64 protein-coding genes and 1 pseudogene (1 of these 65 only partly in view) are annotated in these 54,404 nt (G+C 69.3%); 57 read left to right on the top strand and 8 right to left on the bottom strand.

Features of this window, described 5'->3' with window-relative positions:
* Positions 1–321, bottom strand: the beginning of a protein-coding gene (locus ACIPY5_RS13440) for a sulfite exporter TauE/SafE family protein (RefSeq protein ID WP_400971508.1). 480 nt of this gene lie to the left of the window's left edge; 321 of the gene's 801 nt are visible here — the first part of the coding sequence; its start codon is at positions 319–321; its stop codon lies beyond the left edge, outside the window.
* An 83-nt stretch (positions 322–404) separates the two neighbouring features.
* Between ACIPY5_RS13440 and ACIPY5_RS13435 the strand changes: the two genes are divergently transcribed.
* The gene (locus tag ACIPY5_RS13435; protein WP_400971507.1) at positions 405–1,163 is read left to right on the top strand and encodes a helix-turn-helix domain-containing protein; all 759 of its coding nucleotides are present in this window, start codon (positions 405–407) and stop codon (positions 1,161–1,163) included.
* A 274-nt stretch (positions 1,164–1,437) separates the two neighbouring features.
* Positions 1,438–2,178, top strand: a complete 741-nt coding sequence (locus tag ACIPY5_RS13430) for a GNAT family N-acetyltransferase (RefSeq protein ID WP_400971505.1) — start codon at positions 1,438–1,440, stop codon at positions 2,176–2,178.
* A 15-nt stretch (positions 2,179–2,193) separates the two neighbouring features.
* Here ACIPY5_RS13430 and ACIPY5_RS13425 read toward each other — a convergent pair whose 3' ends face one another.
* Positions 2,194–3,480 carry a chorismate-binding protein gene (locus ACIPY5_RS13425; RefSeq protein WP_309341404.1) on the bottom strand — a complete coding sequence of 429 codons (1,287 nt, stop codon included), beginning with the start codon at positions 3,478–3,480 and terminating at the stop codon, positions 2,194–2,196.
* Positions 3,481–3,554: 74 nt separating this feature from the next.
* On the opposite strand from ACIPY5_RS13425, the gene ACIPY5_RS13420 reads away from it, so the two are divergent.
* Together ACIPY5_RS13420 and ACIPY5_RS13415 are read left to right on the top strand one after the other, a co-directional pair.
* On the top strand, positions 3,555–4,172 hold the full coding sequence (locus ACIPY5_RS13420; RefSeq protein WP_400971503.1) for a hypothetical protein: 618 nt from the start codon (positions 3,555–3,557) through the stop codon (positions 4,170–4,172).
* Between the two features lie 120 nt (positions 4,173–4,292).
* On the top strand, positions 4,293–5,018 hold the full coding sequence (locus ACIPY5_RS13415) for a class I SAM-dependent methyltransferase (RefSeq protein WP_400971501.1): 726 nt from the start codon (positions 4,293–4,295) through the stop codon (positions 5,016–5,018).
* A 34-nt stretch (positions 5,019–5,052) separates the two neighbouring features.
* Here the strand turns inward: ACIPY5_RS13415 and ACIPY5_RS13410 are convergent, their stop codons facing one another.
* Positions 5,053–5,466 carry an ester cyclase gene (locus ACIPY5_RS13410; protein WP_400971499.1) on the bottom strand — a complete coding sequence of 138 codons (414 nt, stop codon included), beginning with the start codon at positions 5,464–5,466 and terminating at the stop codon, positions 5,053–5,055.
* 144 nt (positions 5,467–5,610) lie between these two features.
* Here ACIPY5_RS13410 and ACIPY5_RS13405 point away from each other — a divergent pair, with 144 nt between their 5' ends.
* The gene (locus tag ACIPY5_RS13405; RefSeq protein ID WP_309341408.1) at positions 5,611–6,672 is read left to right on the top strand and encodes a polyprenyl synthetase family protein; all 1,062 of its coding nucleotides are present in this window, start codon (positions 5,611–5,613) and stop codon (positions 6,670–6,672) included.
* A 28-nt stretch (positions 6,673–6,700) separates the two neighbouring features.
* Entirely contained in the window at positions 6,701–8,074 is a 1,374-nt protein-coding gene (locus tag ACIPY5_RS13400; RefSeq protein WP_400971496.1) for an FAD-dependent oxidoreductase, read from the top strand.
* Between the two features lie 69 nt (positions 8,075–8,143).
* Here ACIPY5_RS13400 and ACIPY5_RS13395 read toward each other — a convergent pair whose 3' ends face one another.
* Positions 8,144–8,578: a hypothetical protein gene (locus ACIPY5_RS13395; RefSeq protein WP_400971494.1), complete on the bottom strand. Its 435-nt coding sequence runs from the start codon at positions 8,576–8,578 to the stop codon at positions 8,144–8,146.
* Positions 8,579–8,664: 86 nt separating this feature from the next.
* Between ACIPY5_RS13395 and ACIPY5_RS13390 the strand changes: the two genes are divergently transcribed.
* Complete coding sequence (locus ACIPY5_RS13390) at positions 8,665–9,708, top strand: alpha/beta hydrolase (protein WP_400971492.1); 1,044 nt, start codon at positions 8,665–8,667, stop codon at positions 9,706–9,708.
* A 43-nt stretch (positions 9,709–9,751) separates the two neighbouring features.
* Here ACIPY5_RS13390 and ACIPY5_RS13385 read toward each other — a convergent pair whose 3' ends face one another.
* From ACIPY5_RS13385 to ACIPY5_RS13370, 4 genes are all read right to left on the bottom strand, one after another.
* A complete protein-coding gene (locus tag ACIPY5_RS13385) occupies positions 9,752–10,405 on the bottom strand; it encodes a GntR family transcriptional regulator (protein ID WP_309341412.1) in 654 nt (217 codons plus the stop codon).
* 221 nt (positions 10,406–10,626) lie between these two features.
* Positions 10,627–11,034, bottom strand: a complete 408-nt coding sequence (locus ACIPY5_RS13380) for a VOC family protein (protein WP_400971489.1) — start codon at positions 11,032–11,034, stop codon at positions 10,627–10,629.
* Positions 11,035–11,130: 96 nt separating this feature from the next.
* Positions 11,131–11,619, bottom strand: coding sequence for a YajQ family cyclic di-GMP-binding protein (locus tag ACIPY5_RS13375; protein ID WP_309340846.1), 489 nt, complete (start codon positions 11,617–11,619; stop codon positions 11,131–11,133).
* Between the two features lie 25 nt (positions 11,620–11,644).
* The gene (locus ACIPY5_RS13370; RefSeq protein ID WP_309340844.1) at positions 11,645–12,664 is read right to left on the bottom strand and encodes a LacI family DNA-binding transcriptional regulator; all 1,020 of its coding nucleotides are present in this window, start codon (positions 12,662–12,664) and stop codon (positions 11,645–11,647) included.
* Positions 12,665–12,989: 325 nt separating this feature from the next.
* Between ACIPY5_RS13370 and ACIPY5_RS13365 the strand changes: the two genes are divergently transcribed.
* The 50 genes and pseudogenes from ACIPY5_RS13365 (at position 12,990) to rplQ (ending at position 54,190) form a co-directional block, all read left to right on the top strand.
* Positions 12,990–14,228 (top strand): extracellular solute-binding protein, encoded by a 1,239-nt coding sequence (locus tag ACIPY5_RS13365; RefSeq protein WP_400971486.1) that lies wholly within the window; start codon positions 12,990–12,992, stop codon positions 14,226–14,228.
* Positions 14,229–14,315: 87 nt separating this feature from the next.
* Positions 14,316–15,930 (top strand): annotated as a pseudogene (locus ACIPY5_RS13360) (ABC transporter permease subunit).
* A gap of 1 nt (position 15,931) precedes the next feature.
* On the top strand, positions 15,932–16,867 hold the full coding sequence (locus tag ACIPY5_RS13355; protein WP_400971484.1) for a sugar ABC transporter permease: 936 nt from the start codon (positions 15,932–15,934) through the stop codon (positions 16,865–16,867).
* 97 nt (positions 16,868–16,964) lie between these two features.
* Positions 16,965–18,857: a glycoside hydrolase family 13 protein gene (locus ACIPY5_RS13350; protein ID WP_400971482.1), complete on the top strand. Its 1,893-nt coding sequence runs from the start codon at positions 16,965–16,967 to the stop codon at positions 18,855–18,857.
* Between the two features lie 99 nt (positions 18,858–18,956).
* Positions 18,957–19,097 carry a hypothetical protein gene (locus ACIPY5_RS13345; RefSeq protein WP_309340835.1) on the top strand — a complete coding sequence of 47 codons (141 nt, stop codon included), beginning with the start codon at positions 18,957–18,959 and terminating at the stop codon, positions 19,095–19,097.
* Positions 19,098–19,216: 119 nt separating this feature from the next.
* Positions 19,217–20,356: an ABC transporter gene (locus ACIPY5_RS13340; protein ID WP_400971480.1), complete on the top strand. Its 1,140-nt coding sequence runs from the start codon at positions 19,217–19,219 to the stop codon at positions 20,354–20,356.
* Positions 20,357–20,452: 96 nt separating this feature from the next.
* Positions 20,453–20,890 (top strand): hypothetical protein, encoded by a 438-nt coding sequence (locus ACIPY5_RS13335; protein WP_400971478.1) that lies wholly within the window; start codon positions 20,453–20,455, stop codon positions 20,888–20,890.
* Positions 20,891–20,976: 86 nt separating this feature from the next.
* Entirely contained in the window at positions 20,977–21,624 is a 648-nt protein-coding gene (locus tag ACIPY5_RS13330; RefSeq protein ID WP_309340829.1) for a spermidine/putrescine ABC transporter substrate-binding protein, read from the top strand.
* A gap of 108 nt (positions 21,625–21,732) precedes the next feature.
* The gene (locus tag ACIPY5_RS13325; protein ID WP_309340828.1) at positions 21,733–22,209 is read left to right on the top strand and encodes a DUF2975 domain-containing protein; all 477 of its coding nucleotides are present in this window, start codon (positions 21,733–21,735) and stop codon (positions 22,207–22,209) included.
* Entirely contained in the window at positions 22,209–22,424 is a 216-nt protein-coding gene (locus tag ACIPY5_RS13320; RefSeq protein ID WP_400971475.1) for a helix-turn-helix domain-containing protein, read from the top strand. The genes ACIPY5_RS13325 and ACIPY5_RS13320 overlap by 1 nt, the downstream gene beginning before the upstream one ends.
* The gene (locus ACIPY5_RS13315; protein ID WP_400971473.1) at positions 22,421–26,335 is read left to right on the top strand and encodes an SCO7613 C-terminal domain-containing membrane protein; all 3,915 of its coding nucleotides are present in this window, start codon (positions 22,421–22,423) and stop codon (positions 26,333–26,335) included. The genes ACIPY5_RS13320 and ACIPY5_RS13315 overlap by 4 nt, the downstream gene beginning before the upstream one ends.
* Positions 26,336–26,567: 232 nt before the next feature.
* Positions 26,568–26,936, top strand: coding sequence for a 30S ribosomal protein S12 (gene rpsL, locus ACIPY5_RS13310; protein ID WP_013584051.1), 369 nt, complete (start codon positions 26,568–26,570; stop codon positions 26,934–26,936).
* Between the two features lie 5 nt (positions 26,937–26,941).
* Positions 26,942–27,412: a 30S ribosomal protein S7 gene (gene rpsG, locus ACIPY5_RS13305; protein WP_045271034.1), complete on the top strand. Its 471-nt coding sequence runs from the start codon at positions 26,942–26,944 to the stop codon at positions 27,410–27,412.
* A 136-nt stretch (positions 27,413–27,548) separates the two neighbouring features.
* Positions 27,549–29,663 carry an elongation factor G gene (gene fusA, locus ACIPY5_RS13300; protein WP_400971470.1) on the top strand — a complete coding sequence of 705 codons (2,115 nt, stop codon included), beginning with the start codon at positions 27,549–27,551 and terminating at the stop codon, positions 29,661–29,663.
* A gap of 158 nt (positions 29,664–29,821) precedes the next feature.
* Complete coding sequence (tuf, locus tag ACIPY5_RS13295; protein WP_105686027.1) at positions 29,822–31,012, top strand: elongation factor Tu; 1,191 nt, start codon at positions 29,822–29,824, stop codon at positions 31,010–31,012.
* A 165-nt stretch (positions 31,013–31,177) separates the two neighbouring features.
* Positions 31,178–31,402 carry a hypothetical protein gene (locus ACIPY5_RS13290; protein WP_400971467.1) on the top strand — a complete coding sequence of 75 codons (225 nt, stop codon included), beginning with the start codon at positions 31,178–31,180 and terminating at the stop codon, positions 31,400–31,402.
* Positions 31,403–31,770: 368 nt separating this feature from the next.
* Positions 31,771–34,158 (top strand): SpaA isopeptide-forming pilin-related protein, encoded by a 2,388-nt coding sequence (locus ACIPY5_RS13285; RefSeq protein WP_400971465.1) that lies wholly within the window; start codon positions 31,771–31,773, stop codon positions 34,156–34,158.
* A gap of 83 nt (positions 34,159–34,241) precedes the next feature.
* Positions 34,242–35,648 (top strand): SpaH/EbpB family LPXTG-anchored major pilin, encoded by a 1,407-nt coding sequence (locus ACIPY5_RS13280; RefSeq protein ID WP_400971463.1) that lies wholly within the window; start codon positions 34,242–34,244, stop codon positions 35,646–35,648.
* A gap of 159 nt (positions 35,649–35,807) precedes the next feature.
* The gene (locus tag ACIPY5_RS13275) at positions 35,808–36,734 is read left to right on the top strand and encodes a class C sortase (protein ID WP_400971461.1); all 927 of its coding nucleotides are present in this window, start codon (positions 35,808–35,810) and stop codon (positions 36,732–36,734) included.
* Positions 36,735–37,166: 432 nt separating this feature from the next.
* The gene (gene rpsJ / locus ACIPY5_RS13270; protein ID WP_017201594.1) at positions 37,167–37,475 is read left to right on the top strand and encodes a 30S ribosomal protein S10; all 309 of its coding nucleotides are present in this window, start codon (positions 37,167–37,169) and stop codon (positions 37,473–37,475) included.
* A gap of 10 nt (positions 37,476–37,485) precedes the next feature.
* Complete coding sequence (rplC, locus tag ACIPY5_RS13265) at positions 37,486–38,145, top strand: 50S ribosomal protein L3 (RefSeq protein ID WP_105686031.1); 660 nt, start codon at positions 37,486–37,488, stop codon at positions 38,143–38,145.
* Between the two features lie 5 nt (positions 38,146–38,150).
* Positions 38,151–38,807, top strand: coding sequence for a 50S ribosomal protein L4 (gene rplD, locus ACIPY5_RS13260; protein WP_400971458.1), 657 nt, complete (start codon positions 38,151–38,153; stop codon positions 38,805–38,807).
* Complete coding sequence (gene rplW, locus ACIPY5_RS13255; RefSeq protein WP_045249924.1) at positions 38,804–39,121, top strand: 50S ribosomal protein L23; 318 nt, start codon at positions 38,804–38,806, stop codon at positions 39,119–39,121. Before rplD ends, rplW begins: the two co-directional genes overlap by 4 nt.
* 20 nt (positions 39,122–39,141) lie before the next feature.
* Positions 39,142–39,981, top strand: coding sequence for a 50S ribosomal protein L2 (rplB, locus tag ACIPY5_RS13250; protein ID WP_400971456.1), 840 nt, complete (start codon positions 39,142–39,144; stop codon positions 39,979–39,981).
* A 12-nt stretch (positions 39,982–39,993) separates the two neighbouring features.
* Positions 39,994–40,275, top strand: coding sequence for a 30S ribosomal protein S19 (gene rpsS, locus ACIPY5_RS13245; protein WP_045271043.1), 282 nt, complete (start codon positions 39,994–39,996; stop codon positions 40,273–40,275).
* Positions 40,275–40,655: a 50S ribosomal protein L22 gene (gene rplV, locus ACIPY5_RS13240; protein ID WP_159574850.1), complete on the top strand. Its 381-nt coding sequence runs from the start codon at positions 40,275–40,277 to the stop codon at positions 40,653–40,655. The genes rpsS and rplV overlap by 1 nt, the downstream gene beginning before the upstream one ends.
* Positions 40,655–41,410 (top strand): 30S ribosomal protein S3, encoded by a 756-nt coding sequence (gene rpsC / locus ACIPY5_RS13235; RefSeq protein WP_233312362.1) that lies wholly within the window; start codon positions 40,655–40,657, stop codon positions 41,408–41,410. The genes rplV and rpsC overlap by 1 nt, the downstream gene beginning before the upstream one ends.
* On the top strand, positions 41,410–41,829 hold the full coding sequence (gene rplP / locus ACIPY5_RS13230) for a 50S ribosomal protein L16 (RefSeq protein WP_045271046.1): 420 nt from the start codon (positions 41,410–41,412) through the stop codon (positions 41,827–41,829). The genes rpsC and rplP overlap by 1 nt, the downstream gene beginning before the upstream one ends.
* Positions 41,829–42,143 (top strand): 50S ribosomal protein L29, encoded by a 315-nt coding sequence (rpmC, locus tag ACIPY5_RS13225; protein WP_045271047.1) that lies wholly within the window; start codon positions 41,829–41,831, stop codon positions 42,141–42,143. The genes rplP and rpmC overlap by 1 nt, the downstream gene beginning before the upstream one ends.
* A complete protein-coding gene (rpsQ, locus tag ACIPY5_RS13220) occupies positions 42,143–42,460 on the top strand; it encodes a 30S ribosomal protein S17 (RefSeq protein ID WP_400971451.1) in 318 nt (105 codons plus the stop codon). Before rpmC ends, rpsQ begins: the two co-directional genes overlap by 1 nt.
* Positions 42,457–42,825, top strand: coding sequence for a 50S ribosomal protein L14 (gene rplN, locus ACIPY5_RS13215; RefSeq protein WP_045271048.1), 369 nt, complete (start codon positions 42,457–42,459; stop codon positions 42,823–42,825). Before rpsQ ends, rplN begins: the two co-directional genes overlap by 4 nt.
* 3 nt (positions 42,826–42,828) lie before the next feature.
* Positions 42,829–43,188 carry a 50S ribosomal protein L24 gene (gene rplX / locus ACIPY5_RS13210; RefSeq protein ID WP_045249916.1) on the top strand — a complete coding sequence of 120 codons (360 nt, stop codon included), beginning with the start codon at positions 42,829–42,831 and terminating at the stop codon, positions 43,186–43,188.
* Positions 43,188–43,778 (top strand): 50S ribosomal protein L5, encoded by a 591-nt coding sequence (rplE, locus tag ACIPY5_RS13205; RefSeq protein ID WP_292722884.1) that lies wholly within the window; start codon positions 43,188–43,190, stop codon positions 43,776–43,778. Before rplX ends, rplE begins: the two co-directional genes overlap by 1 nt.
* A 152-nt stretch (positions 43,779–43,930) precedes the next feature.
* Positions 43,931–44,329, top strand: a complete 399-nt coding sequence (gene rpsH / locus ACIPY5_RS13200) for a 30S ribosomal protein S8 (protein WP_292722887.1) — start codon at positions 43,931–43,933, stop codon at positions 44,327–44,329.
* 6 nt (positions 44,330–44,335) lie between these two features.
* Complete coding sequence (rplF, locus tag ACIPY5_RS13195) at positions 44,336–44,872, top strand: 50S ribosomal protein L6 (RefSeq protein ID WP_400971447.1); 537 nt, start codon at positions 44,336–44,338, stop codon at positions 44,870–44,872.
* A 2-nt stretch (positions 44,873–44,874) separates the two neighbouring features.
* On the top strand, positions 44,875–45,234 hold the full coding sequence (gene rplR / locus ACIPY5_RS13190) for a 50S ribosomal protein L18 (protein WP_267920971.1): 360 nt from the start codon (positions 44,875–44,877) through the stop codon (positions 45,232–45,234).
* The gene (gene rpsE / locus ACIPY5_RS13185) at positions 45,231–45,920 is read left to right on the top strand and encodes a 30S ribosomal protein S5 (protein ID WP_374208780.1); all 690 of its coding nucleotides are present in this window, start codon (positions 45,231–45,233) and stop codon (positions 45,918–45,920) included. Before rplR ends, rpsE begins: the two co-directional genes overlap by 4 nt.
* On the top strand, positions 45,920–46,105 hold the full coding sequence (gene rpmD / locus ACIPY5_RS13180; RefSeq protein WP_045249910.1) for a 50S ribosomal protein L30: 186 nt from the start codon (positions 45,920–45,922) through the stop codon (positions 46,103–46,105). Before rpsE ends, rpmD begins: the two co-directional genes overlap by 1 nt.
* Positions 46,105–46,626 (top strand): 50S ribosomal protein L15, encoded by a 522-nt coding sequence (gene rplO, locus ACIPY5_RS13175; RefSeq protein WP_105686040.1) that lies wholly within the window; start codon positions 46,105–46,107, stop codon positions 46,624–46,626. Before rpmD ends, rplO begins: the two co-directional genes overlap by 1 nt.
* Before the next feature lie 103 nt (positions 46,627–46,729).
* Positions 46,730–48,052, top strand: a complete 1,323-nt coding sequence (gene secY / locus ACIPY5_RS13170) for a preprotein translocase subunit SecY (protein ID WP_400971443.1) — start codon at positions 46,730–46,732, stop codon at positions 48,050–48,052.
* Positions 48,049–48,663, top strand: coding sequence for an adenylate kinase (locus tag ACIPY5_RS13165; protein WP_400971441.1), 615 nt, complete (start codon positions 48,049–48,051; stop codon positions 48,661–48,663). Before secY ends, ACIPY5_RS13165 begins: the two co-directional genes overlap by 4 nt.
* Position 48,664: 1 nt before the next feature.
* The gene (map, locus tag ACIPY5_RS13160; protein WP_309341098.1) at positions 48,665–49,516 is read left to right on the top strand and encodes a type I methionyl aminopeptidase; all 852 of its coding nucleotides are present in this window, start codon (positions 48,665–48,667) and stop codon (positions 49,514–49,516) included.
* Positions 49,517–49,537: 21 nt separating this feature from the next.
* On the top strand, positions 49,538–50,209 hold the full coding sequence (locus ACIPY5_RS13155) for a DsbA family protein (protein ID WP_400971439.1): 672 nt from the start codon (positions 49,538–49,540) through the stop codon (positions 50,207–50,209).
* Between the two features lie 119 nt (positions 50,210–50,328).
* The gene (locus ACIPY5_RS13150; RefSeq protein ID WP_400971437.1) at positions 50,329–51,000 is read left to right on the top strand and encodes a DsbA family protein; all 672 of its coding nucleotides are present in this window, start codon (positions 50,329–50,331) and stop codon (positions 50,998–51,000) included.
* A gap of 146 nt (positions 51,001–51,146) precedes the next feature.
* Positions 51,147–51,368: a translation initiation factor IF-1 gene (gene infA, locus ACIPY5_RS13145; RefSeq protein ID WP_018171468.1), complete on the top strand. Its 222-nt coding sequence runs from the start codon at positions 51,147–51,149 to the stop codon at positions 51,366–51,368.
* A 66-nt stretch (positions 51,369–51,434) separates the two neighbouring features.
* Positions 51,435–51,551, top strand: a complete 117-nt coding sequence (rpmJ, locus tag ACIPY5_RS13140; protein ID WP_005050492.1) for a 50S ribosomal protein L36 — start codon at positions 51,435–51,437, stop codon at positions 51,549–51,551.
* A 144-nt stretch (positions 51,552–51,695) separates the two neighbouring features.
* Positions 51,696–52,070 (top strand): 30S ribosomal protein S13, encoded by a 375-nt coding sequence (rpsM, locus tag ACIPY5_RS13135; RefSeq protein ID WP_292723411.1) that lies wholly within the window; start codon positions 51,696–51,698, stop codon positions 52,068–52,070.
* 30 nt (positions 52,071–52,100) lie between these two features.
* Positions 52,101–52,499, top strand: coding sequence for a 30S ribosomal protein S11 (rpsK, locus tag ACIPY5_RS13130; protein ID WP_017829189.1), 399 nt, complete (start codon positions 52,101–52,103; stop codon positions 52,497–52,499).
* 125 nt (positions 52,500–52,624) lie between these two features.
* Complete coding sequence (locus tag ACIPY5_RS13125) at positions 52,625–53,614, top strand: DNA-directed RNA polymerase subunit alpha (RefSeq protein ID WP_309341105.1); 990 nt, start codon at positions 52,625–52,627, stop codon at positions 53,612–53,614.
* Positions 53,615–53,647: 33 nt separating this feature from the next.
* Complete coding sequence (gene rplQ / locus ACIPY5_RS13120; protein WP_400971433.1) at positions 53,648–54,190, top strand: 50S ribosomal protein L17; 543 nt, start codon at positions 53,648–53,650, stop codon at positions 54,188–54,190.
* Positions 54,191–54,404: the final 214 nt, after the last annotated feature.

Here is a 54,404-nt window from a genome sequence, read left to right as displayed (position 1 = left end):
GAAACCCCACGAGACCACCGCCGCGGGCACCACGGACGCGATGGCGGCACCGCTCAGCCCGCCTACGGCGAGCAGGAGGAGAAGCATCCTGCGCCCCCGCAGTCGTCCGAGCACGGCGACCGGGGTCGCGGCCGTGGCGATCGCGGCATTGACGACCATGACCACGGCGGAAGTCGCCACGGCGATCGTGCCGGCGTCCGAGCCGGCGGCGGCATCCGCCCACACGATCACGGGAACGGTGACGAAGCCGCCGCCGAAGCCGAACAGCACGGTGGTGAGCCCTGCGAAGGCTCCGATCAGGAGAAGTGTGAGGATTATCATCGGAACAAGCCCAGCACCGTGCCGCTCGTCTGGCAGTCGAGGATCGGGCATCTTCTTTCGAATCCCGGCCATACGATCGATTCATGCGCAACGTCTCGCTGGACCGCGTCGATCGACTGCCGGTGTCGGTCCTGCCGATCGCGACCGACTACGCCCCAGGGCACCTGCTGGCGTGGCACGAGCATCGGCGTGCGCAGTTCCTGTACGCCGCCTCGGGCACCATGCTCGTCGAGACCCGCGACGGCGCGTGGACGGTGCCGGGAGAGCGAGCGGTCCTGATCCCGCCGCGGACCCGCCACCAGGTCCGGATGCTGGACGTGCAGACCAACAGCCTCTACATCGAGCCTCGCTCCGTGCCGTGGTGGCCGGAGCGGTGCGAGGTGGTCGAGGTCCCCGATCTTCTGCGAGAACTGCTGCGGGCGGCCGCGGACATCGATGCCGGGGCTCTGACCGAGAGCCGCAGTCAGGCCGTGTCGGTGCTGCTCCTGCATGAGCTGGCGGCACTCGTCGAAGTGCCGATGTCCGTCCCGTTCCCCGAGGACGTCCTGCTGGCGGGACTGTGCCGCCGCTTCATGTCCGCGCCGGATCTGCGCGTGGACAACAGAGCCTGGGCGCTCGAGGCCCGCATGAGCGAGCGGAGCCTGACGCGCCGGTTCCGCGCGCAGACGGGGATGAGCCCCGCCGCCTGGCGGGCCAAGGCCTTGCTGCTCGCGGCGATCCCGCTGCTGGCGCACCGCACGGTGACGGATGTCGCCGGTGCCCTGGGCTACTCCTCCCCGGCGGCGTTCTCCTACGCCTTTCACCGCGCCTTCGACGTGACTCCGATCTCGCTGCGTCAGTGACCCCACGGACTTCCACCTTCGCGTCGTCCCCATCAGCGGACTCCATGGCGTCCGCTGACGGGGACGACTCGGAAGTGGGAGCGCGGCGGGTCCCCCCGGGGGGCGTTGCTGATTCCGCAAAGGCATTCGCGGCGGGGCGCGGGTGGCGATACGTTCAGAAGGCGGTCCACGGGCCGAGCCACTGCACCTCGACGGATCGGATGACCGGTGATCTCCTGACGACGCCTCATCGTCCGTTCGCAGCGGCAGAGCCGCACGCCCTGAGAGGAGCATCGTGACCATTCAGATCATCCCCGCACCCGTCGTCCGCCAGACGTGGATCGAGCCGTTCACGGGCGGAACCGAGATCCGCGCTCTGCACGGCTTCCGGCTCGCCCGGGTCGAGGATCCGGTGGAGGGCTTCGCGGTGCAGATCCTGACCAGGCCGTCGGGGACGAGCGCGCTCGTCTCCGCCGAGATCGCCGAGTGGGAGGGCGTCCGGCAGGCCACGAGCGAGACGGAGCTGAGGGCGGCGCTCGCTGCGGCCGGCATCGAGATGAACGGAGCCGACCATCTGTTCTTCCTGCCGGACGGGCGGAAGGAGGAGGTGCGGGCCGCGGACGACGCCCCGCACGTCCGTCGGCTCACCGCCGCTGACGAGGCCCTGTTCGCGGCGTTCGAGGAGAGCGCGCCCGAGGCGGACGTCGACGAGGCGTGGGTCGAACTCGACCACTGGGCGGTGTTCGGCGCCTTCGACGGGGACCTCCTCGTCGCGGCCGGCAGCGCCTTGCCCTTCCGCGAGGACAGCCTGCTGGCCGACATCGGCGTGCTCACGCTGCCGAGCCGCCGCGGTCAGGGCCACGCGCGTGCGATCGTCCTCGCGCTCGCCCGGCATGCGCTCGCGGAGGGATACGAGCCGCAGTACCGCTGCCAGCTCGACAACACGTCCTCCGTGATTCTGGCCGAGCGCACCGGGTTCCTGAGCATCGGAACCTGGGACGTCCCGCTCCCCGTCGAGGGCGATGACGAGGGATAGCGGCGACCGTGCCGGTCAGGCGAGGGCGTCGACGATCGGGCGGAACTTCACCCGGGTCTCCAGCAACTCCGCCTCGGGGTCGCTGCCGGCGACGATCCCGGCGCCCGCGTAGGCGGTGAGCGGGATCGGGTCTCCGGATCCGGATCCGGTCACGTCGAACTGCGCGCACCGCAGCGCGATCGCCCACTCGCCGTTGCCGTCCGCGTCGATCCAGCCCACGGGGCCGGCGTAGCGCCCCCGGTCGAAGGGCTCGAGCTCGCGGATCGCGGCGATCGCGGCATCGGTCGGGGTGCCCGCGACCGCGGCGGTCGGGTGCAGCGCGGCGGCGAGATCGAGCGCGGAGGCGCCGTCGCTGAGGTGCGCGCGCACGTCGGTCGCCAGGTGGAACAGGTTCGGCAGCTCGAGGATGAACGGGCCGCCCTCCGCGTCGAGCGCGGTCGTGTGCGGGGCGAGCGAGGCCACCACACTGCGCACCGCGAACGCGTGCTCGTCGTTGTCCTTGGGGCTGTCGGCGAGCGACGCGGCGGCGCGGGCATCGGTCACCGCGTCCGCACCGCGAGCGGTCGTGCCGGCCAGCACGCGGGCGGTCACCACGCCGTCCTGCGCGGTGACGAGCGTCTCCGGACTCGCGCCGATCAGGCCGTCCACGGCGAAGGCCCACGTGTCGGGGTACTCGGTGCTGAGCGCGCGGACCAGACGGCGCAGGTCGGATCCGGCGGGGACCGTGCCGACGAGATCGCGCGCGAGCACGACCTTGCCGTACCGGGCGTCGGCGATCGCCGCGAGAGCCTGGCGCACCGAGGCCTGGTAGCCCTGAGCGGTCTGCGCGCCGGGACCGAGCGTGCCCGCCCAGTGCGGGCCGAGGGCGGTGGGCGCCGGGGCGGCGCCCACGAGGTCGCCGTCCGCGAGGTCCCCGTCCGCCGGAGGGGCGTCGAGGATGCGCGTGATCCAGGTGCGTCCGCCGTGTCGGCCGATCACGGTGCGCGGCACGATGAGCACGCTGTCCGCGGAGGAGGCCTCGTCGAAGACCAGCGCCGCGAACGCGACGAGCCCGGTGCCGGGCAGCCGCACCGCGTCGTCGACGCGCGCGGAGGAGCGGATCCGGTCCCAGGCGCGACCGAGGGCGGTGGTGCGGGGCTCCGTCCCGGCGGCGATCCGGACCACGGCCGCGGTCTCGGATCCGACCGCGACGATCCCGTCGCCGCGGCGCAGCCACGCCCTCGGATCCGTCGGATCCGCATAGGCGAGCAGGTCGTCGGCGAGGTCGAACTCTCGCGTCTGAACGACCAGGCCGGCACTCACGGATCCAGCCTATTGCGTGCCGGAAGCGCCGCCGTGCCCCGGGCAGCGTCAGGGGTGCGCCATAGAGTGGCACCGTGACCCCAGAGCGCCTCCCCTTCGGAACCGAGATCGTCTTCCAGTGGCGCAAGTGGGACGGGTCGCCGCACTGGCGACACGAATGCGTCTACCTCGGCGCCGACGAGTGGGGCGACTGGGTGGGTCAGCCCGGCGGCTGGGGGAGCGCCCGCCCCGGCCGCACCTTCACGGCGCACGGACCCAACGTCACGCTCGTGGCGCCGAGCGGCGACTACGCGCTCACCGTGAACCGCGATCACCCCGAGGGCATGCGGATCTACATCGACCTCGCCTGGGATCTGCGTGCTGCGAAGCCGGCGGACGAGCCCGCCGCGGACGTTGCGCGGCTCCCGCAGTCCGAGGGGGTTCCGGTGCTGTTCACCGGCATCGACATGGACCTCGACGTCGTGCGCATCGAGGGCGAGCGCGGCACCTGGATCGACGACGAGGACGAGTGGGACGAGCATCGCGTGCAGTACGGCTACCCCGCCGAGGTGCAGCGCCACCTCGAGGCGCTCGCCGCCGATCTCGAGCAGCGGGTGCGCGCGCAGTTGCCGCCGTTCGACGACGCCACCGCCGACGAGTGGCTGGACCGGCTCGAGACGCTCGCGCTGCCGGCGCGCGCAGAGCATCTGTAGTACTTCACCATTCCGAGTCGTCCCTCTGAGCGCACCCTATAGGCGGCGCTCAGAGGGACGACTCGGAAATAGGGGGCGCTCCAGGGGAGACACGGAATGGTGGCCGCGTAGGCTGGACGGGTGAGTGCGAACGATCAGCCGAACCGCGCAGACCTCGGCAAGGACCCCTCCCGCGTGAGCGGCATGTTCGACCAGGTCGCGGCCGGCTACGACCGCACCAACACCGTCATGACGGTCGGGAACGACGCGCTCTGGCGTGCGGCGACCACTCGCGCGGTCGCTCCGAAGAAGGGCGAGCGGATCCTCGATCTCGGGGCCGGCACCGCGTCCTCCTCGGCCGCGCTCGCGCGCAGCGGCGCCGACGTGGTCGCCGCCGACTTCTCGCCGGGGATGCTGGCCGAGGGGAAGCGCCGGCACGGCGACCTGCCGAACCTGAGTTTCGTGGAGGCGGACGCGACCGACCTCCCCTTCGACGACGACTCCTTCGACGCGGTGACGATGTCGTACAGCCTGCGCAACGTGCAGGATCCGAAGAAGGCCATCGCAGAGCTGTTCCGGGTCACCAAGCCCGGCGGACGCGTCGTGATCAACGAGTTCTCCACACCGCCGGCCAAGCTGCTGCGCGGCTTCTACAAGATCTACAACTCCCAGGTGCTGCCGCGCGTCGCCCGGCTGGCCGGAACGAACGGCGAGGCCTACGACTACCTCAACGAGTCGATCAGCGCCTGGCCCGATCAGCGCACGCTCGCGAGCTGGCTGCGCGAGGCGGGCTGGATCGACGTCGCCTGGCGCAACCTGTCCTTCGGGATCGTCGCGCTGCATCGCGCCCGCAAGCCCAAGGCCTGACCCGAGAAGCTGCTCTGCGTCACGCCTGCCGGGATCAGCCCTGCGGCGGCGCGGTCAGGAGCGCGGCGATGTCCGCGATCTCCCACGCCTCGGCGATGCGTCCGTCCCGCAGATGGCAGATGATCGCCTGATCGAGCGTGAAGGCGCGATCCGCTCCGGTGGCCTCCGTGGTGACGCTGCCGAGATCGCCGACGATCGTTCCGGTCACGATGACGCGCGCCATCTCGGTGTCACCGTCGGTGAGGATCTCCTGGATCTCGTGCCGCAGCCCCCGCACCGAGGCCACGGCATCGCGCCAGACCTGCTTCTCCTCGTCCCGGCTGGAGGTCGACAGCCCGGCCGGAGCGTGGACCACCACGTCGGCGTGCATGAGCCGATCGAACTCGTCGAGGTTCCCGCTGTCGCCGGCGGCGAGCCAGCGCGCCGTCACGGAGGATCCGGAGATCATGCACCACAGCCTAGAACCGGGACGCACGCGTGAGAAGAGTGCGGTGGGCCGGCGGAGCCGGTCGATCCGCCGCGCGCCGCGGACCCGATGCCGCGGCGACAAGAGGGGACCGGGCACGGTTCGCGCCCAGGTAGGCTGGAGCACGTGACTTCGAGCCCCGCCGCCACGGGTTCGCGCCTCGCGAGCCGTCTCGGTTTCAGCGACCGCGTGTTCGTCGGCCCCGCCGCGCGCAAGCTCGCCCGTGAGGTCGAAGCCGGCCTCGACCTGGTCGAAGAGGGCCTCGCCGTCGACCTGCGCGTCGCCGACTCGATCGCCGACGCCCCCAGCCGCTACCTCTACGAGGCAGGCGGCAAGCGCGTGCGCCCCGTGCTGTCCCTGCTCACCGCGCAGCTCGGCGCCGGAAACGTGCCGGCGGTCATCGACATCGCGAAGGCGCTGGAGATGACGCACCTCGGCTCGCTGTACCACGACGACGTCATGGACGGCGCGGACCGCCGCCGCGGTGTGCCGGCCGCGCAGACCGTGTGGGGCAACAACATCGCGATCCTCACCGGCGACATCCTCTTCTCCCGGGCGAGCCAGCTCATGTCCCGCCACGGCGACCGTGCGATCCGGTTGCAGGCCGACACGTTCGAGCGCCTCGTGCTCGGGCAGATGCATGAGACGGTCGGCCCCCAGGAGGGCGACGACCCGGTCGAGTTCTACATCCAGGTGCTCGCCGACAAGACGGGATCCCTCATCGCGGCGGCGACGCAGGCCGGGGCGATCTTCTCCGGCGCGCCCGCCGAGTACGAGGAGCCGCTGCGCGACTACGGCGAGAAGGTCGGCGTGGCCTTCCAGCTGCTCGACGACGTGATCGACCTCTCCGCGAAGCCCGAGGACACCGGCAAGGTGCCCGGCACGGATCTGCGCGCGGGCGTCCCCACCATGCCCTCGCTGCTGCTGAGCGTCGAGACGGATCCGGAATCCGTCGCTCTCGCCGCGGAGATCGACGCCGGTGTGCAGCGCATCGCCGAGGGAGAGGATCCGGCGATCCTCGACGACGCCCTCGCGCGCCTCCGCGACCATGCCGTCACCCGGAAGACCCTCGACCTCGCCCGCAGCTGGACCCAGGGCGCGATCGACGAGCTGGCCGTGCTGCCCAAGGGGCCTGTGCGCGATGCCCTGACCCGGTTCGCGGAGTCGCTCGCGGACCGCAGCAGCTGACGTCCCGCTGCTGCCGAAAGGAACCACCATGACCAAGCTCAGGCTTGCCATCGTCGGAGCCGGCCCCGCCGGCATCTACGCCGCCGACCTCCTGCTGAAGGCCGAACGGCGCTTCGACGTCTCGATCGACCTCTTCGAACAGCTGCCCGCGCCCTATGGCCTGGTCCGCTACGGCGTCGCCCCCGACCATCCGCGCATCAAGGGCATCATCACGGCCCTGCGCGATGTGCTGGACCGGGGCGACATCCGCCTGTTCGGCAACGTGAACTTCGGCACCGACATCACGCTCGAGGATCTGAAGCAGCACTACAACGCGGTGATCTTCGCGACCGGCGCCCGGCGCGACACCGGCATGGACATCCCGGGGATCGACGCCGTCGGATCCTACGGCGCCGCCGACTACGTCAGCTGGTTCGACGGGCACCCCGACGTGCCGCGCGAATGGCCGCTCGACGCCGCGTCCGTGGCCGTCATCGGCAACGGCAATGTGGCGCTCGACGTGTCGCGCATGCTCGCCAAGCACGCCCAGGACCTGCTCGTCACCGAAGTGCCGTCGAACGTCTACGAGGGCATGCAGTCCAGCGCCGTCACCGACGTGCACGTGTTCGGCCGCCGCGGGCCCGCGCAGGTGAAGTTCACCCCGCTCGAGCTGCGCGAGCTCGGCGAGCTGCGCGACGTCGACATGGTCGTCTACGACGAGGACTTCGACTACGACGACGCGTCCCGTGACGCGATCGCCAGCAACAAGCAGGTCATGGTCATCGACCGCGTGCTGCAGTCCTGGCGCACGCGGGACTCGGTGAACAACGCCGGCGGATCCGCGTCGCGTCGGCTGCACCTGCACTTCTGGGCCCGCCCCGTGGAGGTCCGCACGGACGAGGACGGCCGGGTCGCCGCCCTCGTCTACGAGCGCACGAAGCCGGACGGCACGGGCGGAGCGGTCGGCACGGGAGAGCTGCGCGAGGTGCCGATCCAGGCCCTGTACCGCGCGGTCGGCTACTTCGGCTCGCCGCTGGACGGCGTTCCCTTCGACAAGAAGCACGGCGTGATCCCCAACCGCGAAGGGCAGGTGCTCGCGAAGGACTCCAACCAGCGGGTGCCGGGCATCTACGCCACGGGCTGGATCAAGCGGGGACCGGTCGGGCTCATCGGCCACACCAAGTCCGACGCGATGGAGACCGTGCGCCACCTCATCAACGACCAGGGATCCTGGTGGCAGCCGGAGGATCCGTCCGAAGAGGCGATCCCGGCGCTGCTCGCCGAGCGCGGCGTGCGCTGGACCGACCTCGACGGCTGGCACCGGCTCGACGAGCACGAGATCGCGCTCGGCGCCCCCGAGGAGCGCGCCCGCGTCAAGCTCGTGCCGCGCGAGGACATGGTCCGCGTCTCCCGCGGCGAGTGACGTTCCGGGGCGAACCCGGTCCCTGAGCGAGCTGCGATCGGGACGGAGGGCGCTCCGGCCCGCGAGCGGCTACTTCTTGGCAGTCACCTCGACCGTGAAGGCCAGGTGCTTGCCGGAGGCGCTGTTGTCCATCGTGACCTTCGTCGTGCCTGCGGCGAGGGCGTCGAGGCCAGGATTGAACTGAGCGGACCCGTCGTCCTTGCCCGGCACGAAGGAGACGATCTTCGGGTCGGCGATGTCGGCCGTCCAGTGCGTGAAGTCCTTGTCGTCGCCGGTGAGGTCGATCGTGTTGCCGAGGGGGACCTGGACCGTGGTCCCGTCGATCGAGCCGAGATCCGCGATGATCGGCGGAAGCACGCCGGCTCCCGTGGTGGCGGGGGCGCTGCTCGTGCTGCTCGCGGGCGTCGCGCCCCCGGAGCATCCGGCGAGCCCCAGTGCCGCGGTGGCGAGGGCGGCGCCTGCGAGGAGGCCGGCGATCGATCGGTGCCGTCGAATGCGGATCATGGTTCCTCCTGTGCGGTGCGCCTCGGTGAGCCCAGCGTAGGGGAGGGGACCGGGAACGTCGCGGGGGACGCGGATACTCTGGGTCCATGAGCCGCTCCGACCCCGCCGCCTGGACGGCCGACGTGCTCGGAGACGAGTTCGAGCAGCTCACGCTCCCGCTCGGATCCGACGACGAGGGCGAGGTCGTCGCGACCCTGGTGCGCGCGCTGCCGGAGCGCTCCGTGTGGCAGCGGCTGTTCGGAGACGGCCGGCAGCTCGCCGACACCGACGTGCTCTACGTGCACGGCTGGTCGGACTACTTCTTCCAGAAGCGGCTCGCGCGGTTCTGGACCGGCCGCGGCGCCCGGTTCTTCGCGCTGGATCTGCGCAAGTACGGCCGGAGTCTGCGAGAGCACCAGACCCCGGGGTACATCGGGAACCTCGCCGACTACGACCAGGACATCGCGGCCGCCCTCGCCGCGATGCAGGCCGGATCCGAGGCCGTCGGACGTCGGCTGGTGCTGCTCGGCCACTCCACGGGAGGGCTGATCCTGAGCCTCTGGGCCGCCCGGAACCCCGGCATCGCGTCGGCGGTGATCCTGAACAGCCCGTGGCTGGAGTTCCAGCTGCCGCGCCTCACGAGGGAGACGATCACTCCGCTGGTCGAACTGCGCGCCAAGTACCGGCCGCTCGACCGGGCGCCTCAGGTCGACCTCGGCTACTACACCCGCGCGCAGCAGGAGGCCGCCGACCCCGCGGATCCGATGGACGTGAACCTCGCCTGGCGGCCGGCGCAGACGATGGCCGTGCACGCCGGGTGGCTGCACGCGATCCTGGCCGGACACGCGACGATCGCCGCGGGGATCGCGATCGGCGCTCCGGTCTGCGTGCTGCTGTCGGCGCGCAGCGCCGTGCCGACGGCCTGGTCGGACGACCTCACCCGCGCGGACAGCGTGCTGGTCGTCGACGACATCGCCCGCGCCGCGCTGAAGATCGGCCCCTCGGTCACGATCGAGCGCATCGACGGCGCGCTGCACGACGTCTTCCTGTCCCGGCACGACGCGCGCGAGCTGGCCTACGACCGGCTCGGCTACTGGGTCGACGGCTGGGCCGCCGCGGATCGGTCGGCCCGGCTCACGTCACCGGCCTGACCGCCGCCCCGCAGCGGACGCGGAACCTGGCCCGGCAGCGGGCTCACTCCACGAGATGCATCGCGCGCATGAGGTGCTCCGCGGCGTGGCCGTCGCCGGCGAGGATCGCCTCCGCCAGGGCGGCGTGACGTCCGCGCATGACGTCGCGCTGCGAGGCGTCGACCGACCACGGACGCAGATTGCGCGACAGCGGCATGCTCGTCTCGTCCAGGACGGAGCTGAGGATCTCGTTGTCGCACCGCTCTGCGAGGTAGTGCAGGAGCGCCCAGCGCTCCGCCGAGAGCGCGGTCGGGTCGTCGAGGCCGTCGTCCAGGGCGCGGGCCAGGGCCGCCGCCTCCGTGCGCTCTGCCGCACTCAGCCGGGGCACGGCGATCGCGGCGACCGCTCCGCCCACGTATCCCGCGTACTCCAGGGTCTTCGCCGTGAGCTCGGGCGGAACCTCGGTGACCTGCGTGTACCGGCTCGGATACATCTCGACCAGGCCGACCCGCTCGAGCCGCTGCAGCGCCTCACGGATCGGCATCCGAGAGACGCCGAACTTCTCGGCCAGATCCGCATCCCGGATGCGGGATCCCGCCGGCAGCGTGCCATCGATGATCGACGCACCGACCTGCTGATACACCTCCTCCGCGAGGAGTTGCTTCGTCGCCCCCAGCGGCGACCTTACTACGCCCGTCAACGGACCGCGTTCGCCCATCACTACCCCCAAGTAGTTACCCCAGAACAGCACTATCTCACTGGGAGAGGGCAAACCCAAATACCGGTATCGAAGTGAGGAGCGCTCCGTACGTTCCGCGACATCGAGCGGCGTTTCGGCGACGTTTCGGGCGGGTCGCGGTCGCGTCGGCGTTCGAGGGGCGAGGGCTCAGCTGCGCCGGCGGGTGGCGGTGAAGGCGATGTTCAGGGGGCCGACCGTGCTCATGACGCGATCCTCTCACCGACCGCGGGATCCGTCGCAGGATCCACCCCCGTGATCGAGAACGCGTTGCCGTCCGGGTCGCGGAACGCGAACATCGCCGGCACCCCCGGCCACCGCAGGATCTCGTCGACCTCGATGCCCTCGGCGAGCATGGCGGCGTGCGCGGCCTCGACGTCGTCCGAGGCGAACCGGATCCCGATCGGTCCGCGGTGCACGTCGGGATCCGCGGTCTCCAGCGTGAGGATCACGGTGCCGCTTCCCGGCGCGAGTTCGATCCAGCGGCCGTTCGGCGTCGGTGCATCGCGCAGCACCGCGAAGCCGAGTCGGCGATAGAAGCGCAGTGCGTCGTCCTGGTCGTCCACCGGGATACTGACGGTGCGGACTCCGGTGATGTGCGTGCTGTCCATGAGTGTCCCTTTCGGATCGGAGGTTCCGTTCAGAAGGGTGACGATCGAGGACGCGCGCGATCGACATGCCGCCCCGATCCGGGGCGGCATTCCGGGTCAGCGGAAGTTGATGAACTGCAGATCCAGGTCCAGATCTGATCCCTTGAGCAGCGCGATCACGGCCTGCAGGTCGTCCCGGCTCTTGGACTGCACGCGCAGCTCGTCGCCCTGGATCTGCGACTTCACCGACTTCGGGCCCTCGTCGCGGATGATCTTGCCGATCTTCTTCGCGTTCTCGGAGCTGATGCCCTCCTTGAGCGTCGACTCGAGGCGGAACTCCTTGCCGCTCGCGGTCGGCTCGCCGGACTCCAGGCTCTTCAGCGAGATGCCGCGCTTGATGAGCTTCGTCTGGAAGACGTCCAGCACGGCCCGCGCGCGCTCGTCCGAGTTCGCCAGGATCACGATCTTCTCGCCGCTCCACGCGATCGAGGCGCCCACGCCCTTGAAGTCGTAGCGCTGCTCGATCTCCTTGCGGGCCTGGTTCAGGGCGTTGTCGGCCTCCTGGCGATCCACCTTGGACACGATGTCGAATGAGCTGTCAGCCATACAGGCAGTGTAACGAGAGCCGGAGTCAGGCGGTTCCGTGCACGGCGCCGCCCGGGCGCGCCGTCGAGGAGCGCACCACGAACCGCGGTGTGAGCGTGCGATGCTCCGGTGCGGCCCCGGGGTTGTCGAGCTGGGCGAGCAGCAGGTGCGCGGCGAGGCGGCCCTGGCCGGCGGGATCCTGCGCGAGCGTGGTCAGCCCGAAGAACGCCGACAGCTTGTGGTCGTCGATGCCGACGACGGACAGGTCGTCCGGCACGCGCAGGCCCAGGTCACGCGCGGCGAGCATGCAGCCGATCCCGATCTCGTCGCTCGCGGCGAAGATCGCGGTCGGCCGGTCGTGCGCGAGCAGCGCCTTCGCGGCCGCGTATCCGGAGGGGATGTCGAAGTCCGCCTCCCAGAATCCGGTCTCCTCGACCTCGAGCCCCGCGGCCCGCATCGCCGACAGCCAGCCGTCGTACCGGGCGTCGCCGAGCTGGAACGCGCTCGCGATGGTCCGCCCCGCACCGACGTATGCGATCCGGGTGTGACCGAGCGAGAGCAGGTGCTCGGTGGCGAGCGTCGCCATCCGCGCATTGTCGACGTCGACCGCGGTGGCCCCCTCGATGAATCCGCCGATGCTGACCACGGGCTTGCCGAGCGCCCGCAGTGCGCGGATCTCGTCGGGGGTCAGCTCGATGCTCGCGGCGATCAGGCCGTCGATGCTCGCGCGGCGCAGCGAGCTGCCGAACACCTGATCGCGCTGGGATTCGTTGCCCTGCAGGTCGTACAGGGTCACGTCGTACCCCTGGCTGAGCAGCACGGACTCGATGCCGGTGAGCAGGTCCGTGAAGAACCAGCGGTCGATGAACGGCACCATGAAGCCGATGTGCCTGGTGCGTCCGGAGGCGAGCCCCGACGCGTTCGACGAGATCACGTAGCCGAGCTCCGCGGCCGCCGCGAGGACCTTCTCCCGCGTCGCGGCCGAGGCGGTCTTCCCGTTCAGGGCGCGCGAGACCGTGGCGGTGGACACGCCGGCGAGACGCGCCACGTCGGCGATGTCAGCCACGGGGCCTCCTGGGAAGTCGGGTCAAGGAAGGGTACCGGTCCGACCCGGCGCGCAGGGGCCGCAGAAGCGTTCTGCGGCATTCGTTCGGATCATTGTTGTAAACGCTTCCGCATCGCGCAAGCGGCGATCTGAGTGGCGTGGATGTCAATGAAGACAAGCACCCTGCAGGATCGCTGTCATCGCGAGCGTGGCAAGCAAGGGTTGCGCGACGCGGATCGGATCCGCATACTGTAAACGCTTGCGTTCTGGCAGGCGGGGCGCGCGCCGATCCGGCGCACGATCGGAGCCGATCACGCCCCCACTAAGCACCGAGAGAGGTACACCGATGAAGGTGAACAGGAAGAGCGTCGTCGCGTTCGGCGCACTCCTCGTGGCCGGCGCACTGGCGCTGACCGGCTGCGGCGGCAGCGGAAGCGGCGGCGGATCGTCCGCGGGCGGCGACAAGACGACGAGCTCGCTCACGGTCTGGGTCGACTCCAACCGCGCGGCCGCGATGAAGCAGGTCGCGGCCGACTTCAAGAAGGACAAGGGCATCACCATCAACCTGGTGGTCAAGGACTTCGGGAAGATCCGCGACGACTTCACCGCGCAGGTCCCCACCGGCAAGGGCCCCGACATCACGATCGGCGCGCACGACTGGATCGGTTCCTTCGTCAAGGACGGCCTGGTCGCGCCGATCGAGCTGGGGGACTCCGCCGCCAAGTTCGAGAAGGTCGCGATGTCGGCCGTCACCTACGACGGCAAGGTCTACGGCCTGCCCTACGCGATCGAGAACATCGCGATCCTGCGCAACACCGCCCTCGCCGACTCCACCCCGGCCACCTACGACGAGATGATCGCGAAGGGCAAGGCCGCGGGCACCAAGTACCCGTTCCTCATCGGACTCGACGCCGCCACGGGCGACGCGTACCACACCTACCCGTTCGAGACGTCGTTCGGCGGCCAGGTCTTCGCGCAGAACGCCGACGGCAGCTACGACGCCAAGAAGCTCACGATCGGCGACGAGTCGGGCCAGAAGTTCGCCACCTGGCTGGGCGCGCAGGGCGCGGCCGGCATCTTCAACCCGGGCCTGACCGGCGACCTCGCGAAGGCCGCGTTCAACGCGGGCGAGGCCCCGTACTTCATCAGCGGCCCGTGGAACCTGCCCGACGCCGAGAAGGCCGGCATCAAGGTCTCGGTCGACCCGATCCCGAGCGCCGGCGGCCAGGAGGCCCGTCCGTTCGCGGGCGTGCAGGCTTTCTTCGTGAACGCGAAGTCGAAGAACACCCTCGCCGCGAACGAGTTCCTGGTGAACTACCTCGCGACCCCCGCCGTGCAGACCGCGCTCTACAAAGCGGGCGGCCGTCCGCCGGCACTGACCGAGTCGTTCCAGGCCGCGCAGTCCGACCCGGCCGTGGCCGGATTCGCCAAGGTCGGCGCGAACGCCGTGCCGATGCCCTCCGTGCCCGAGATGGGCTCCGTATGGGACGACTGGGGCAAGTCAGAGGTCGCGATCATCAAGGGCGCGGACCCGGCGAGCACCTGGACCACCATGGCCCAGGCGATCCAGACGAAGATCGGCTGACCCGGTCCAGAACCCGGTGCGGGGAGGCGTGCGCGTGCGCCGCCTCCCCGCACCACCGCCCGCTGACGACGTTGTGAAGGGGTCGAGATGACGGGTCCTGCCGTGCAGGAGAAGACGGCCGTGTCCCCCGAGGACAGGGCCAGGAGCCGCCGCCGGCGACGCGCCGCGGCCTACGCCGAGGCCGCATCGGCCGGCTGGAAGGTGTGGCTGGTCAAGATCGTCGCGCTCGCGGTGATCGACGCCCTCGCGCTGTACGCCGTGTTCGCACTCGCCGCGAGCGCGCAGTGGACGCCCGCCGTCCTGGTCGCCGTGGGAGTGCTCGCGATCAACGCGGTCTACCTCATCCCCGGGCTCCTGCCCGCGAAGTACCTCACGCCCGGCCTCGTGTTCCTGCTGATCTTCCAGATCTTCGTGGTGCTCTACTCCGGTTACGTCGCCTTCACGAACTACGGATCCGGGCACAACTCCACCAAGGACGATGCGGTGCAGGCGCTGCTGCTGCAGTCGCAGACCCGCGTCGCCGACTCTCCGACGTTCTCCGTGAAGGTCCTCGAGAAGGACGGGAAGTTCTTCTTCCTCACCGCGGAGCCCGGCAGCACGGCGCCGCTCATCGGCGGAGCCGATCGCCCGCTCTCGACCGAGCCCGGCATCACGGCCGACGGGGCGCCCGGCTTCACGACCCTCGACTTCCCGAGCGTGATCGCCCACCAGGACGACATCGCCGCCCTCGCCGTGCCGCTCTCGCACGACCTGAACCAGGGCTATCTCAAGACCACCGACGGATCCAAGGCATACCTGTTCACCTCGACCCTGACCTGGGATCCGAAGGCCGACACAATGACCGACACCAAGACCGGCGTCGTCTACAGCGACACCGGCCACGGCGCCTTCACCGCGAAGGACGGCAAGGCCCTGCTGCCCGGCTGGCAGGTCTGGGTCGGGATGGACAACTTCGTCCGCGCCTTCTCCGACCAGTCGATCCGCGGCCCGTTCTTCGCGGTGCTGCTGTGGACGTTCGCGTTCGCGATCCTCTCGGTCGCGACGACGTTCATCCTCGGCCTGTTCCTCGCGATCGTGTTCAACGATCCGAAGATGCGCAGCCGCAAGTACTACCGGCTGATCATGATCCTGCCCTACGCCTTCCCGGCGTTCCTCTCGGCCCTGGTCTGGGCCGGCTTGTTCAACAAGGACTTCGGCTTCATCAACCAGGTGGTGCTGGGAGGCGCGTCCATTCCGTGGCTCACGGATCCGTGGCTCGCCAAGGGGGCGATCCTCATCGCGAACCTCTGGCTCGGCTTCCCCTACATGTTCCTGGACGACCGGCGCGCTGCAGTCGCTGCCCGACGACGTCGTCGAAGCCGCGCGGGTGGACGGGGCGAGCGTGTGGCAGACGTTCCGGCTCATCAAGTTCCCGCTTCTGCTCGTGGCGGTGGCCCCGCTGCTGATCGCGTCCTTCGCCTTCAACTTCAACAACTTCGGGCTCATCTTCCTGCTCACCAACGGCGGACCGCAGTTCGCCGGCGCGAGCATCAACGTGGGATCCACGGACCTGCTCATCTCGATGGTCTACAAGGTCGCCTTCGTCGGCTCCGAGCGGGATTACGGCCTCGCCAGCGCCTTCTCGATCATCATCTTCGTGCTCGTCGCCGCGATCTCCCTGATCGGATTCCGGCAGACCAAGGTGCTGGAGGATCTGAACTGACATGACCGAGATCGCATCGATCCCCGCATCGGCCTCCGCGACCGCGACAGCGGCGCTGCTCACCTCTCCGGCGCCCCGCGCCCGTCGTCCGTTCGGCCGCTGGTTCCGGGAGACCGGCTGGCGGCATCTCATCGGCATCGTCATGCTCGTGTTCGCCGGCTTCCCGTTGGTCTACGTGCTCTCCGCCTCGCTGAACCCCGGGGGCACGCTGCTCAGCACCAACGGACTGTTCTCGAAGATCAGCCTGGACAACTACGTGCAGCTGTTCCAGGATCCGTCCCGCCCCTACGGCGCCTGGTTCCTGAACACGATCTTCATCGGCGTGCTCGCCTCGGTGTCCAGCGTGTTCCTGTGCGCGCTCGCCGCATATGCCTTCTCGCGCATGCGCTTCCGCGGACGCCGCACGGGGCTCATGACGCTGCTGCTCGTGCAGATGTTCCCGCAGCTGCTGGCGATCGTGGCGATCTTCCTGCTCATGTCCGCGATCGGCGACATCTTCCCGGCGCTCGGCCTGAACTCGCAGATCGGCCTGATCCTCGTGTACCTCGGGGGAGCGCTGGGGGCCAACACCTTCCTGATGTACGGCTTCTTCAACACGATCCCCGCGTCGATCGACGAGGCCGCGAAGATCGACGGCGCGGGTCACGCGCGGATCTTCTTCACGATCACGCTGCGCCTGGTCGCGCCCATCCTCGCGGTGGTCGGACTGCTCGCCTTCATCGGCATCACGGGCGACTTCCTGATCGCGTCCACCGTGCTCATCTCCCCGGAGAAGCAGACTCTCGCGGTCGGTCTCTACCAGTACGTCTCGACCGACGCGAAGAACTACGCGGTGTTCGCCGCCGGGGCCGTGCTGGCGGCCATCCTCCCGATGATCCTGTTCCTCTCGCTGCAGAAGTACATCGTCGGCGGGCTCACCGCCGGTAGCGTGAAGTAGCGATCCTCGATCTACAACTCAAGGGCTCTGTCACGGCAACGGTCGTGCAACCACGTCGACTCCCGGCGGGCTGCCGCCGCACTCGGAAAGGCCTGACATGACCGCTCTCCTCCCGCACCACGACGGATCCGCGCTGCACGTCTCGGACGACGCCCCCGCCCTCGGCGACGTCGTCCGGGTGCGGCTGCGCGTGCCTCGGGGCTACGGTCCGCTCACGGCGGTCCGCACCCGCTCCAACCCCGACCACGAACCCGAATGGACCGACGCCGAGCGGATCGGCTCCGCCGACGGGTGGGACTGGTGGGAGGCTCCGGTCACCGTGCGCAACCCGCGGCACGGCTACCGCTTCCTGCTGCAGCACGAGGGCGGGCGGATCGAGTGGCTGAACCAGACCGGGATCCACCGCCTGGAGACGCTCGACGCCGAGGACTTCGCGCTCGTCGCAGAGCCCGCCCCTCCCGCATGGCTGCACGAGTCCGTGATGTACCAGGTGTTCCCCGACCGCTTCGCCCGCTCCGCGCAGGCCGACGCGCACCCGACTCCGGACTGGGCGATCCCGGCGGACTGGGACACCCCGGTGGATCCGGTCATGCCCGGTCGCGCGCACCAGTTCTACGGGGGAGACCTCCCCGGCATCGTCGAGCACCTCGACCACCTCGTCGAGCTCGGCGTCAACCTGCTCTACCTGACGCCGGTCTTCCCCGCCGCGTCCAATCACCGCTACGACGCCTCGAGCTTCCTCCGCGTCGACCCGCTGCTGGGCGGCGACGAGGCGTACGCGCGCCTCATCGAGGCGGCGCACGCGCGCGGCATCAAGGTGATCGGCGACCTCACCAGCAACCACTCGGGCGATCGTCACGAGTGGTTCCGTGCGGCGTTCGGCAACCCCGGGGCGCCCGAGGAGGAGTTCTACTACTTCACGGACGACGACAACACCGAGTACGAGTGCTGGCTGGGCGCGCGCAGCCTGCCCAAGTTCGACTGGGCCAGCGAGGAGCTGCGCGAGCGCTTCATCACGGGCGAGGACTCGGCCGTGGCGCGGTGGCTCAAGCCGCCCTACGGCGCCGACGGCTGGCGCGTGGACGTCGCGAACATGACCGGGCGCCTCGGGGCGATCGACTTGAACGCCGAGGTGCGGCGCCTGCTGCGCGACACGGTGCGGGGGATCAACCCCGACGCGATCCTGCTCGGGGAGTCGACGAACGACGCCACGAGCGACCTGCAGGGCGACGGCTGGGACGGCGCGATGACCTACCCCTCGTTCACCCGCCCGGTGTGGGCCTGGCTCAGCGAGCCGAACGGGGAGCCCTACCTCACCGCGGAGGGGGAGGAGCGCACCGAGAGCTGGTTCTTCGGCATGCAGACCGGCGGGATCCCGCGCTACTCGGCGCGCGACGTCGTCGACTCGATGACCCGTTTCACCGGAGGGATCCCCTGGCGGGTGCGGCTGGGAAACATGCAGCCGCTGGACACGCACGACACCGCGCGGTTCGCCACGAACGCCGCGCCCGGCACCGTCCCGGTCGCCGTCGGCTTGTCGATGACGCTGCCGGGGCTGCCCGTGGTGTTCGCCGGCGACGAGTTCGGGCTGACGGGCGTGGACGGCGAGGCCAGCCGCACGCCGATCCCGTGGGGCGCCGAGGAGCAGCCGGAGACCGCGGAGCGGATCGCGCTCTACCGCGACCTCGTCCTGCTGCGCCGGCAGCACCCCGTTCTCGGCACGGGCGGGCTGCGCTGGCTCCACGTGGACGACGAGTGCCTCGTGTTCGTGCGGGAGTCCGAGGCCGAGACCGTTCTGGTGCTCGCGGCGCGCGGAGACGTCGACATCGAACTCCCGCCTGGGGCGCTGACCGGAACGGGAGCCGCCGAGGTGCTGTTCGGGGACGCGACGTTCGCGGTCGCGGAGGGCGGCGCCGTCGCGCTCGCCGCGGACGGCCCTGCGTTCGCCGCGTGGGCGCTGCCCGGCGTGTCCGCTCCCGACGCCGGCTGAGCGCCGCGACAGGGTCCCCGCGCTCGCCGAGAGCGCGGGGGCGACCGCTCCGCCGCGCGCCGCCCCCACCTGCGCGCCCCGTGCTCGTACCCTCGGGGTATGGCACGGATCGGGGGTCGCAACACGGGGATCGCGTGGCTCGCGGGCATCGTCTGCGCCGGGGTCATCGCGGGGCTCGTGTACCTCGCCGCGCCCATGGGGCCCGTGATGGTGAACTACTTCGCGGGCCTGCTGCGATAGCGAGCGCATCATCGCCCTGCGGATCTGATCGGGCATCCGCACTTTTCCGGCACGTCTCCGCGACGGCGCCCCGCCTCGGAGATAGCCTCGAATCACCGTATCCGTATGGAGGAGCTCACATGAGTGACCACGAGGTTTCGAAGCCGGCGCAGGCGCACGACGTCGACGACGCCGTGGCCGCCGCGCCCGAGACGGACGCCCAGGGCGCCGACACCCCTGCCGCGCCCGGGGAGGCCGGCGAAGCGCAGGCGGCGCCGACCGAGGCCGCCGAGGCGCAGGCTCCGGCCGCCCCTGCCGCATCCCAGGGCATCGGCGAGAACGCGGCGGGCGCCGTGCAGCCCGACCACGTGCAGCCCGATCACGCCGCCGTCGCGCAGAGCGCGAACGACAGCCTCGCGGAGGCCGAGCGCGCCGCCGACGGTGCGACTGCACGGGGCGAGGCCCCCGCCGCGGACCAGAAGGCCGCCGTCGACGCGGATCTCGCCGCCTTCGAGGCGGCCGAGGCCGCCTACCCCGGCACGTTCGGCGGCACCTTCACACCGCCGTCGCCCGCCGAGACCCCCACCGTGGTCGCTGCGGCGGTCGCCACGGAGACCTCGACGTTCGAGCACGCGACCACCCGGGTCGACACCGTCGCCGAAGCGCCCACGCAGGTGCTCGCGCCGGCCGTCCTCACCCCGGGCGCGAGCGACGTGCCGCCCCCGATCTTCGTGCAGGCGCCCGAGCCCCCGCGTGAGCGCGGCAACCGCGGCGCGATCTTCGGCATCGGCCTGCTGGCCGCCGTCGCCTTCGCGATCCTGTACCTGGGTACCGCGCTCGGCATCGCCGCGTTCGACGGCAAGGTCACGACCGACAGCATCGGCACGTACCTCCTCGACGAGCTCCGCAGCCCCGGCCTGTGGATCCCCGTCGTCGTGTTCGCGATCGGGTTCTGGCTGCTGGGCGGCATCATCAACCGCGGCCGCTGGGGCTACTGGGTCGTCTTCGGGATCATCGTCGGCGGGTTCGCATACGGCGGGCATCTGCTCGGCGCGATCGGATCCGTGGAGTTCTGGAAGCTCGGCGCGACCCAGCTGGCGGACAACGTGAACGCACAGCTGCTCGCCCCGCTCGCGATCGCCGCGTTCATCTTCGGCCGCGAGCTCACCATCTGGTTCGGTGCGTGGGCCGCGCGCGCCGGTGCCCGACGCACCGCCCAGAACGAGGAGGCGCAGCGCGAGTACGAGCGCGTCCTCGAAGCCGGACCCCAGCTGCCCTAGCAGCGCCGGCCTGCCCCGCAGGAGAGCATCACGGACGAGACACCGCCGAACCCCCGCGAGCCCAGGCCCGCGGGGGTTCGGCCTGTCCTCGCCTGGGTGATCGGGGTCATCTCCTTCTTCGCGCTGGCCATCATGGGCCTGGGAGCGCTGAGCCTCTTCGCCGAGCGAGACATCATCTCGGTGCCCCGGCTCGGCCAGCTGCCGGGCATCGTGGGCATGGTGCTCGCCGTCGCGGTCTTCGCCGTGGCGCTGTGGGGAGTCCTCGCGAACCTCCGTCCGTCGTTCGTCGCGACGGTGTTCCTCGCGCTCGGCGCGGCGCTCGTGCACCTGGGCGGCGTCTGGGGCACCGCGGTGGCGGAGGGGACGGGCGCCGTCCACGCCACGGCGGCGGCGGGCCAGCTCGTGCTGGGCGGGGCGAGCGCCGTGATCGTGGTGGCGGCCCTGCTCGCGGCATGGGTGGCGATCGCGCTGCGGCGCACGGAGGCGCGGGCGCCGCACTGGCCGTGGGAGAAGGACGACGACGAGCAGCCCTGACCCGCGTGATTCCGCGGCGCCGCCGTGCGGCACCCGATCTCGCGTGCCGTGACCACCCGGGCGTGTCAGCGCCGTACGCTGGAGGCGTGGAGCGCTCGCTGGAGACGCAGGTGGACCAGGCCGTCGAGGCCTGGCTGCGCTGGGTGCCGCGCTGGGAGCCGTCGACGCACCGCGGGAGGGTCGCCCCGTGCCGCCGCTGCCTGGGTTCCCCCGTGCTCTCGGCCGCGGGCATCGGCGGGAACGTGCCGCACGGCGTGCAGCATGGTCTCTCCACGCGGATCAAGACCATCGTCGATCACTCCGTCGCCGAGTACACCGCGCGGAACCTGCCGATGCTGCAGGGCGAGCTCGACCAGCAGGCGGCGCGCAATCGTGCCCGCGCCTACCGGCCGACCGAGGATCTCGAGCCCGAGTACGAGGGCATGCCGCTGGATCCGGATCCGGTTCCCGGTGCTCCGTTCCTGTTCACGCTCGCGGGCATGGCCGATGAGGATGCGGGGGAGCTGCCCCCGCTGCCCCCGCTCAGCGACGACGCGAAGGCCGCGCTGCGCCACGAGGTGGCGCTCGCCGACGACTACGCGAACGTCGTGGGTCGGGAGATCTGCGGGCTGCTGCTGCGCCACCGCCTGCGGGTGCAGGCCGCGATCAGCGAGTACGTCGAGCCGCAGATCGAGGCGATGCTCGCCGAGCTCACCGAGGCGCTGGACTCGCCCTTCGACCCCGACACGCTCTGATCCCGGGAAACCGAGCGTTCGCTGGGAGCCGCGGTGCGGGCTGGCATCCATCTGTCCGCATGGCTATCGTTTTTCGATAGATACAGATCGCTTTTCGATAGGAGCGCCATGCAACCCCGGATCACCGCCGCACTCAAGGCGCTCATCGTCGTGCTGCTCGCGTTGCTGCTGGCGACCCAGATCGCGCTCATCCCCGGGGTCGCGCTGCTCGCGGCCGAGCGCAATCCCGAACTCGCGTATCTGACCGGGCCGGGGATCGTCGGCGGGGTCGTGCTGGTCGCGCTGATCGAACTCGTGCTCGTCTGCGTCTGGCGCCTGCTGTCGCTCGTGCGCCAGGACCGGATCTTCAGCACGGGGGCGTTCCTCTACGTCGACATCATCATGGTGACGATGGTCGCCGCGGCGGCGCTGATCGCGGCGGCCGTGGTGGTGCTCTTGCTGGGGCGCGCGGTGAACCCCTCGATCCTGCTGCTGGGCGTGGTCGGCGTGGTGATCGGCATCGCCCTCGCCCTGCTCGTCGGCGTGATGCGCGGACTGCTGCGCAAGGCGCTCGAGCTCGAGCAGGATCTGTCCGAGGTCGTCTGATGCCCATCGTGATCGATCTCGACGTGCAGCTCGCCAAGAAGAAGATGAGCGTGCAGGAGTTCGCCGACGCCATCGGCATCACGCCGGCGAACGTCGCGGTGCTGAAGAACGGCCGCGCCAAGGCCGTGCGTTTCACGACGCTCGACGCGATCTGCCGGGTGCTGGAGTGCCAGCCCGGCGACATCCTGCGCTGGACCGCGGAGGACGGGGCATGACCGCCTCGACGACCTGGGCGGCGACGGCGCTCGGGCGGCTGCGCGACGACGAGCACTGCCCGGTCTGCGGCACCGCGGTCGTCGCCCCGACGTGCCCCTCCTGCGGCGCCGACTTCCGCGGGAAGGCGGCGCAGGACCTGTGGTCGGCCTCGCAGCAGGCCGCCGCCGCGCTCGCGCACCGCGAACGGCTGGTGGCCGCGCTGCCGCGGGTGAGCACTGCGGAGGCCGCGGGGACGTTCGCGCCGCGTGCGGACGCCTCGGGGCGGGTGGTTCCGGTTCCTGGGGTCCCCGGAGCGCCGATCCTGCCGCCGCCGGGGCGGGGAGCGTCCGCGCCCGAGCGGAGCACGTCGCTGCAGTCGCTGCTGTCCGTGGCGGGTGCCGGGCTGTTCGGCACCGCGGCGATCGTCTTCAGCTTCTTCACGCCGGACCTCGCGGACGCGGCGCGCACCGCCATCATCGGGGCGACCGGTGCTCTGTTCCTGCTGGGCGGCGTGCTGCTCGCCCGCCGCGGACTGCGCTTCTCCGCGGAGACCGTCGCGGCGCTCGCGCTGGTCTTCGCCGGCCTCGCCGCGCAGGGCGTCATCGCAGCCGCTGCGGGCGCCGATCAGTGGCTGCTCAGCGCCGCGATCACCGCGGCGGGTTCGGCCGCGCTCCTCGCCGTCGCAGGACGGGCGCGGCTGCGGATCTGGCTCTGGGCGGGCGCGATCGGGCTCGCCGTCTCCCCGGCGATGCTGGCGGGCGTGGCGGGCATCGGCGACGCAGGGCTGCTCGCGATCCTCGCGGTCTCCTTCGTGGCGCTCGCCGAGATCGCCGCGCTGCCGCGGCTGGGGGCGCGATTCCTCGTCGCGGACGCGGCGGATCCCGCAGATGGGACGGATCCCATAGACGCGGCGGATCCCGGGAAGGGGACGGAGCCCGGGGACGCGGCGGGGGAGCAGGGCCGCCGCATTCCGGCCCGCACGGCTGCGCCGTTCGACCTCGAGCGCGGATCGCTGATCGTGGCGCAGGCGGTCGCAGTCGCGATCGTGCTGCTGATGAGCGCCGGCCGGCTGCTGACGTTCTCCGGGACGATGCCCGTGCTCGCCGTGGCCGCTGTGCTCGTCTGCGTCCACGCGCTGCTCGCCACGCGCAACGGGGGCGCGGTCGTGTGGAGCATCGTCGCGGGCGTCGCCGGTTCCGGCGCCCCCGTGCTCGTGGCGTTGAGCATCGCGCCCGGGATGGGCGTCCCGTGGTTCCTGGTCTCCTGCGCCGCGGGAGTCGGACTCGGGGTCGTCCTGCTCTGCGGCGTGCTGCCGCTGCCCCGGACCGCGCGTCCGGCGGCGGTCGCCGGCGGCGGCCTGGGCGTCCTCGCCGCGGCCCTCGCGCCGGGCGCGCTCTTCACCGTGCTCGCGGGCGGATCCGTCCTCGCCCGGCTGGCCGGGGACAGGGCGCTGGCCGACGGACCGGTCGCGGAGCTGCCCGCCGGGTTCGGCTGGGCGCAGGTCGCGAGCCTGGCGATCGGCGCGACCGCCCTCGGCGCCGTGGCGCTGCTGGCGACCCGGCGGACGGCCGGATTCAGGGCCGTGTTCGCCGCGCTCGCGATCGTGCCCGCCGCACTCGCGCTGCTGGCGCTCGGAGCGTCCGCGCTGCTTCCCGCTCCGATCCGCATCGCCCTGCTGCTGGTGGTGGCGGTCGCGGTGTCGCTGGCCGTGCGAGGGGCGCGGCGGAACGGGGAGGTCGCGCGGATCCTGCTGCTCATCGCGGTCCACGTCGCGGTCGCGCTCGCCGCCTGCGTCGGAGCCGAGGATCCGACGCTCATGCCGCCGGCGGGCGTCGTGACCCTGGTGTCCCTTCTCGCGCTCGGCGCGGCGCTCCCGGCCGGAGGGCGCTTCCTGCTCGTCGGGGCGGGCTTCGGCTACGCGCTCCTGGTGCTCTCCTCGGCTCTCGGACTGGCGGGCGTCGGCGGGGTCGCACTGCTCAGCCTCACGGCGACCGCGGGACTGCTCGTGGTCGCGGCGGTCACGGCGCTGCGTTCGGTGCCGGCCCGCTCCTGGCAGGCGATGCTCGTCGTCGCCTCGGCGCCGTTCGCGATCGGGGTGGCCCAGGTGCTGATCGAGCGCAGCGGCTGGACCGCCCTGCCCACCGCGGCGATGGCCGTGCTCGCCGCACTGCTGCTGCGCACGCGCCGAGAGGGCGCGACGCCCGCGGTGCGTCTGCTCGCGGCCGCGGTACTGGTGCCGGCACTCGCGGTGTCGGTGCTGTGCCTGGGGGCGCAGGTGCTGCCGATGAGCGCCTCGCCGGTCGTGCTGCCGGTGATCGCGGCGCTCGTGGCGGGCGTGCTGCCGTTCACCCTGCGGATCCGCCGCGCGCTCGCGGATCGCGGAGCAGGACGCATCGTCGCCGCCCGGATCCAGACGACGCTCGAAGCGGGCGCGCTGCTGACCGGTGCGCTCGCCGTCGTGCTTTCGGTGGTGCGCGAGGCCGCGGGGTTCGGCACGGCGTGCGCCGTGCTGGCGCTGCTCGCGGCAGGAGCCGGAGTCGCGAGTGCGACGACGGGGCGACGGCACCTGCGTGCGGTCGCCGCGATCGCCGCCACGGGTGCGCTGTGGTCGGCGTGGGCGGCGCTCCGAGTGCCCCTCGCCGAGGCCTATCTGCTGCCGCCAGCGCTCGCCGCGCTGGTCTTCGGCATCGTGCGCGCATCGCGCGGCGGGGCCGGCACGGTGTTCGCGGCGCTCGGATCCGCGGGCGCGATCGTGCCGGTGCTGGTCCTCATCGGCTCCGGCGCCGCGCAGGCCTCGCCCTGGCGCACGGGGGCGCTGCTCGCGGCCTCCTGGTCGCTCGCGGCGCTCGTCGGTGCGCTCGTGCGTCGTCTGCACGGCGATGAGAAGGACGGGGACGGCGCGGTGGGGCGCGCATCCGTCGTCGCCCGCCGCCTGCGCCCCGTCGCCTCCTGGCTCGCCGCGGCCTCGATCGTGGCGGGACTGGCAGGGACGGCGCAGGCGCTGCTGTTGACCAGGGGGGAGGGCGTCGCGGTGCTGCTGCCCGCACCGCCGACCGGCGGTGCGCTGTTCTTCGCGTGCGTCGGGCTCGCGGTCGCGGGAGGCGCCGGCATGGCGGCGGGCGCCGCCGCATTGCGGGCGGTCACCACGTCGGCCGCGGTGCGCGGATCGCGCTGGCTGTTCGTGCCGGCACTCGTGGCGACCACGGCGGGGGTGTGGCCCGCGATCCAGCGGGACTGGACCTCGATCTGGGGGATGTGGTCGCTCATGCTCCTGCTGCTGGCCGCGATGGTGCTCACCGCGCGCAGGGCCGCACGCGGGGCGTCCGCCGTCGCCCCCGTGTGGATCCTCTTCGCCCTCGCGTTCGTGACCGCGGTCGTCGCATGGAGTCCGCGCGACCTGCGCGTGGAGTGGTTCTCGCTCCCGCTCGGGCTGTTCCTGATCGCGGCGGGGCTGCAGGGCCGCTTCGACCGCGACGCGACGGCGGCGCCCGTCGCGTCCGGACGCGCGGCGCCGGAGTCGGGAGCGGCGGTCCGTTCGTCGTCTTTCGCGGCCCTCCACGACTGGCCGAGGGGTGCGACCGGATCCTGGGCGCTGCTCGCCCCCGGCATCATCGTGACGATGCTCGCCTCCGTCGTGTCGACGTTCACGGATCCGCTCACGGAGCGCGCGATCCTGGTGATGGTGTGCGCGCTCATCGCGATCCTCGTCGGTGCGACCAGGCGGCTCGCGGCGCCGTTCCTCATCGGGCTGATCGTGCTGCCGATCGAGAACGTGTTCGTGTTCGCGGTGCAGATCGGCCGCGGGATCGAATCGATGCCCTGGTGGATCACGCTCGCCGTGATGGGGGCGGTGCTGCTCATCATCGCGACGACCGCCGAACGCCGGGCCGCGCACGCGCCGATGACGGCCCGGCTGCGGGACCTGCGCTGAGGCTCGGCGAGCCTTCGGCGCGCCGCCCGTGCGCATTTGACCGGGCGTGTTACCGCGCATTACCATAGAGCGGGTATGCGTGCGTCTTGGCGTGCGCGTACCGGGCACCGGCACTCGCCGGTTCCGCCCCCACGGCATACCCACCATTCAAACGCACGTCGTTCTCGGCGTGCGGGCGGGTCTGATGTGAAACCCATCACGCTGTCACCGTGCAGCACAACAAGGAGAAGCAGTGCCAACTATTCAGCAGTTGGTTCGCAAGGGTCGTTCGCCGAAGGTCTCCAAGACCAAGGCTCCCGCCCTGAAGTCGAACCCGCAGCAGGCCGGCGTGTGCACCCGCGTGTACACCACCACCCCGAAGAAGCCGAACTCGGCGATGCGCAAGGTCGCTCGTGTGAAGCTCCGCAACGGTACCGAGGTCACGGCCTACATCCCCGGTGAGGGCCACAACCTGCAGGAGCACTCGCTGGTGCTCGTGCGCGGTGGTCGTGTGAAGGACCTCCCCGGTGTCCGCTACAAGATCGTCCGTGGCGCCCTGGACACCCAGGCCGTCAAGAACCGTAAGCAGGCTCGTTCCCGCTACGGCGCGAAGAAGGGTTGAGTTAGATGCCTCGTAAGGGCCCCGCCCCCAAGCGCCCCGTCGTCAACGACCCGGTCTACGGTGCTCCGATCGTCACCTCGCTGGTGAACAAGATCCTGGTCGACGGCAAGAAGTCCCTCGCCGAGTCGATCGTCTACGGCGCCCTCTCCGGCGTCGAGGCGAAGAACGGTCAGGACGCCGTCGCCACCCTGAAGAAGGCGCTCGACAACGTGCGCCCGACTCTCGAGGTCCGCAGCCGCCGCGTCGGCGGCTCGACCTACCAGGTCCCGGTCGAGGTGAAGCCGCACCGCGCGAACACCCTCGCCCTCCGCTGGCTCGTCAGCTACGCCAAGAGCCGTCGTGAGAAGACCATGACCGAGCGTCTCCAGAACGAGATCCTGGACGCCTCGAACGGCCTGGGTGCCGCGGTCAAGCGCCGCGAGGACACTCACAAGATGGCCGAGTCGAACCGCGCCTTCGCGCACTACCGCTGGTAAGAACCAGTCGGGCCGGGATCGGCACTTCGACGGGCTCAGCGACCGACTGAGGTCCCTGAGTCCGTGGAAGGGCCGGCCCCGGCACCCCACACTTTCCTTCGTCGCGTGACGACAGCAAGAAGATAAGGACACCCCCGTGGCACAAGAAGTGCTCACCGACCTGAGCAAGGTCCGCAACATCGGCATCATGGCGCACATCGATGCCGGTAAGACCACGACGACCGAGCGCATCCTGTTCTACACGGGTGTGAACCACAAGCTCGGCGAGACCCACGACGGTGCGTCGACGACCGACTGGATGGAGCAGGAGAAGGAGCGCGGCATCACGATCACGTCTGCCGCCGTGACCTGCTTCTGGAACAAGAACCAGATCAACATCATCGACACCCCCGGTCACGTGGACTTCACGGTCGAGGTGGAGCGCTCGCTCCGCGTCCTCGACGGTGCGGTCGCCGTGTTCGACGGCAAGGAGGGCGTCGAGCCCCAGTCCGAGACCGTGTGGCGTCAGGCCGACAAGTACAACGTCCCGCGCATCTGCTTCGTCAACAAGATGGACAAGCTCGGTGCGGACTTCTACTACACCGTCGACACCATCGTGAACCGCCTCGGTGCCAAGCCGCTCGTGCTGCAGCTCCCGATCGGCGCCGAGAACGACTTCGTCGGCGTCGTCGACCTCATCGAGATGCGCGCGCTGGTCTGGCCCGGCGACGCCAAGGGTGACGTGACCATGGGCGCCTCCTACGAGGTGCAGGAGATCCCGGCCGACCTCAAGGACAAGGCCGAGGAGTACCGTCAGCAGCTTCTGGAGACCGTCGCCGAGACCGACGACGCGCTGCTCGAGAAGTTCTTCGGCGGCGAGGAGCTCACGATCCCCGAGATCAAGGGCGCCATCCGCAAGATGGTCGTCGCGAGCGAGATCTACCCCGTGCTCTGCGGCTCCGCGTTCAAGAACCGCGGCGTGCAGCCGATGCTCGACGCGGTCGTCGACTACCTCCCGTCCCCGCTGGACGTGCCGGCCATCGAGGCGCACGACCCCAAGGACGAGGAGAAGGTCATCGAGCGTCACCCCGACGCCAACGACCCCTTCGCCGCGCTGGCCTTCAAGGTCGCCGTGCACCCGTTCTTCGGTCGCCTCACCTACGTGCGCGTCTACTCGGGTCACCTCGACTCGGGTGCCCAGGTCGTCAACTCGACCAAGGGCAAGAAGGAGCGCATCGGCAAGATCTTCCAGATGCACGCCAACAAGGAGAACCCGGTCGACTCGCTGACCGCGGGCAACATCTACGCCGTCATCGGCCTCAAGGACACCACCACCGGTGACACCCTGGCCGACCCGGCGCGGCCCGTCGTCCTCGAGTCGATGACGTTCCCCGAGCCCGTCATCGAGGTCGCGATCGAGCCGAAGACCAAGGCCGACCAGGAGAAGCTGGGTCTCGCGATCCAGAAGCTCGCCGAAGAGGACCCGACGTTCCGCACGGAGCTCAACCCCGAGACCGGTCAGACGACCATCAAGGGCATGGGCGAGCTGCACCTGGACATCCTCGTGGACCGCATGAAGCGCGAGTTCAAGGTCGAGGCCAACGTCGGCAAGCCGCAGGTGGCGTACCGCGAGACGATCAAGAAGGCCGTCGAGAAGCACGACTACACGCACAAGAAGCAGACCGGTGGTTCGGGTCAGTTCGCGAAGATCCAGTTCACCATCGAGCCGCTCGACCTGGGCGACGAGAAGGCGTACGAGTTCGTGAACGCCGTGACCGGTGGCCGCATCCCGCGCGAGTACATCGGCTCGATCGACGCCGGTTTCCAGGACGCGATGAACGTCGGCGTGCTGGCCGGCTACCCGATGGTGGGCGTCAAGGCGACCATCGTCGACGGCGCTGCGCACGACGTCGACTCCTCGGAGATGGCGTTCAAGATCGCCGGATCGATGGGCTTCAAGGAGGCCGCGCGCCGCGCGAACCCCGTGCTGCTCGAGCCGCTGATGGCCGTCGAGGTCCGTACTCCCGAGGAGTACATGGGCGACGTCATCGGCGACCTGAACTCGCGTCGTGGCCAGATCCAGTCGATGGAGGACGCCCAGGGCGTCAAGGTCGTGCGTGCGTCGGTCCCGCTGTCCGAGATGTTCGGCTACATCGGCGACCTGCGCTCGAAGACCTCCGGCCGTGCCGTCTACTCCATGGAGTTCGACAGCTACGCCGAGGTCCCGCGCGCCGTCGCCGACGAGATCATCCAGAAGACCAAGGGCGAGTAAGCCCTAGGAGCCTGGCGGATCCGGGGCTGCGGCCCCGGATCCGCCAGGCACTCAGACAACTTCACATCGTCTCTCTACTAAACTGAGAATCAAACCCGTAGGAAAGCGGTCACAATCCAGTGCCCGGTGCCCCTACATGACGTCCTGAGGAGGACCCAGTGGCTAAGGCCAAGTTCGAGCGGACCAAGCCGCACGTGAACATCGGAACGATCGGTCACGTCGACCACGGCAAGACCACGCTCACCGCTGCGATCTCGAAGGTGCTCGCCGACAAGTTCCCGTCGGCCACCAACGTTCAGCGCGACTTCGCGTCGATCGACTCCGCTCCCGAGGAGCGTCAGCGCGGTATCACGATCAACATCTCGCACGTCGAGTACGAGACCCCGAAGCGTCACTACGCTCACGTCGACGCGCCCGGTCACGCCGACTACATCAAGAACATGATCACCGGTGCGGCTCAGATGGACGGCGCGATCCTCGTGGTCGCCGCCACCGACGGCCCGATGGCTCAGACGCGTGAGCACGTTCTGCTCGCCAAGCAGGTCGGCGTGCCGTACCTGCTGGTCGCGCTGAACAAGGCCGACATGGTCGACGACGAGGAGATCCTGGAGCTCGTCGAGCTCGAGGTCTCCGAGCTGCTCGCCAGCCAGGGCTTCGCCGAGGACGCGCCCGTCGTGCGCGTCTCGGGCCTGAAGGCGCTCGAGGGCGACGAGAAGTGGACCCAGTCCATCCTCGACCTCATGGAGGCCGTCGACAACTCGATCCCCGACCCGGTGCGCGACAAGGACAAGCCGTTCCTGATGCCGATCGAGGACGTCTTCACGATCACCGGTCGTGGCACGGTCGTCACGGGTCGCGCCGAGCGCGGCACCCTCGCGATCAACTCCGAGGTCGAGATCGTCGGCATCCGCCCGACGCAGAAGACCACGGTCACGGGTATCGAGATGTTCCACAAGCAGCTCGACGAGGCGTGGGCCGGCGAGAACTGCGGTCTTCTCCTCCGTGGCACCAAGCGCGAGGACGTCGAGCGCGGCCAGGTCGTGGTGAAGCCGGGTTCGATCACCCCGCACACCAACTTCGAGGGCACCGCGTACATCCTGTCCAAGGACGAGGGTGGCCGCCACAACCCCTTCTACACGAACTACCGCCCGCAGTTCTACTTCCGCACCACCGACGTCACCGGCGTCATCTCGCTGCCCGAGGGCACCGAGATGGTCATGCCCGGTGACACCACCGACATGTCGGTCGAGCTGATCCAGCCGATCGCCATGGAGGAGGGCCTCGGCTTCGCGATCCGTGAGGGTGGCCGCACCGTCGGCGCCGGCACGGTCACGAAGATCGTCAAGTAAGCATCTGCTTCCGCGCACAGGGGTCGGGCCTTCGGGTCCGGCCCCTTTGTCGTACCCGTGACGCACGGCGTCACCAGGCGGGAAAAGTGCTTCCGTTCGCGCGCGGGCCCGGGCAGAATGGCCACGTGCGGGCCGATCGCCGGCTCGATCGAGGGAGGGAACCCCATGGGTCTGGAAGACGCCATCAACGACGCCGTGAACAAGGGCAAGGAGTTCATCGAGCAGAACAAGGACAAGATCGACGAGGTGCTGCACAGCGAGCAGGCGGAGGGCATCAGCGACACCATCCTCGGCGGTGCCGCGGATCTCGCCAAGAAGGTCGCGCCCGGTGCTGCCGAGCAGATCGACGGCGTCCGCGACAACCTCGACAAGGCCGTGGGCAACGAGTGACCTCGAACTGACTCTTCCGAAGGGCGGAGCGCTGCGGCGCTCCGCCCTTCGGCGTCTCCGAGGACCGTGATTCCGTGCGATGCGACGCTCGATTTGGTTTTTCGCGGAGACATGCCGTAGCGTCATCAGAGGATTCATCGTCTCTGCACGGGAAACGCACCTGATCACTGGGGTCTGGGTGTCAGCCTGAGCGGGACGGGATCCGCGGTTCGCACGGGGAGTGGGAGCCGCAGGGGACTCACGGGAAATGGGTTCCCGAACATCGGGCCGGGGGACGGTCCGCTGGGGAGAAGAGAGTCGAGCGATCGGCTCTCGTGAAGGACGTTTCGCGCTGAGCGAGGCGACCTTCGTTGTGGCTGGGGAGCACAATGAAGTCTGGGGAGTACTTTGCGCGCGCCGTCGTGGCGCTGGGGCTGAGCATCGGGCTCGCGTTCGTCGCGACTCCGGCGGCGCAGGCCGCGATCGCACCTGCCGCGGCACCGGTCTCCGCACACGCATCGACGTCGGTGTCCTCCGTGCGGCCCGCCGTCGCCGGCCCCCTGGCCGCGCGCGTCGCACCGAGCGCCACCGCCGGGCTCGTCTGCGCGACCGGCACGTTCTACGCTGTGTCCGGGTCAGGGCAGCTGCAGCGCGTCTCGAACGGGAACGTCACCAATGTCGGCTCCTTGGCACCCGGGGTCTCGTCCTTCAACGGCCTCGGCATCGGCGCGAACGGGGCCACCGCCCTCGCCTACGAGCGCACCAACAACTCCCGCACCGCGACCATCTGGTACTTCGACGGCTCCGCGTGGAAGTCCACCGGCGACAGCTACACCACCGCCGCTTCGCTCGTCGCCGGCGCGGTGGACCTGAAGACCGGGGACTTCTTCTTCGGCGGCTTCGCCAACAACAGCTTCTACATCTACCGGTACGTGCCCGGCACCGGCGCCTTCTCGCTCGTCGGCACGATCGACACCTCCTCCGCGGGTGGCACCAACGGCGACATGGCGTTCGACGCGAGCGGCAACCTGTACGTCGCGGGAAGCGCGACGACCACGTCCGTCTACTCGGTCACCGCGGCCTCGATCGCCGGCGGCACCGGCGGGCAGCTCCCGGCGTCGCAGTCGTTCTCCTTCGCCCCCTCCGGCTTCTCCGGCATCAACGGCATGGCGTTCAACACCACCGGCTCGATGTACCTCGGCAACGGCAACACCGTCCGCGAGTACAACGCATCGACCGGTGCCCAGATCGGCGGCAACGTGACGTCGAATCTGAGCAGCACCGACCTCGCGAGCTGCAACTCGCCGGCGAACCTCACGGTCAAGAAGAACGTCGTCGCCCGTGCGCACGCCGGCGACCAGTTCCGCCTCTCGGTGAAGAGCGGGACGACCGAGTCGGGCACCGCCACGACCTCCGGCGCGTCGAACGGCGTCCAGGTCGCGCAGGTGGGTCCGCTCCCCGTGCTCCAGAACGGCGTCTACACCGTGTCCGAGACGATCGCGGCCGGATCCCCCGGCACGCTCGCCGACTACGCGAGCTCGACTGTCTGCGTGGACGACACCGGCGCCACCGTGCCGACGAACGCCTCGGGCCAGCTCACGATCCCGAACCGCTCCGGCGCCAGCGTCGAGTGCACGATCACGAACTCGCCGCTGCTCGCGACCGTCGCCGTGCACAAGACCGTGCTCGACATCAACGGGAACAACCCCGCACCCGGTGCGGGCTGGACGCTCGGCGCGGCGACGACCGCGACCGCCGGATCCGCCACGTCCACGCCGTCCGCGACCACCCAGACCACGCCGGCCTCGGGTGACGTGAACTGGACCGTCGCGTTCGACAAGCAGACCTCGCGGGCGACCGTGCGCGTGTCCGAGACCCAGAAGAGCGGATGGGACTTCGTCAGCGGCAGCTGCGTCGTGACGCCGCTCGCCGGTTCGCCGCGCACCGTGACGCTGCCCGGGGCGACCGGCGCCGACGTCACGGGCGTCGCCCCGGGCGACGCGGTGGCGTGCACGATCACGAACAAGCCCTCGTCCGCCGCGCTCACGCTGAAGAAGCAGGTCGACAACACCTACGGCGGCGGCTCCGTCGTCTCCGACTGGACCCTCACCGCGACCGGCGCGCAGGCCATCACCGGCAAGACCGGCGACCCGAGCGTGACCGGCGCGGTCGTCGCGCCCGGCACCTACGCCCTCACGGAGAGCGGCAGCCCGGCGGGATACGCCGCGGGCGCCTGGACCTGCACCGGCGCGACGGTGAGCGGATCCTCCGTCACCGTGGCCGCCAACGCCAACGCGGTCTGCACCATCACGAACGCGAGCAAGCCCGGATCCGTCGTCTGGACCAAGACCTCCAAGACCACGGGAGGCCAGCTGGCCGGATCCGAGTGGACCCTCACCGGTCCGGGCCTGCCCGCGCAGGGCGTCGTGGTGAAGGACTGCACGACCGCTCCCTGCGCCGGCCCCGACCAGGACCCCGCGCCCGGCGCCTTCCGCCTGGACAAGCTCGCCTGGGGCACCTACACCGCCAAGGAGACGCTGGCCCCCGCGGGCTACATCGCGGCGGGATCGTTCACCTTCACCGTGAACGCGGCCAACGCGGGCACGACGCTGAACATCGGCGCCCAGCAGAACGAGCAGCAGGCCGGCGCGGTGCTCCCGCTGACCGGCGGTCTCGGCAGCGACGCCTTCCTGCTCGGCGGCGGCGCACTCCTCTTCTCCGCGCTCTCGGTCCTCGGGGTCCTCCGACTCCGCAGGAACGCACGCCGAGCCTCCTGACGCACCACCCACCTCACCGACAGCACGACAACTGTCGGCCGGCGGGTGCCGGTCGACGAACGACAAAGAAAGCAGGAACGGTAATGACCAGCAGGTCTCTCGGGCTGCGCAAGATCGCAGCCGGCCTCGGGGTCGCGGCTCTCGCCGCGCTCGGCGCCCTCGCAGTGTCGCCGGCCGCGAACGCCGCCGACACCCTGAGCCCCTCGAACATCACGGGGACCACGGGCACCCTGACCATCCACAAGCACGCGGGCGACCCCGGCGCGGCCGGCGACGGCACCCAGATCACCGACGCGGGCAAGCTCGCGGCGCTCGGTCAGGGCCTCGAGGGCGTCCAGTTCAGCGTGCAGCGCGTGAGCGCGAACGGCACGCCGATCGACCTCACCACCGCGGCGGGCTGGGACCAGGCGAAGACCGCCACCCCGGCGAACGTCTCGTCGGCGCCGTTCTCGGTCGCCGCGGGCACCACCGCGACCACGGACGCCACCGGTCAGGCCGTCGTCTCCAACCTCCCGTACGGCCTGTACCTCGTCACGGAGACCAGCCCCGGCACCAACCCGATCGTCTCGCCGGTGCAGCCGTTCCTCGTCTCGGTCCCGTACCCGAACCAGGGCGCGTGGCTGTACAACGTGCACGTCTACCCGAAGAACAAGCTGAACACCACGGAGCCGACCAAGACGGTCGCCGACCCGAAGGCGCCCGTGCTGGGCTCGCAGATCGTGTGGACGGTCAACGCGCCGATCCCCGCCCTCGCCGCCGGTGACACCTACCGCAGCTTCTCCATCACCGACAACCTCGACGCGCGGCTGACCTACGTCGGCGCGGTCGTCAAGGTCGATGGCACCACGCTGACCGAGGGCACGGACTACACCGTCTCCGGCAACACCGTGATCACCTTCACCGGGACCGGCCTCGGCAAGCTCGCCGGCAAGACCGCCGTGACCGCGGACATCACCACGACCGTGACCTCGCTCGGCGCCGACGGACAGATCCTGAACACCGCCGTCGTCAACACCAACGGCTCCGACCGCACCACCAACACGCCGCAGACCAACTGGGGCGCGCTGAAGGTCGTCAAGCAGGACGCCACGACGAAGAACACCCTCAAGGGCGCGATCTTCGAGGTGTACGACGCCAAGAACGGCACCAAGGTCGCCGGCCCGTTCACCACGAACGACGCCGGTGAGATCCTCGTCGACGGCCTGTGGGTCGGCAACAACGACGTGAAGAGCAAGGACTACTGGCTCAAGGAGACCCAGGCCCCGGCCGGCTACGTGCTGCCCGCCGACCCGTGGACCCAGGTCACCGTCACCGCCGCGGGCTCCGCGACGCCGACGTCCCTCACGATCTCCAACACCCAGCAGCAGGGACCGAACCTGCCGCTGACGGGTGGCGCGGGCAGCATGCTGTTCGCGATCGTCGGTGGCGCGCTGGTCGCCGCCGGACTCGGCACCATCGTGGTGCGTCGCCTGCGCGCACGTCGTCACTGATGACAGGTCCGTCAGCGGTCGCCCTCCGGCGTGACCGCTGACGGACTCGAGGAGGGCGGGATCCCGGTCCCGCCCTCCTCTCTGCTTCGGCGGATCACGATCCGGCCGAAGCCCCCGGTCCCGAACCCTGGATCCGATCCGCACCTCGAGGAGAACGCCATGACGCAGATCGCACCGCTGCGACGTCGCGACCTGCGACCGGCCGCCGCCCCGCGCTGGCGCATGCCCTGGGGCACCGCGATCCTCGCGACCGTCGCCTTCGCCGGCCTCCTGCTGCTCATGTACCCGACGGTGGCGAGCTGGTGGTCGCAGTACAACCAGTCGCAGCTCATCGTGAAGGTCGACTCCGAGGTCGGCGGCTCCGCGGCCGGCACCAGGGAGAAGGCGCTCGAGGAGGCGCGCGCCTACAACAAGGCGCTCGTCGGAGGAGCCCTCGTCGCGGCGGGATCCCGCATCCCGACGAGTTCGGCCGGCGCTCCGGGCTTCGACTACCCGAGCCTGCTCCGCGCGGACGCCGACGGCGTCATGGCCCGACTGCGCATCCCGTCGATCGGCGTCGACCTTCCGATCTACCACGGCACCTCCGACGCGACGCTCACCAAGGGCGTCGGCCACCTCGAGGGCACCTCCCTCCCCATCGGGGGCGCGGATCAGCACTCCGTGCTCACCGCGCACCGCGGGCTCGCGGGCGCGACGCTTTTCGACAACCTCGACCAGGTCAAGATCGGCGACACCTTCACGGTCGAGGTGTTCGGCCAGGTGCTGACCTACCGCGTGCGGGACACCCAGGTCGTGCTGCCGGAGCAGACGCAGACGCTCAGCCCGCAGGCGGGGGAGGACCTCGTCACCCTGGTGACCTGCACCCCGCTCGGCATCAACAGCCACCGGATCCTGGTCACGGGGGAGCGGGTGACGCCGACCCCGCAGAAGGACATCGACGCCGCCGGCGCGACGCCGGACATCCCCGGATTCCCCTGGTGGGCGCCGATCATCGGCGGCTCGCTGATCCTGCTCATCGGCCTCGTCTGGGCGACCGGTCGGCCCCGCCGCGAAGCGGCCGAGGAGACCGCCGCGGACGAGGCGTGACGGCGTCCCTCGCCGACACGCCGGACACGCCGCCGCGACACGCCCGAGTTTGCGACACGCCCGGGCTGCACGTAGACTGTTGAGGTTCCACATTCCGGAGCGCGTCCCGACGTGCGCCGGATCACTGCCAGGGCAGTGCACAGACGGCGCCCTTCCTCCGGGAAGCGGCCGCAGGGATCTGGGCCGCGGGCAGCAGAACAGACAACCGACACCTCTTCACCGAGGCCCCGCCATGTGCGGGGGTCGGCTTCCGCGGGTCGCAAGGCCCCGGGCTGACAGCAGAACAGTGGTGCGCCCCTTCGAGAGGCCTCGATCCGCAAGGATCCGGGCCAGGAGGAGGAGTGCGAAGGCGCAGAACGCGCCGTCGCGCGTCCAATGCCCCCGGATCACCCGGTCCGGGCAGGTAAGACGCTTAATGAGAGAGAGCAGACAATGGCGGGACAGAAGATCCGCATTCGCCTGAAGTCGTATGACCACGAGGTCATCGACACGTCGGCCCGCAAGATCGTCGACACCGTGACCCGTGCGGGCGCGACTGTCGTCGGCCCGGTGCCGCTTCCGACCGAGAAGAACGTCGTGTGCGTCATCCGGTCGCCCCACAAGTACAAGGACAGCCGCGAGCACTTCGAGATGCGCACCCACAAGCGTCTGATCGACATCGTCGACCCGACGCCGAAGGCCGTTGACTCGCTCATGCGTCTCGACCTTCCTGCTGACGTCAACATCGAGATCAAGCTGTAAGGGGATCACGATGGTCGACATCAACGCAAAGATTTCCAAGGGCCTGCTCGGCACCAAGCTCGGCATGACCCAGGTCTGGAACGAGAACGGCAAGCTGATCCCGGTCACCGTGATCGAGCTGGCCCCGAACGTGGTCACCCAGATCCGCACCCCCGAGAAGGACGGCTACAACGCCGTGCAGATCGCGGCCGGTCAGATCGACCCGCGCAAGGTCACGCAGCCCCTCGCCAAGCACTTCGAGGCCGCCGGGGTCACCCCGCGTCGCCACGTCACCGAGATCCGCACCGCGGACGCCGGCGACTACGCGCTGGGCCAGGAGCTCACCGTTGACGGCACCTTCGAGGCCGGCCAGCTGGTCGACGTCGTCGGCACCAGCAAGGGCAAGGGCTTCGCCGGTGTCATGAAGCGCCACAACTTCAAGGGCGTCTCCGCTTCCCACGGTGCGCACCGCAACCACCGCAAGCCCGGTTCCATCGGTGCTTCGTCGACCCCGAGCCGTGTCTTCAAGGGCATGCGCATGGCCGGTCGCATGGGTGGCGAGCGCGTGACCGTCCTCAACCTCACGGTGCACGCCGTCGACGCCGAGAAGGGTCTGCTGCTCGTCAAGGGCGCCGTCCCCGGCGCGCGCGGCCGCATCGTCTACGTCCGCAACGCAGTGAAGGGTGCCTGAGTCCCATGGCTGACACCACTCTGACGCTCGACGTGTTCGCCGGCGGCAAGAAGACCGGTACGGTCGACGCCCCCGCCGCGATCTTCGACGCCAAGACCAACGTTCCGCTGATCCACCAGGTCGTCGTCGCGCAGCTCGCCGCGGCACGCCAGGGCACCCACTCGACCAAGCGTCGTGGTGAGGTCTCCGGTGCCGGTCGCAAGCCCTTCAAGCAGAAGGGCACGGGTAACGCCCGTCAGGGCTCCATCCGCGCGCCGCACATGACCGGTGGTGGCATCGTCCACGGCCCGAAGCCGCGCGACTACTCGCAGCGCACCCCCAAGAAGATGATCGCCGCCGCCCTCGTGGGTGCGCTGAGCGACCGCTTCCGCGGAGAGCGCCTGCACGTCGTCGAGTCCTTCGGCATCGAGGGCAAGCCGTCCACCAAGACGGCCGCCGCCTACCTGAAGGCGCTCCCGGGCAAGAACATCCTCGTGGTCATCGACCGCGAGGACGACCTCACCGCCCTGAGCGTCCGCAACCTGGCCGCCGTGCACGTGCTGTACTCCGACCAGCTCAACGCCTACGACGTGGTCAACTCCGACGACATCGTCTTCACCAAGGCGGCCTTCGACGCGTTCGTCGCGCTGAAGTCCGGCGCAACCGAGGAGGTCTCCGCATGAGCGACAACATCCTCGCCGCGGCTGCCAACAAGGACCCGCGCGACATCATCCTGAAGCCGGTCGTCTCCGAGAAGAGCTACGGCCTGATCGACGAGGGCAAGTACACCTTCCTGGTGGACCCCCGCGCCTCCAAGACCGAGATCAAGCTCGCCATCGAGAAGATCTTCGACGTCAAGGTCGCGAGCGTCAACACGATCAACCGCGTCGGCAAGGCTCGCCGCACCCGCTTCGGCACCGGCAAGCGCAAGGACACCAAGCGCGCGATCGTTGCTCTGAAGTCGGGCACCATCGACATCTTCACGGCAGTGAACTGACCGGGGGATAAGGACAGAACATGGCTATTCGCAAGTACAAGCCCACGACCCCGGGTCGCCGCGGCTCGTCGGTGGCCGACTTCGCCGAGATCACCCGATCGACGCCGGAGAAGTCGCTGCTGCGTCCGCTCAGCAAGACCGGTGGCCGCAACAACCAGGGCCGTATCACGACCCGTCACATCGGTGGTGGCCACAAGCGCCAGTACCGCGTCATCGACTTCCGTCGCAATGACAAGGACGGCATCGACGCCAAGGTCGCTCACATCGAGTACGACCCCAACCGCACCGCGCGCATCGCGCTCCTGCACTACTTCGACGGCGAGAAGCGCTACATCCTCGCGCCGAACAAGCTCAAGCAGGGCGATGTCGTCGAGTCGGGTGCCGGCGCCGACATCAAGCCGGGCAACAACCTGCCGCTGAAGAACATCCCGACGGGTACCGTCATCCACGCCATCGAGCTCCGCCCCGGCGGCGGCGCGAAGATGGCCCGCTCGGCCGGCGTCTCCGTGCGCCTGGTCGCGAAGGACGGTCCCTACGCCCAGCTGCGTCTGCCCTCGGGTGAGATCCGCAACGTCGACGCGCGCTGCCGTGCGACGATCGGCGAGGTCGGCAACGCCGAGCAGTCCAACATCAACTGGGGCAAGGCCGGCCGCAAGCGCTGGTTGGGCGTTCGCCCGACCGTCCGCGGTGTCGCCATGAACCCGGTGGATCACCCGCACGGTGGTGGTGAGGGCAAGACGTCCGGTGGACGTCACCCCGTCTCCCCGTGGGGCCAGGCTGAGGGACGCACCCGTCACGCCAACAAGGAAAGCGACAAGTACATCGTGCGTCGCCGTAACGCTGGCAAGAAGCGCAAGTAGGAGTAAGAGAAGATGCCTCGCAGTCTTAAGAAGGGCCCCTTCGTCGACGAGCACCTGCTTCGCAAGGTGATCGTTCAGAACGATGCCGGTACCAAGAACGTCATCAAGACCTGGTCGCGCCGGTCGATGATCATCCCCGCCATGCTGGGACACACCATCGCCGTGCACGACGGACGCAAGCACATCCCCGTGTTCGTATCCGAGACCATGGTCGGTCACAAGCTGGGCGAGTTCGCGCCCACCCGCACCTTCCGCGGCCACGAGAAGGACGACAAGAAGGGGCGGCGCCGCTAATGGTCGAATCCATCGCACGCGTGAAGCACATCCGCGTGACCCCGCAGAAGGCTCGTCGTGTCGTCGCCCTCATCAAGGGCAAGCAGGCGCAGGAAGCCCTCGCCATCCTGAAGTTCGCGCAGCAGAGCGCCTCCGAGCCGATCTACAAGCTCGTGCACTCCGCGATCGCCAACGCTCAGGTGAAGGCCGACCGCGACGGCGAGTTCCTCGATGAGCAGGACCTCTACGTCAAGAACGCCTTCGTGGACGAGGGGACGACGCTCAAGCGTTTCCAGCCCCGCGCCCAGGGCCGCGCATTCCAGATCAAGAAGCGCACGAGCCACATCACGGTCGTGCTGGCCACCCCCGAGGTCGCCAAGAACGAGAAGGCGAGCAAGTAATGGGACAGAAGGTAAACCCGTACGGCTTCCGCCTCGGCATCACCACGGACCACGTGTCCCGGTGGTTCTCTGACTCGACCAAGCCGGGTCAGCGCTACGCCGACTACGTCGCCGAGGACATCAAGATCCGCAAGCTCCTGCAGACGCAGCTCGACCGCGCCGGCGTGAGCAACATCGAGATCGAGCGCACCCGCGACCGCGTGCGTGTGGACATCCACACCGCGCGTCCGGGCATCGTCATCGGCCGCCGCGGCGCCGAGGCCGAGCGCATCCGCGGAGACCTCGAGAAGCTCACGGGCAAGCAGATCCAGCTGAACATCCTCGAGGTCAAGAACCCCGAGGCCGACGCTCAGCTCGTCGCCCAGGGCATCGCCGAGCAGCTCTCTGCTCGTGTCGCCTTCCGTCGCGCCATGCGCAAGGGCCTCCAGGGTGCCCAGCGCGCGGGTGCGAAGGGCATCCGGATCCAGGTCTCGGGCCGCCTCGGCGGCGCGGAGATGAGCCGGTCGGAGTTCTACCGCGAGGGTCGTGTGCCGCTGCACACGCTGCGCGCGAACATCGACTACGGCTTCTACGAGGCCAAGACCACCTTCGGCCGCATCGGCGTGAAGGTCTGGATCTACAAGGGCGACCTCACCAACAAGGAGCTTGCCCGCGAGCAGGCCAACGCACCGAAGTCCCGTCGTGACGACCGTGGTGGCGACCGCCGCCGCGGCCCGCGCAACGAGGCTCCCGTCGCAGAAGGAGCGTCTGCCTGATGCTTATCCCTCGTAAGGTCAAGTACCGCAAGCAGCATCACCCCAAGCGTGATGGTGCGGCCACCGGCGGCACGAAGGTCTCCTTCGGCGAGTTCGGCATCCAGGCCCTCACCCCCGCCTACGTGACGAACCGTCAGATCGAGTCCGCTCGTATCGCGATGACCCGTCACATCAAGCGTGGTGGAAAGGTGTGGATCAACATCTACCCCGACCGTCCGCTCACGAAGAAGCCCGCCGAGACCCGCATGGGTTCCGGTAAGGGTTCCCCCGAGTGGTGGGTCGCCAACGTCAAGCCGGGTCGCGTCCTGTTCGAGGTCGCGGGCGTCAGCGAGGAACTCGCTCGTGAGGCCCTGACCCGTGCCATTCACAAGCTGCCGCTCAAGGCACGCATCATCAAGCGCGAGGAGGGCGACGCGTAATGGCGATCGGCACCAAGGAGCTCGGTGTGACCGAGCTCGACACGTTCGAAGACCAGCGCCTCGTCGAGGAGCTGCGCAAGGCCAAGGAGGAGCTGTTCAACCTCCGTTTCCAGTCGGCCACCGGCCAGCTGGAGAGCCACGGCCGCATCCGCGCCGTCAAGCGCGACATCGCGCGCCTGTACACCGTGATCCGCGAGCGCGAGCTGGGCATCCGTGCGACGCCCGCTCCGGTCGAGGCTCCGGCCAAGAAGGCGTCCAAGGCAAAGGCGAAGAAGGCCGACGAGGCTGACGCGCCGAAGGAGGAGGCCGAGTAATGGCTGAGAAGAAGGCTGCTGCCGTCGAGGCAGAGGTCGTCTCGCACGACGTGCGCGACGCCGATGCTCGTGGCTACCGCAAGTCGCGCCGCGGCTACGTCGTCAGCGACAAGATGGACAAGACCATCGTCGTCGAGGTCGAGGACCGCGTGAAGCACCCGCTGTACGGCAAGGTCATCCGCCGTACGACGAAGGTCAAGGCGCACGACGAGAACAACACCGCCGGCATCGGCGACCTCGTTCTCATCAACGAGACCCGCCCGCTGAGCGCCACGAAGCGCTGGCGTCTGGTGGAGATCCTGGAGAAGGCAAAGTGATCCAGACCGAGTCCCGACTCAAGGTCGCCGACAACACCGGCGCCAAGGAGCTGCTCACCATCCGCGTGCTCGGCGGCTCCAGCCGTCGCTACGCGGGCCTGGGCGACATCATCGTCGCCACGGTCAAGGACGCGATCCCCGGTGGGAACGTCAAGAAGGGCGATGTGGTCAAGGCCGTCATCGTCCGCACCAAGAAGCAGACCCGTCGTCCCGACGGTTCGTACATCAAGTTCGACGAGAACGCCGCCGTGATCCTGAAGAACGACGGGGAGCCCCGCGGCACCCGTATCTTCGGCCCGGTCGGTCGTGAGCTTCGTGACAAGAAGTTCATGAAGATCGTCTCGCTCGCCCCGGAGGTGCTGTAACTCATGGCGAACATCAAGAAGGGTGACCTGGTTCAGGTCATCTCGGGCCGCAAGCAGGAAAAGGGCGGCGACCGCGGCAAGCAGGGCAAGGTCCTCGAGGTCCTCGTCGAGCAGAACCGCGTGATCGTGGAGGGCGTGAACTACGCCACCAAGCACACGCGCGTCGGCCAGACGCAGCGCGGCACGAAGACGGGCGGCATCGAGACCATCGAGGCCCCCATCCACATCTCGAACGTCGCCCTGGTCGACCCCGAGACGAAGAAGCCGACCAAGGTCGGCCACCGCGTCGAGGAGCAGGTCAAGGACGGCGTGAAGCGCACGGTCCGCGTGCGCTACGCGAAGAAGAGCGGTAAGGACCTCTGATGGCGGCTGCTGACGCCGCGGGCGCTGTCAAGGTGCAGCCCCGCCTGAAGGCGAAGTACAACAACGAGATCAAGAAGGCTCTGCAGGACGAGTTCGGCTACGAGAACGTCATGCAGATCCCCGGCCTGGTCAAGGTCGTCGTCAACACCGGTGTCGGTGAGGCGGCTCGCGACTCCAAGGTGATCGATGGTGCGGTCGACGACCTCACCAAGATCACCGGCCAGAAGCCGATCGTCACGAAGGCCCGCAAGTCCATCGCGCAGTTCAAGCTGCGCGAGGGACAGCCCATCGGCGCGCACGTCACCCTCCGCGGTGACCGCGCCTGGGAGTTCGTGGACCGCCTCGTGAACCTCGCACTGCCCCGTATCCGCGACTTCCGCGGCCTCTCGGACAAGCAGTTCGACGGCAACGGCAACTACACCTTCGGTCTCACGGAGCAGAGCGTGTTCCACGAGATCGATCAGGACCGTATCGACCGCGTCCGCGGTTTCGACATCACTGTCGTGACCACGGCGAAGAACGACGACGAGGGTCGCGCCCTGCTGCGCCACCTCGGCTTCCCGTTCAAGTCGAACGACGCGCAGGCGTAAGACGATGTTCTGAAGGCCGGATCCCGGGGTTTCTCCCCGGGTTCCGGTCTTCGGGCGTGTCCCGCTTGACGTACAATTGAAAATTGCGTGCTCATCGCAGGCCGTCTGCCGTGTAACGGCAGCCGGAACCTCATGAACGAAAGAAGACAACTATGACGATGACAGACCCGGTCGCAGATCTGCTGACCCGTCTGCGCAACGCGAACTCGGCGCACCACGACTCCGTGACCCTGCCGTCGAGCAAGCTGAAGACCCACATCGCCGAGATCCTCCAGCAGGAGGGCTACATCGCGGGCTGGGAGGTCACCGACGCGCGCGTCGGCACCAACCTCACCATCTCGCTGAAGTACGGCCCGAACCGCGAGCGGTCGATCGCCGGCATCAAGCGCGTCTCCAAGCCCGGCCTCCGCGTCTACGCGAAGTCGACCGAGCTGCCCAAGGTCCTCGGCGGCCTCGGCGTCGCGATCCTGTCCACCTCCTCGGGGCTCCTTACGGACCGCCAGGCAGAGCAGAAGGGCGTGGGCGGAGAAGTTCTCGCCTACGTGTGGTGATCTGAAATGTCGCGTATTGGACGACTTCCCATCGAGATCCCCGCGGGCGTGACCGTCTCGGTCGACGGCCGTGCGGTTTCGGTGAAGGGCCCGAAGGGCGAGCTCTCGCTCACCGTGGCCTCCCCCATCGAGGTGTCGGTCGAGGAGAACCAGGTTCTCGTCACCCGCCCGGACGACGAGCGCGCCTCGCGTTCGCTGCACGGTCTGACCCGCACCCTCATCAACAACGACATCATCGGCGTGACCCAGGGCTACTCCAAGGGCCTCGAGGTCGTCGGCACCGGTTACCGCGTGCAGCAGAAGGGCAGCTCGGTCGAGTTCGCCCTCGGCTTCTCGCACCCGGTCCTGATCGACCCGCCCGCCGGCATCACCCTGACGGTCGAGGGCAACAACAAGCTCACCGTCAGCGGCATCAGCAAGCAGGCCGTCGGCGAGGCGGCTGCGAACATCCGCAAGATCCGCAAGCCCGAGCCGTACAAGGGCAAGGGCGTGCGCTACGCCGGCGAGGTCGTGCGTCGCAAGGCCGGAAAGAGTGGTAAGTAACCATGGCTATCAAGACGAAGTCCGACGCCCGCTCGCGTCGTCACGCCCGTCTTCGCAAGAAGATCCAGGGCACCGAGGCGCGTCCGCGCCTGGTCGTCACCCGTTCGGCCCGCCACGTCTTCGTGCAGCTGGTCGACGACAGCAAGGGCCACACCGTGGCCAGCGCCTCCACCCTCGAGACCGACCTGCGCGGCTTCGACGGTGACAAGACCGCCAAGGCCCGCAAGGTCGGCGAGCTCGTCGCCGAGCGTGCGAAGGCCGCCGGCGTCTCGGAGGCCGTGTTCGACCGCGGTGGCAACCGGTACGCCGGTCGCGTCGCGGCCATCGCCGATGGCGCCCGTGAAGGGGGGCTGGCACTGTGAGTGACATCAAGGAGAACGAAGTGACCGAGACGGCTCCTGCCGCCGAGAACGCGGCCGGTTCCGAGGCTCCGCAGCGCGATGAGCGCCGCGGCGGCCGTGGTGGCCGCGACCGTGGCCAGGGCGGCCGTGATCGCAACTCGCGCGACCGCGGGGACAACCAGTTCCTCGAGCGCGTGGTGACCATCAACCGCGTGTCGAAGGTCGTCAAGGGCGGCCGTCGCTTCAGCTTCACCGCGCTCGTCGTGGTGGGTGACGGCAACGGTCTCGTGGGTGTCGGCTACGGCAAGGCCCGCGAGGTTCCGCTCGCCATCTCGAAGGGTGTCGAGGAGGCGAAGCGCAACTTCTTCCGCGTGCCGCGCTCCGCGAGCACCATCCCGCACCCGGTGCAGGGCGAGGCCGCTGCCGGCGTCGTGCTGCTCCGTCCGGCTGCTGCCGGTACCGGTGTCATCGCCGGTGGTCCGGTCCGCGCCGTGCTCGAGTGCGCCGGTATCCACGACGTGCTGTCGAAGTCGCTCGGTTCGTCGAACACGATCAACATCGTGCACGCGACGGTGGAGGCCCTGAAGCAGCTCGAGGAGCCCCGTGCGGTCGCCGCGCGTCGTGGCCTCGAGTTCGACCAGGTCGCCCCGGCGCGTCTCGTCCGCGCAGAGGCTGAGGCCATCGCTGCGCAGAAGGCAGGTGCCTGATGGCTGCGCGCCTCAAGGTCACGCAGGTCAAGTCCAAGGTGAGTGAGAAGCAGAACCAGCGCGACACGCTGCGTTCGCTCGGCCTCAAGCGGATCGGCGACTCGGTCGTCCGTCCCGACGATGCCCAGACCCGCGGTTACGTCCGCGCGGTCGCTCACCTCGTCAAGGTTGAGGAGATCGACTAATGGCTGAGAAGAAGGAAGCGGCCACGAAGACCGCCGCCAAGAAGCCGGCCGCCAAGAAGGCCGAGGAGACCACGGTCTCCCGTCCCGGCGTCCTGAAGGTGCACCACCTGCGTCCGGTCCCCGGCGCCAACACCGCGAAGACCCGTGTCGGTCGCGGTGAGGGCTCCAAGGGCAAGACCGCCGGTCGCGGCACCAAGGGCACCAAGGCCCGCAACACCGTCCGCGTCGGTTTCGAGGGTGGGCAGATGCCGCTGCACATGCGCACCCCGAAGCTGCGCGGGTTCAAGAACCCGTTCCGCGTGGAGTACCAGGTCGTGAACCTGGAGAAGCTCGCCGAGCTCTACCCGGCCGGTGGCGACGTGACCGTCGCCGACCTGGTCGCCAAGGGCGCGGTCCGCAAGAACGAGAAGGTCAAGGTCCTGGGCAACGGCGACATCGCCGTGGCTCTGACCGTGTCGGTCGACAAGGTCTCCAGCTCCGCGGAGCAGAAGATCGTCGCCGCCGGCGGATCGATCAAGTAACACCCGTCGAGAGGGGCCGGAGATATCTCCGGCCCCTCTTGCGTTACCCTGGGTAATTGACTGTCCCTCGACGGGCGTCATCCCTTTGCAGGAAGGCAAGCTTTTGTTCAGCGCCATCGCGCGGATCTTCCGCACGCCTGATCTTCGACGCAAGATCGGCTTCACGATCGCGATCATCGCGATCTACCGCCTCGGATCCACCGTGCCCGCTCCGTTCGTGAGCTTCCCGAACGTCTCAGAGTGTCTCGCCCAGAACAGCGGGACCGAGGGGCTGCTCGGGCTCGTCAACCTGTTCTCCGGCGGCGCGCTGCTGAAACTGTCGATCTTCGCCCTCGGCGTCATGCCGTACATCACGGCGTCGATCATCACGCAGTTGCTGCGCGTGGTCATCCCGCACTTCGAGGCGCTGCACAAGGAGGGCCAGGCCGGCCAGGCCAAGCTCACCCAGTACACCCGCTACGTGACCATCGCGCTGGCGCTGCTGCAGTCCACGACCCTCGTCACGGTCGCGCGCACCGGCCAGCTCTTCGGCCAGACCGGCGTCGCGGCGTGCAACCAGCTGCTCACCAACGACGTGTGGTGGGCGCAGCTGCTGCTCATCATCACGCTGACGGCCGGCACCGGCCTCATCATGTGGTTCGCCGAGCTCGTCACGGAGAAGGGCATCGGCAACGGCATGTCGCTGCTGATCTTCACGTCGATCGCCGCGACCTTCCCCGGCGCCATGTGGGCCATCTGGCAGACCAAGGGCTTCGAGATCTTCCTGCTCGTGCTGCTCGTCGGCATCGTCGTGATGACCCTGGTGGTCTTCATCGAGCAGTCCCAGCGCCGGATCCCGGTGCAGTACGCCAAGCGCATGGTCGGCCGCCGCACGTACGGCGGCACCAACACCTACATCCCGATCAAGGTCAACATGGCGGGCGTGATCCCGGTCATCTTCGCCTCGTCGCTGCTGTACATCCCGATGCTGGTCGCGCAGTTCAACATCCCGCAGGACGGCAAGACGCCGCCGGCGTGGGCGACCTGGATCATGACGTACTTCGTCAAGGGCGACCACCCGATCTACATGATCACGTACTTCCTGCTGATCATCGGATTCACGTACTTCTACGTCGCGATCACGTTCAACCCGACCGAGGTCGCGGACAACATGAAGAAGTACGGCGGCTTCATCCCCGGCATCCGCGCGGGTCGTCCCACGGCCGAGTACCTCGACTACGTGCTCACCCGCATCACGCTGCCCGGATCCCTCTACCTCGGCCTCATCGCGCTGATCCCGCTGATCGCGCTGGCCACGGTCGGGGCGAACCAGAACTTCCCGTTCGGCGGCGCGTCGATCCTGATCATCGTCGGCGTCGGCCTCGAGACGGTCAAGCAGATCGATGCTCAGCTGCAGCAGCGACACTACGAAGGGCTCCTCCGATGACGGCATCCGCAACCTCCACCGCACGCCTGCTGATCGTGGGCCCGCAGGGCTCCGGCAAGGGCACGCAGGGAGTGCGGATCGCCGAGGCCTACGGCATCCCCGTGGTCTCCACGGGGGACATCTTCCGGGCCAACATCAAGGACGGGACGGACCTCGGCAAGCAGGTCACGGCGATCCTCGATGCGGGCGACCTCGTCTCGGACGAGCTGACCGGCGAGCTCGTGCGCGACCGTCTGTCCCAGCCCGACGCCGAGGCCGGCTTCCTCCTGGATGGCTACCCCCGCAACGCCGCGCAGGTCGTGCACCTGGACGCGTTCCTGGCCGAGTCGGGCACCGCGCTCGACGCGGTCATCCTGCTCGACGTGCCGCGCGAGGAGAGCATCGCCCGCCTCGAGCTGCGCGCGACCGAGCAGGGCCGCGCCGACGACACCCCCGAGGCGATCGCGCACCGTCTGGACATCTACGAGGCGCAGACCGCCCCGATCCTCGACGCGTACGGCGCCCGCGGCATCGTCGACACGATCGACGGCGTCGGCAGCCTCGACGAGATCACCGAGCGCATCTTCGCGGCGCTGGGTGCCCGCGGTCTCGTGCGCACGGCTGCGGTCTGACGTGGCGTTCCGCCGCTCCATCTACAAGAGCCGTGCCCAGCTGGGGACGATGGTCGAGCCCGGCCTGATCACGGGCGCGGCGCTCACCGCGGTGCGCGCCGCCGTGCGTCCCGGCATCACGACGGGGGAGCTCGACGCGATCGCCGAGCGCGTGATCCTGGATCGCGGCGCGGAGTCGAACTTCAAGCTCGTGCGTGGCTACCGGCACACCACGTGCATCTCGGTCAACGACCAGGTGGTGCACGGGATCCCCGGATCCCGGGTGCTGCAGCCCGGCGACATCGTCTCGATCGACTGCGGTGCGCAGTTCCGCGGCTGGAACGGCGACAGCGCGATCACGGTCATCGTGCCAGATGAGGCGCAGGCGGAGGTCGTCGCCGCGCGACAGGCCCTGTCGGACGTGACAGAGGGATCCATGTGGGCCGGCATCGCCGCGATGGCGTCCGCGAAGCACCTGGGCGACATCAGCGCGGCCATCGAGGACCACATCCTCGGGGCGGGCCCCTCGTCCGTCTCCGGGAAGCCCTACGGGATCCTGCGCGAGTACGTCGGCCACGGCATCGGCCGCAAGATGCACGAGGCGCCGAGCCTGTTCAACTACCGCACGCCCGACCGCGGCGCCGAGGTGCGCCCCGGTCTCGTGCTCGCGATCGAGCCCATGGTGACCGCCGGATCCGACCAGACGTACGTCGAGGACGACGACTGGACCGTCTCCACCACCGACGGATCCGACGGCTCGCACTGGGAGCACAGCGTCGCCCTGCACGACGACGGCATCTGGGTGCTGACCGCCGCCGACGGGGGAGCGGCCGGTCTCGCCCGGTTCGGCGTCACGCCTGCGCCCATCGCGTAGCGTTCACGGAGGAGGGGACTGATGGCGCAGACAGGCCGCCGGGCTAACGGGTTCGCCATCGGGATCACCGCCGCGGTCGTCGCTGTGCTCATCGCCCTCGTCGGCGTGGTCGTCTGGCTCAACAACAGCGCGACGGAGCCGGGCGAAAAGCCGACCTCCTCGCACATCACCGACAGTGGCTCGATCGTGTTCGGGGGCGGCAAAGCGAACACGGTGACGACGTACGTCGACTTCCTGTGCCCGATCTGCCAACAGTTCGAGCAGGCCGAGGGGTCGACGATCCAGAAGCAGATCGCCGACGGCCGTGCATCGCTCGAGGTCCAGCCCGTGGCGATCCTCGACGGCCGGAGCGTTCCCGCCGGCTATTCGAGTCGGGCCGCCTCTGCGATGTACTCGGTCGCGATCCATGACTACGAGCATGCCTCCGCGTTCATGCAGGCGCTCTACGCGCAGCAGCCGCAGGAGGGGTCGGCGGGGCTCACCGACGATCAGATCGTCGGCATCGCCAAGCAGGCGGGCGTGACGGTCACGGGAGATCTCGAGAACGAGATCAAGACGCACCGGTACCAGAAGTTCGTCCAGTCCGTGCAGCTTCCTCCGGGAGCGACCGGCACGCCGACCCTGGTCATCAACGGCGATCGGATTCCTCTGACCTTGAATCCGGAGACCGACATCCTTCCGCACCTGAAGTAGCGCCGGCAATCCGGACCCAGAGAGAGCGGCTCCCACGACGCTCAAAGGCGGGACACGGCACAATGGGAAGACATAGCTGAGCGGATCCGCCGGGCGGGTCTGGACAAGGAGACACACACATGGCCGCTGCCAAGGGCAGGACCAACGGGTTCGCCATCGGAATCACCGCCGCCGTCGTCGCCGTGCTCATCGCACTCGTGGGCGTCGTCGTGTACCTGAACAACAAGGCCACGGATCCTGGTGCGGCCCCGAAGAGCGCGATCATCAACTCCGACACGGGCGCCGTCACCACCGGCTCCGGCAAGGACAAGGTCGCCGTCTTCGTCGACTTCCAGTGCCCGATCTGCAAGACGTTCGAAGGCCAGTACGGCTCGCAGCTCCAGGCGCTCGCCATGGAGAACAAGATCACGCTCGAGTACCACCCGATCGCGATCCTGGACCGGTTCTCCCAGGGCACCAACTACTCGTCGCGTGCGGCCGCCGCGGCCTACAGCGTCGCGCAGGAGAACCCGGACAAGTTCCTCGACTACCTGAACCTGCTGTTCGAGAAGCAGCCCACCGAGAACACCCCCGGTCTCACCGACCAGCAGCTGATCGACTACGCGAAGCAGGTCGGCGCCGACAAGGCCGAGGCCACGATCAAGGCGAACACGTTCTTCAAGTTCCCGACCGCACAGGCCACTGCGCACAAGATCCAGGGAACGCCGACGATCGAGATCAACGGCCAGCGCCTCGACACCAGCAAGCAGAGCGACGTCGCCAAGCTGCAGGCGATCGTCGACCAGAAGTAACCACGCCGCATTTTGCGGATCCGCGGATCCGGACTACCATAGATCCTTGGTGCTTTGCGCCTTGGTCCGGCGTGTCCGGATCCGCACAGCTCCACCACCACCCACCCACCGCAGATCGACCGGTCTGCAGAAGCGTCAGCGAGGCTATGGCTAAGAAAGACGGTGTCATCGAGATCGAAGGCGTCGTGTCCGAGGCGCTGCCCAACGCGATGTTCCGCGTTGAGCTCTCCAACGGACACAAGGTCCTTGCAACGATCTCCGGAAAGATGCGGCAGAACTACATCCGCATCATCCCCGAGGATCGCGTCGTCGTGGAGCTCTCGCCCTACGACCTCACGCGCGGCCGCATCGTCTACCGCTACCGCTAGGCCGGTCGAGAAGTAACACCCCAGGCGTTCGCGCCTGCCCGGTGAAGACAGCGATAAGGAAACAACATGAAGGTCAACCCCAGCGTCAAGCCGATCTGCGACCACTGCAAGGTGATCCGCCGTCACGGCCGCGTCATGGTGATCTGCAAGAGCAACCCGCGCCACAAGCAGCGCCAGGGCTGAGCAGCGGGCCCCGGCCCGTCACTCTCGCAATCTCACAACTCAATATCTGACAGGCAGGATCAGAACCCGCAAGGGGGACACCTCGGGCGGAGGCCCGGGCACCGATCCTGCTCCACACCTCCACAACACTCCAGGAGTTACCGCATGGCACGTCTTGCCGGCGTCGACATCCCGCGCGACAAGCGCGTGGTGATCGCCCTCACGTACATCTACGGCATCGGCCGTACCCGTTCGGTCGAGATCCTCAAGGCCACCGAGATCGACGAGTCGATCCGCGTCAAGGACCTCTCCGACGACCAGCTCGTCGCCCTCCGCGACTACATCGAAGGCACCTACAAGGTGGAGGGTGACCTCCGCCGCGAGGTCGCCGCCGACATCCGCCGCAAGGTCGAGATCGGCTCCTACGAGGGCATCCGCCACCGTCGTGGCCTGCCGGTCCGCGGTCAGCGCACCAAGACCAACGCGCGTACCCGCAAGGGCCCCAAGCGCACCGTCGCCGGCAAGAAGAAGGCCCGCTAAGCGGCGGCCAGGGAATAGGAGAAAACTTTCATGGCTGCACCCAAGGCCGCCGCGCGCAAGCCGCGCCGCAAGGAGAAGAAGAACATCGCGCTGGGCCAGGCCCACATCAAGTCGACGTTCAACAACACCATCGTCTCGATCACCGACCCGTCCGGCGCCGTCATCGCCTGGGCGTCCTCCGGTGGCGTGGGCTTCAAGGGCTCGCGCAAGTCCACCCCGTACGCCGCCGGCATGGCCGCGGAGTCGGCCGCCCGTCAGGCCGCCGAGCACGGTGTGAAGAAGGTCGACGTCCTCGTGAAGGGTCCGGGCTCCGGCCGCGAGACCGCGATCCGCTCGCTGCAGGCCGCCGGCCTCGAGGTGGGTTCGATCCAGGATGTGACGCCGCAGGCGCACAACGGCTGCCGCCCGCCGAAGCGCCGTCGCGTCTGACGCGTTCTGAGGATCCCCGGTCTCGACCCCGTCGAGACCGGGGATCCTCACCCGCGTTTCTTCCACAACTCAAGACCTCACCCACACGTGTCATATAGCGGGCACGTGATCGAAAGGAACACACAGTGCTCATCGCACAGCGTCCCACTCTCACCGAGGAAAAGATCTCCGAGAACCGCAGCCGGTTCGTCATCGAGCCGCTCGAGCCCGGCTTCGGCTACACGATCGGCAACGCGCTGCGTCGCAGCCTGCTCTCCTCGATCCCCGGCGCGGCCGTGACCAGCGTCCGCATCGACGGCGTCCTCCACGAGTTCAGCACCATCCCCGGTGTCAAGGAGGATGTCACCGAGATCATCCTCAACATCAAGCAGCTGGTCGTCTCCTCGGAGCGCGACGAGCCCATCACCGCCTACCTGCGCAAGACCGGCGCCGGTGAGGTCACCGCGGCGGACATCTCCGCTCCGGCCGGCGTCGAGGTGCACAACCCCGAGCTGGTCATCGCGACCCTCAACGAGACCGCCAAGTTCGAGCTCGAGCTCACCATCGAGCGCGGCCGCGGCTACGTCTCCGCGGCGCAGAACCGCAGCGAGTACGCCGAGGCCGGCCAGGTGCCGATCGACTCGATCTACTCGCCCGTGCTCAAGGTCAGCTACCGCGTCGACGCCACCCGCGCCGGCGAGCGCACCGACTTCGACAAGCTCGTGCTGGACGTCGAGACCAAGTCGGCGATCGCCCCGCGCGACGCCGTCGCTTCGGCCGGTCGCACGCTGACCGAGCTGTTCGGCCTCGCCCGCGAGCTGAACGTCGAGGCCGAGGGCATCGAGATCGGCCCCGCGCCGGTCGAGGCCGTGCTCTCCAACGAGCTGTCGATGCCGATCGAGGACCTCGATCTGTCGGTCCGCTCGTACAACTGCCTCAAGCGCGAAGGCATCAACACGGTGTCCGAGCTCGTCGCCCTCTCGGAGACGCAGCTCATGAACATCCGCAATTTCGGACAGAAGTCGGTGGACGAGGTGCGCGACAAGCTCGTCTCGCTCGGCCTGTCGCTGAAGGATTCGGTGCCCGGTTTCGACGGCGCCCACTTCTACGGCGGCTCCGAAGACGAGTCCTTCTGATACCCGAACCTTTCCGATCCAGGAGTAAGAACAATGCCTAAGCCCACCAAGGGTCCCCGCCTCGGAGGCGGCCCGGCCCACGAGCGTCTGCTGCTCGCGAACCTCGCCGCACAGCTGTTCGTTCACAAGTCGATCAAGACCACCGAGACCAAGGCCAAGCGCCTGCGTCCGCTGGCCGAGCGCCTCGTCACCTTCGCCAAGCGCGGCGACCTGCACGCACGCCGTCGCGTGCTGACGGTCCTGCGCAGCAACAAGGAGGCGACGCACATCCTGTTCGCCGAGATCGCGCCGCTGGTCGCCGAGCGTGAGGGCGGCTACACCCGCATCACCAAGGTCGGCAACCGCAAGGGCGACAACGCGCCCATGGCCGTGATCGAGCTCGTTCTCGAGCCCGTCGCCCCCAAGGTGAAGAAGGCCGCCGCGAAGCCCGCCAAGGCTGAGAAGGCCGCTCCCGCCGCCGAGGCTCCGGCTGAGGTCGTCGAGACCGAGGTCGTCGAGGAGGCCGTCGAGGCCCCCGCCGCCGAGGCTGCTGCTGAGGCTCCGGCCGAGGCCGCCGCGGAGGAGAAGGCCGAGTAAGGTCTCCCGCTCGTTCGAAGCCCGTCGTCCCCCGTGGGACGGCGGGCTTCGTCGTTGTGCTGCCCGCGCCCGATGCCTCGGCCGCGCCCGGTGCCCCGGCGGTCGGTCGCTCCCGCCCCGCACCACTTCCGAGTCGTCCCTGTGAGCGCACCCTATGGCGTGCGCGCACCCGGGCGACTCGGGAGTGGGGGGGGGGGAGTGAGGGGGCGGGGGC

The sequence above is a fragment of the Microbacterium sp. NPDC089698 genome (genome assembly GCF_044749045.1).
GTDB lineage: Bacteria > Actinomycetota > Actinomycetes > Actinomycetales > Microbacteriaceae > Microbacterium.
The sequence above is the reverse complement of the archived record's forward strand: the minus strand, read 5'-3'. Positions and strand labels throughout refer to the sequence as shown.

Excerpts from the sequence above, each read along its gene's own strand:
- ACIPY5_RS13435 (WP_400971507.1), top strand. The coding sequence starts at position 405 with ATGCGCAACGTCTCGCTGGACCGCGTCGATCGACTGCCGGTGTCGGTC.
- ACIPY5_RS13410 (WP_400971499.1), bottom strand. The coding sequence starts at position 5,466 with ATGATCTCCGGATCCTCCGTGACGGCGCGCTGGCTCGCCGCCGGCGAC.
- ACIPY5_RS13400 (WP_400971496.1), top strand. The coding sequence starts at position 6,701 with ATGACCAAGCTCAGGCTTGCCATCGTCGGAGCCGGCCCCGCCGGCATC.
- ACIPY5_RS13395 (WP_400971494.1), bottom strand. The coding sequence starts at position 8,578 with ATGATCCGCATTCGACGGCACCGATCGATCGCCGGCCTCCTCGCAGGC.
- ACIPY5_RS13390 (WP_400971492.1), top strand. The coding sequence starts at position 8,665 with ATGAGCCGCTCCGACCCCGCCGCCTGGACGGCCGACGTGCTCGGAGAC.
- ACIPY5_RS13385 (WP_309341412.1), bottom strand. The coding sequence starts at position 10,405 with ATGGGCGAACGCGGTCCGTTGACGGGCGTAGTAAGGTCGCCGCTGGGG.
- ACIPY5_RS13380 (WP_400971489.1), bottom strand. The coding sequence starts at position 11,034 with ATGGACAGCACGCACATCACCGGAGTCCGCACCGTCAGTATCCCGGTG.
- ACIPY5_RS13375 (WP_309340846.1), bottom strand. The coding sequence starts at position 11,619 with ATGGCTGACAGCTCATTCGACATCGTGTCCAAGGTGGATCGCCAGGAG.
- ACIPY5_RS13365 (WP_400971486.1), top strand. The coding sequence starts at position 12,990 with ATGAAGGTGAACAGGAAGAGCGTCGTCGCGTTCGGCGCACTCCTCGTG.
- ACIPY5_RS13355 (WP_400971484.1), top strand. The coding sequence starts at position 15,932 with ATGACCGAGATCGCATCGATCCCCGCATCGGCCTCCGCGACCGCGACA.
- ACIPY5_RS13350 (WP_400971482.1), top strand. The coding sequence starts at position 16,965 with ATGACCGCTCTCCTCCCGCACCACGACGGATCCGCGCTGCACGTCTCG.
- ACIPY5_RS13345 (WP_309340835.1), top strand. The coding sequence starts at position 18,957 with ATGGCACGGATCGGGGGTCGCAACACGGGGATCGCGTGGCTCGCGGGC.
- ACIPY5_RS13340 (WP_400971480.1), top strand. The coding sequence starts at position 19,217 with ATGAGTGACCACGAGGTTTCGAAGCCGGCGCAGGCGCACGACGTCGAC.
- ACIPY5_RS13325 (WP_309340828.1), top strand. The coding sequence starts at position 21,733 with ATGCAACCCCGGATCACCGCCGCACTCAAGGCGCTCATCGTCGTGCTG.
- ACIPY5_RS13320 (WP_400971475.1), top strand. The coding sequence starts at position 22,209 with ATGCCCATCGTGATCGATCTCGACGTGCAGCTCGCCAAGAAGAAGATG.
- ACIPY5_RS13315 (WP_400971473.1), top strand. The coding sequence starts at position 22,421 with ATGACCGCCTCGACGACCTGGGCGGCGACGGCGCTCGGGCGGCTGCGC.
- rpsG (WP_045271034.1), top strand. The coding sequence starts at position 26,942 with ATGCCTCGTAAGGGCCCCGCCCCCAAGCGCCCCGTCGTCAACGACCCG.
- ACIPY5_RS13290 (WP_400971467.1), top strand. The coding sequence starts at position 31,178 with ATGGGTCTGGAAGACGCCATCAACGACGCCGTGAACAAGGGCAAGGAG.
- ACIPY5_RS13285 (WP_400971465.1), top strand. The coding sequence starts at position 31,771 with ATGAAGTCTGGGGAGTACTTTGCGCGCGCCGTCGTGGCGCTGGGGCTG.
- ACIPY5_RS13280 (WP_400971463.1), top strand. The coding sequence starts at position 34,242 with ATGACCAGCAGGTCTCTCGGGCTGCGCAAGATCGCAGCCGGCCTCGGG.
- ACIPY5_RS13275 (WP_400971461.1), top strand. The coding sequence starts at position 35,808 with ATGACGCAGATCGCACCGCTGCGACGTCGCGACCTGCGACCGGCCGCC.
- rpsJ (WP_017201594.1), top strand. The coding sequence starts at position 37,167 with ATGGCGGGACAGAAGATCCGCATTCGCCTGAAGTCGTATGACCACGAG.
- rplC (WP_105686031.1), top strand. The coding sequence starts at position 37,486 with ATGGTCGACATCAACGCAAAGATTTCCAAGGGCCTGCTCGGCACCAAG.
- rplD (WP_400971458.1), top strand. The coding sequence starts at position 38,151 with ATGGCTGACACCACTCTGACGCTCGACGTGTTCGCCGGCGGCAAGAAG.
- rplW (WP_045249924.1), top strand. The coding sequence starts at position 38,804 with ATGAGCGACAACATCCTCGCCGCGGCTGCCAACAAGGACCCGCGCGAC.
- rplB (WP_400971456.1), top strand. The coding sequence starts at position 39,142 with ATGGCTATTCGCAAGTACAAGCCCACGACCCCGGGTCGCCGCGGCTCG.
- rpsS (WP_045271043.1), top strand. The coding sequence starts at position 39,994 with ATGCCTCGCAGTCTTAAGAAGGGCCCCTTCGTCGACGAGCACCTGCTT.
- rplV (WP_159574850.1), top strand. The coding sequence starts at position 40,275 with ATGGTCGAATCCATCGCACGCGTGAAGCACATCCGCGTGACCCCGCAG.
- rpsC (WP_233312362.1), top strand. The coding sequence starts at position 40,655 with ATGGGACAGAAGGTAAACCCGTACGGCTTCCGCCTCGGCATCACCACG.
- rplP (WP_045271046.1), top strand. The coding sequence starts at position 41,410 with ATGCTTATCCCTCGTAAGGTCAAGTACCGCAAGCAGCATCACCCCAAG.
- rpmC (WP_045271047.1), top strand. The coding sequence starts at position 41,829 with ATGGCGATCGGCACCAAGGAGCTCGGTGTGACCGAGCTCGACACGTTC.
- rpsQ (WP_400971451.1), top strand. The coding sequence starts at position 42,143 with ATGGCTGAGAAGAAGGCTGCTGCCGTCGAGGCAGAGGTCGTCTCGCAC.
- rplX (WP_045249916.1), top strand. The coding sequence starts at position 42,829 with ATGGCGAACATCAAGAAGGGTGACCTGGTTCAGGTCATCTCGGGCCGC.
- rplE (WP_292722884.1), top strand. The coding sequence starts at position 43,188 with ATGGCGGCTGCTGACGCCGCGGGCGCTGTCAAGGTGCAGCCCCGCCTG.
- rpsH (WP_292722887.1), top strand. The coding sequence starts at position 43,931 with ATGACGATGACAGACCCGGTCGCAGATCTGCTGACCCGTCTGCGCAAC.
- rplF (WP_400971447.1), top strand. The coding sequence starts at position 44,336 with ATGTCGCGTATTGGACGACTTCCCATCGAGATCCCCGCGGGCGTGACC.
- rplR (WP_267920971.1), top strand. The coding sequence starts at position 44,875 with ATGGCTATCAAGACGAAGTCCGACGCCCGCTCGCGTCGTCACGCCCGT.
- rpmD (WP_045249910.1), top strand. The coding sequence starts at position 45,920 with ATGGCTGCGCGCCTCAAGGTCACGCAGGTCAAGTCCAAGGTGAGTGAG.
- rplO (WP_105686040.1), top strand. The coding sequence starts at position 46,105 with ATGGCTGAGAAGAAGGAAGCGGCCACGAAGACCGCCGCCAAGAAGCCG.
- ACIPY5_RS13165 (WP_400971441.1), top strand. The coding sequence starts at position 48,049 with ATGACGGCATCCGCAACCTCCACCGCACGCCTGCTGATCGTGGGCCCG.
- ACIPY5_RS13155 (WP_400971439.1), top strand. The coding sequence starts at position 49,538 with ATGGCGCAGACAGGCCGCCGGGCTAACGGGTTCGCCATCGGGATCACC.
- ACIPY5_RS13150 (WP_400971437.1), top strand. The coding sequence starts at position 50,329 with ATGGCCGCTGCCAAGGGCAGGACCAACGGGTTCGCCATCGGAATCACC.
- infA (WP_018171468.1), top strand. The coding sequence starts at position 51,147 with ATGGCTAAGAAAGACGGTGTCATCGAGATCGAAGGCGTCGTGTCCGAG.
- rpmJ (WP_005050492.1), top strand. The coding sequence starts at position 51,435 with ATGAAGGTCAACCCCAGCGTCAAGCCGATCTGCGACCACTGCAAGGTG.
- rpsM (WP_292723411.1), top strand. The coding sequence starts at position 51,696 with ATGGCACGTCTTGCCGGCGTCGACATCCCGCGCGACAAGCGCGTGGTG.
- rpsK (WP_017829189.1), top strand. The coding sequence starts at position 52,101 with ATGGCTGCACCCAAGGCCGCCGCGCGCAAGCCGCGCCGCAAGGAGAAG.
- rplQ (WP_400971433.1), top strand. The coding sequence starts at position 53,648 with ATGCCTAAGCCCACCAAGGGTCCCCGCCTCGGAGGCGGCCCGGCCCAC.